This is a genomic window from Streptomyces sp. HSG2 (genome assembly GCF_016598575.1).
Classification (GTDB): Bacteria; Actinomycetota; Actinomycetes; order Streptomycetales; family Streptomycetaceae; genus Streptomyces.
Map to the genome: position 1 here is coordinate 3403938 of NZ_CP066801.1, position 57493 is coordinate 3461430.

At 71.7% G+C, this 57493-nt stretch carries 50 protein-coding genes and 3 pseudogenes (2 of these 53 only partly in view); 33 read left to right on the top strand and 20 right to left on the bottom strand.

The window, feature by feature from the left end:
* Positions 1-2095: pseudogene (locus JEK78_RS14695) on the top strand (thioredoxin domain-containing protein); it begins 12 nt to the left of the window's first position.
* 97 nt (positions 2096-2192) lie between these two features.
* Here JEK78_RS14695 and JEK78_RS14700 read toward each other — a convergent pair.
* A complete protein-coding gene (locus tag JEK78_RS14700) occupies positions 2193-2906 on the bottom strand; it encodes a hemolysin III family protein (protein WP_200259243.1) in 714 nt (237 codons plus the stop codon).
* 338 nt (positions 2907-3244) lie between these two features.
* On the opposite strand from JEK78_RS14700, the gene JEK78_RS14705 reads away from it, so the two are divergent.
* Positions 3245-5065, top strand: coding sequence for a phosphoenolpyruvate carboxykinase (GTP) (locus JEK78_RS14705; protein ID WP_200259246.1), 1821 nt, complete (start codon positions 3245-3247; stop codon positions 5063-5065).
* A gap of 265 nt (positions 5066-5330) precedes the next feature.
* On the opposite strand, the gene JEK78_RS14710 is transcribed toward JEK78_RS14705, so the two are convergent.
* Both JEK78_RS14710 and JEK78_RS14715 read right to left on the bottom strand, forming a co-directional pair.
* Positions 5331-5741 (bottom strand): hypothetical protein, encoded by a 411-nt coding sequence (locus JEK78_RS14710; protein WP_200259249.1) that lies wholly within the window; start codon positions 5739-5741, stop codon positions 5331-5333.
* Positions 5742-5837: 96 nt separating this feature from the next.
* Positions 5838-7049: a pyridoxal phosphate-dependent aminotransferase gene (locus JEK78_RS14715; protein WP_200259252.1), complete on the bottom strand. Its 1212-nt coding sequence runs from the start codon at positions 7047-7049 to the stop codon at positions 5838-5840.
* A gap of 250 nt (positions 7050-7299) precedes the next feature.
* On the opposite strand from JEK78_RS14715, the gene JEK78_RS14720 reads away from it, so the two are divergent.
* The 15 genes from JEK78_RS14720 to JEK78_RS14790 all read left to right on the top strand — a co-directional run bounded on the left by JEK78_RS14720 (position 7300) and on the right by JEK78_RS14790 (position 20102).
* The gene (locus JEK78_RS14720) at positions 7300-8007 is read left to right on the top strand and encodes a hypothetical protein (protein ID WP_242483080.1); all 708 of its coding nucleotides are present in this window, start codon (positions 7300-7302) and stop codon (positions 8005-8007) included.
* A gap of 245 nt (positions 8008-8252) precedes the next feature.
* Positions 8253-9590 (top strand): Nramp family divalent metal transporter, encoded by a 1338-nt coding sequence (locus tag JEK78_RS14725; RefSeq protein WP_200259255.1) that lies wholly within the window; start codon positions 8253-8255, stop codon positions 9588-9590.
* Positions 9591-9823: 233 nt separating this feature from the next.
* Positions 9824-10696, top strand: coding sequence for a hypothetical protein (locus tag JEK78_RS14730; RefSeq protein WP_242483411.1), 873 nt, complete (start codon positions 9824-9826; stop codon positions 10694-10696).
* A 71-nt stretch (positions 10697-10767) separates the two neighbouring features.
* The gene (gene cpaB / locus JEK78_RS14735) at positions 10768-11475 is read left to right on the top strand and encodes a Flp pilus assembly protein CpaB (protein WP_200264178.1); all 708 of its coding nucleotides are present in this window, start codon (positions 10768-10770) and stop codon (positions 11473-11475) included.
* A 9-nt stretch (positions 11476-11484) separates the two neighbouring features.
* Positions 11485-12735 (top strand): AAA family ATPase, encoded by a 1251-nt coding sequence (locus JEK78_RS14740; protein ID WP_200259261.1) that lies wholly within the window; start codon positions 11485-11487, stop codon positions 12733-12735.
* A 161-nt stretch (positions 12736-12896) separates the two neighbouring features.
* A complete protein-coding gene (locus tag JEK78_RS14745) occupies positions 12897-13244 on the top strand; it encodes a pilus assembly protein (protein WP_242483081.1) in 348 nt (115 codons plus the stop codon).
* 1 nt (position 13245) lies between these two features.
* Positions 13246-13614, top strand: coding sequence for a TadE/TadG family type IV pilus assembly protein (locus JEK78_RS14750; protein WP_200259264.1), 369 nt, complete (start codon positions 13246-13248; stop codon positions 13612-13614).
* A gap of 30 nt (positions 13615-13644) precedes the next feature.
* Positions 13645-14985 (top strand): CpaF family protein, encoded by a 1341-nt coding sequence (locus JEK78_RS14755; RefSeq protein WP_200259267.1) that lies wholly within the window; start codon positions 13645-13647, stop codon positions 14983-14985.
* A 10-nt stretch (positions 14986-14995) separates the two neighbouring features.
* Entirely contained in the window at positions 14996-16081 is a 1086-nt protein-coding gene (locus tag JEK78_RS14760; RefSeq protein ID WP_200259269.1) for a type II secretion system F family protein, read from the top strand.
* A gap of 15 nt (positions 16082-16096) precedes the next feature.
* The gene (locus JEK78_RS14765; protein WP_200259271.1) at positions 16097-16984 is read left to right on the top strand and encodes a DUF5936 domain-containing protein; all 888 of its coding nucleotides are present in this window, start codon (positions 16097-16099) and stop codon (positions 16982-16984) included.
* Between the two features lie 117 nt (positions 16985-17101).
* The gene (locus JEK78_RS14770) at positions 17102-17878 is read left to right on the top strand and encodes a response regulator transcription factor (protein WP_200259273.1); all 777 of its coding nucleotides are present in this window, start codon (positions 17102-17104) and stop codon (positions 17876-17878) included.
* A gap of 144 nt (positions 17879-18022) precedes the next feature.
* The gene (locus JEK78_RS14775) at positions 18023-18220 is read left to right on the top strand and encodes a hypothetical protein (RefSeq protein WP_200264180.1); all 198 of its coding nucleotides are present in this window, start codon (positions 18023-18025) and stop codon (positions 18218-18220) included.
* A 56-nt stretch (positions 18221-18276) separates the two neighbouring features.
* On the top strand, positions 18277-18834 hold the full coding sequence (locus tag JEK78_RS14780; protein ID WP_242483082.1) for a hypothetical protein: 558 nt from the start codon (positions 18277-18279) through the stop codon (positions 18832-18834).
* Between the two features lie 16 nt (positions 18835-18850).
* Positions 18851-19441, top strand: a complete 591-nt coding sequence (locus JEK78_RS14785) for a hypothetical protein (protein ID WP_200259276.1) — start codon at positions 18851-18853, stop codon at positions 19439-19441.
* A 7-nt stretch (positions 19442-19448) separates the two neighbouring features.
* Positions 19449-20102, top strand: a complete 654-nt coding sequence (locus JEK78_RS14790; RefSeq protein WP_200259278.1) for an OmpA family protein — start codon at positions 19449-19451, stop codon at positions 20100-20102.
* Between the two features lie 66 nt (positions 20103-20168).
* Here JEK78_RS14790 and JEK78_RS14795 read toward each other — a convergent pair whose 3' ends face one another.
* Positions 20169-20579, bottom strand: coding sequence for a DUF192 domain-containing protein (locus JEK78_RS14795; RefSeq protein WP_200259280.1), 411 nt, complete (start codon positions 20577-20579; stop codon positions 20169-20171).
* A gap of 845 nt (positions 20580-21424) precedes the next feature.
* On the opposite strand from JEK78_RS14795, the gene JEK78_RS14800 reads away from it, so the two are divergent.
* The 3 genes from JEK78_RS14800 to JEK78_RS14810 all read left to right on the top strand — a co-directional run bounded on the left by JEK78_RS14800 (position 21425) and on the right by JEK78_RS14810 (position 25484).
* Positions 21425-22750, top strand: a complete 1326-nt coding sequence (locus JEK78_RS14800) for a PhoH family protein (protein ID WP_200259282.1) — start codon at positions 21425-21427, stop codon at positions 22748-22750.
* A 474-nt stretch (positions 22751-23224) separates the two neighbouring features.
* Positions 23225-23971, top strand: a complete 747-nt coding sequence (locus JEK78_RS14805) for a transglycosylase SLT domain-containing protein (protein WP_200259285.1) — start codon at positions 23225-23227, stop codon at positions 23969-23971.
* Between the two features lie 157 nt (positions 23972-24128).
* A complete protein-coding gene (locus tag JEK78_RS14810; RefSeq protein ID WP_200259288.1) occupies positions 24129-25484 on the top strand; it encodes an AI-2E family transporter in 1356 nt (451 codons plus the stop codon).
* 194 nt (positions 25485-25678) lie between these two features.
* Here JEK78_RS14810 and JEK78_RS14815 read toward each other — a convergent pair whose 3' ends face one another.
* Both JEK78_RS14815 and JEK78_RS14820 read right to left on the bottom strand, forming a co-directional pair.
* Positions 25679-26212, bottom strand: coding sequence for an alkyl hydroperoxide reductase (locus JEK78_RS14815; protein WP_200259291.1), 534 nt, complete (start codon positions 26210-26212; stop codon positions 25679-25681).
* Positions 26213-26216: 4 nt separating this feature from the next.
* Positions 26217-26771, bottom strand: a complete 555-nt coding sequence (locus JEK78_RS14820; protein WP_200259293.1) for a peroxiredoxin — start codon at positions 26769-26771, stop codon at positions 26217-26219.
* A 129-nt stretch (positions 26772-26900) separates the two neighbouring features.
* Here JEK78_RS14820 and JEK78_RS14825 point away from each other — a divergent pair, with 129 nt between their 5' ends.
* Positions 26901-27863 carry a hydrogen peroxide-inducible genes activator gene (locus JEK78_RS14825; RefSeq protein ID WP_200264182.1) on the top strand — a complete coding sequence of 321 codons (963 nt, stop codon included), beginning with the start codon at positions 26901-26903 and terminating at the stop codon, positions 27861-27863.
* A gap of 247 nt (positions 27864-28110) precedes the next feature.
* Entirely contained in the window at positions 28111-30375 is a 2265-nt protein-coding gene (locus JEK78_RS14830) for a transglycosylase domain-containing protein (protein WP_200259296.1), read from the top strand.
* A gap of 152 nt (positions 30376-30527) precedes the next feature.
* On the opposite strand, the gene JEK78_RS14835 is transcribed toward JEK78_RS14830, so the two are convergent.
* The 4 genes from JEK78_RS14835 to JEK78_RS14850 form a co-directional block, all read right to left on the bottom strand.
* Positions 30528-32555 carry an ATP-binding SpoIIE family protein phosphatase gene (locus tag JEK78_RS14835; RefSeq protein WP_200259298.1) on the bottom strand — a complete coding sequence of 676 codons (2028 nt, stop codon included), beginning with the start codon at positions 32553-32555 and terminating at the stop codon, positions 30528-30530.
* Between the two features lie 304 nt (positions 32556-32859).
* On the bottom strand, positions 32860-33594 hold the full coding sequence (locus tag JEK78_RS14840) for a DUF402 domain-containing protein (protein ID WP_200259300.1): 735 nt from the start codon (positions 33592-33594) through the stop codon (positions 32860-32862).
* A gap of 163 nt (positions 33595-33757) precedes the next feature.
* Positions 33758-35143 carry a class II fumarate hydratase gene (locus JEK78_RS14845; RefSeq protein ID WP_200259302.1) on the bottom strand — a complete coding sequence of 462 codons (1386 nt, stop codon included), beginning with the start codon at positions 35141-35143 and terminating at the stop codon, positions 33758-33760.
* Between the two features lie 106 nt (positions 35144-35249).
* Positions 35250-36914 carry a fumarate hydratase gene (locus JEK78_RS14850; RefSeq protein WP_200259304.1) on the bottom strand — a complete coding sequence of 555 codons (1665 nt, stop codon included), beginning with the start codon at positions 36912-36914 and terminating at the stop codon, positions 35250-35252.
* A 394-nt stretch (positions 36915-37308) separates the two neighbouring features.
* On the opposite strand from JEK78_RS14850, the gene JEK78_RS14855 reads away from it, so the two are divergent.
* Positions 37309-37683, top strand: coding sequence for a WhiB family transcriptional regulator (locus JEK78_RS14855; RefSeq protein WP_200259306.1), 375 nt, complete (start codon positions 37309-37311; stop codon positions 37681-37683).
* Positions 37684-37807: 124 nt separating this feature from the next.
* On the opposite strand, the gene glpX is transcribed toward JEK78_RS14855, so the two are convergent.
* Positions 37808-38842 (bottom strand): class II fructose-bisphosphatase, encoded by a 1035-nt coding sequence (gene glpX, locus JEK78_RS14860; protein WP_200259308.1) that lies wholly within the window; start codon positions 38840-38842, stop codon positions 37808-37810.
* 149 nt (positions 38843-38991) lie between these two features.
* Here glpX and JEK78_RS14865 point away from each other — a divergent pair, with 149 nt between their 5' ends.
* Entirely contained in the window at positions 38992-39525 is a 534-nt protein-coding gene (locus JEK78_RS14865) for a DUF4245 domain-containing protein (RefSeq protein WP_200259309.1), read from the top strand.
* A gap of 271 nt (positions 39526-39796) precedes the next feature.
* Positions 39797-40003, top strand: a complete 207-nt coding sequence (locus JEK78_RS14870; RefSeq protein ID WP_200259310.1) for a DUF4287 domain-containing protein — start codon at positions 39797-39799, stop codon at positions 40001-40003.
* Between the two features lie 11 nt (positions 40004-40014).
* Here the strand turns inward: JEK78_RS14870 and JEK78_RS14875 are convergent, their stop codons facing one another.
* From JEK78_RS14875 to JEK78_RS14885, 3 genes are all read right to left on the bottom strand, one after another.
* A complete protein-coding gene (locus JEK78_RS14875; RefSeq protein ID WP_200259312.1) occupies positions 40015-40281 on the bottom strand; it encodes an exodeoxyribonuclease VII small subunit in 267 nt (88 codons plus the stop codon).
* Between the two features lie 10 nt (positions 40282-40291).
* Positions 40292-41500, bottom strand: a complete 1209-nt coding sequence (gene xseA, locus JEK78_RS14880; protein WP_200259314.1) for an exodeoxyribonuclease VII large subunit — start codon at positions 41498-41500, stop codon at positions 40292-40294.
* Positions 41501-41642: 142 nt separating this feature from the next.
* The gene (locus tag JEK78_RS14885; protein WP_200259316.1) at positions 41643-43037 is read right to left on the bottom strand and encodes an APC family permease; all 1395 of its coding nucleotides are present in this window, start codon (positions 43035-43037) and stop codon (positions 41643-41645) included.
* Between the two features lie 91 nt (positions 43038-43128).
* Here JEK78_RS14885 and JEK78_RS14890 point away from each other — a divergent pair, with 91 nt between their 5' ends.
* Both JEK78_RS14890 and ppgK read left to right on the top strand, forming a co-directional pair.
* A complete protein-coding gene (locus JEK78_RS14890) occupies positions 43129-44154 on the top strand; it encodes a 4-hydroxy-3-methylbut-2-enyl diphosphate reductase (protein WP_200259318.1) in 1026 nt (341 codons plus the stop codon).
* Positions 44155-44183: 29 nt separating this feature from the next.
* Positions 44184-44960 carry a polyphosphate--glucose phosphotransferase gene (gene ppgK, locus JEK78_RS14895; protein ID WP_200259320.1) on the top strand — a complete coding sequence of 259 codons (777 nt, stop codon included), beginning with the start codon at positions 44184-44186 and terminating at the stop codon, positions 44958-44960.
* Positions 44961-45038: 78 nt separating this feature from the next.
* On the opposite strand, the gene JEK78_RS14900 is transcribed toward ppgK, so the two are convergent.
* Positions 45039-45524, bottom strand: coding sequence for a DUF6542 domain-containing protein (locus tag JEK78_RS14900; RefSeq protein ID WP_347341188.1), 486 nt, complete (start codon positions 45522-45524; stop codon positions 45039-45041).
* Between the two features lie 317 nt (positions 45525-45841).
* Here JEK78_RS14900 and ychF point away from each other — a divergent pair, with 317 nt between their 5' ends.
* Entirely contained in the window at positions 45842-46951 is a 1110-nt protein-coding gene (ychF, locus tag JEK78_RS14905; RefSeq protein ID WP_200259326.1) for a redox-regulated ATPase YchF, read from the top strand.
* Between the two features lie 162 nt (positions 46952-47113).
* Here ychF and JEK78_RS14910 read toward each other — a convergent pair whose 3' ends face one another.
* Positions 47114-47320: a hypothetical protein gene (locus tag JEK78_RS14910; protein ID WP_200259329.1), complete on the bottom strand. Its 207-nt coding sequence runs from the start codon at positions 47318-47320 to the stop codon at positions 47114-47116.
* Between the two features lie 393 nt (positions 47321-47713).
* Between JEK78_RS14910 and JEK78_RS14915 the strand changes: the two genes are divergently transcribed.
* Positions 47714-49162 (top strand): NF041680 family putative transposase, encoded by a 1449-nt coding sequence (locus JEK78_RS14915; RefSeq protein ID WP_200259332.1) that lies wholly within the window; start codon positions 47714-47716, stop codon positions 49160-49162.
* 141 nt (positions 49163-49303) lie between these two features.
* Here JEK78_RS14915 and JEK78_RS23800 read toward each other — a convergent pair.
* A pseudogene (locus JEK78_RS23800) lies at positions 49304-49426 on the bottom strand (HD domain-containing protein); the annotation flags it as partial.
* A 456-nt stretch (positions 49427-49882) separates the two neighbouring features.
* Between JEK78_RS23800 and JEK78_RS14925 the strand changes: the two are divergent.
* Positions 49883-51475 carry an acyl-CoA carboxylase subunit beta gene (locus tag JEK78_RS14925; protein WP_242483083.1) on the top strand — a complete coding sequence of 531 codons (1593 nt, stop codon included), beginning with the start codon at positions 49883-49885 and terminating at the stop codon, positions 51473-51475.
* 357 nt (positions 51476-51832) lie between these two features.
* On the opposite strand, the gene JEK78_RS14930 is transcribed toward JEK78_RS14925, so the two are convergent.
* Positions 51833-52300: a DUF1801 domain-containing protein gene (locus JEK78_RS14930; protein WP_200259334.1), complete on the bottom strand. Its 468-nt coding sequence runs from the start codon at positions 52298-52300 to the stop codon at positions 51833-51835.
* A gap of 262 nt (positions 52301-52562) precedes the next feature.
* Here JEK78_RS14930 and JEK78_RS23415 point away from each other — a divergent pair.
* Positions 52563-52805, top strand: a pseudogene (locus JEK78_RS23415) (tetratricopeptide repeat protein); the annotation flags it as partial.
* A 4-nt stretch (positions 52806-52809) separates the two neighbouring features.
* Positions 52810-53346, top strand: a complete 537-nt coding sequence (locus JEK78_RS14935; protein ID WP_200259335.1) for an NUDIX domain-containing protein — start codon at positions 52810-52812, stop codon at positions 53344-53346.
* A gap of 131 nt (positions 53347-53477) precedes the next feature.
* Here the strand turns inward: JEK78_RS14935 and JEK78_RS14940 are convergent, their stop codons facing one another.
* Positions 53478-54878 (bottom strand): DUF6177 family protein, encoded by a 1401-nt coding sequence (locus JEK78_RS14940; RefSeq protein WP_200259336.1) that lies wholly within the window; start codon positions 54876-54878, stop codon positions 53478-53480.
* Between the two features lie 161 nt (positions 54879-55039).
* On the opposite strand from JEK78_RS14940, the gene JEK78_RS14945 reads away from it, so the two are divergent.
* Positions 55040-56248 (top strand): RNA-guided endonuclease TnpB family protein, encoded by a 1209-nt coding sequence (locus tag JEK78_RS14945; protein WP_200259337.1) that lies wholly within the window; start codon positions 55040-55042, stop codon positions 56246-56248.
* A 13-nt stretch (positions 56249-56261) separates the two neighbouring features.
* Here JEK78_RS14945 and eccCa read toward each other — a convergent pair whose 3' ends face one another.
* Positions 56262-57493 carry the 3' portion of a type VII secretion protein EccCa gene (gene eccCa / locus JEK78_RS14950; RefSeq protein WP_200259338.1) on the bottom strand. 2767 nt of this gene lie beyond the right edge of the window, so 1232 of the gene's 3999 nt are visible here — the last part of the coding sequence; the start codon falls outside the window, past its right edge; it ends in the stop codon at positions 56262-56264.

The window sequence follows — 57493 nt, forward strand, 5'->3', positions numbered from 1 at the left end:
CTGGCAGACTCCCAGTCGCCCTATCTCCTCCAGCACGCCTCCAATCCCGTGGACTGGTGGCCATGGGGAGAGGAGGCGATGCAAGAGGCCAAGCGGCGCGACGTCCCCGTCTTTCTCTCGGTGGGTTATTCGTCGTGTCACTTAGCCTGACGATCACTGGTGCCACGTCATGGCGCACGAGTCCTTCGAGGACGAGGAGACCGCCGCCCGACTGAACGCGCACTTCGTCTGCGTCAAGGTGGACCGCGAGGAGCGGCCCGACGTGGACGCCGTGTACATGGAGGCGGTGCAGGCCGCCACCGGGCACGGCGGCTGGCCCATGTCGGTCTTCCTGACCCCGGACGCCGAGCCCTTCTACTTCGGCACGTACTTCCCGCCGGAGGACCGCCACGGCATGCCGTCCTTCCGTCGGGTGCTCGACGGCGTGCGGGACGCCTGGGCGACCCGCCGGGGCGAGGTCACGGGGGTCGCCAGGCGGATCACCCGGGACCTCGCCCGGCGTGAGTCGCCCGGCGGGCAGGCCGGGCCCCCCACCGAGGAGACCCAGTCCCAGGCGCTGCTCCGGCTCGCCCGGGACATCGATCCGGCGAGCGGATGGTTCACCGGGGACACCAAGTTCCCGCCCTCCATGGTGATCGAGTTCCTGCTGCGGCACCACGCCCGGACCGCCTCGGCCGCCGCTCTGGAGATGGCGGAGGCGCTCTGCGGCGCCATGGCCCGGTCGAGCCTGTACGACCAGGTGGGCGGCGGATTCCACCGCTACGTCGGCACCCCGCGCCCCGGTGGCCCCCTGGTGCCGCACTTCGAGAAGACGCTCTACGACAACGCCCTCCTCTGCCGCGCCTACGCGCACCTGTGGCGGGTCACCGGTGACGAGTCGGCCCGCCGGGTCGCCCTGGCGACCGCCGACTTCATGGTGCGAGAACTGCGCACCCGCGAAGGCGGTTTCGCCTCCGCGCTCGACGCGGACAGCGAGGAGCCCACGCCGGTGCCCGCGCCCGGAACCGACGGCGACGCAGCGCCGCGCGCCCGGCGCGCGGTGGAGGGCGCCTACTACGTCTGGACACCCGAGCAACTGCGCGAGGTCCTCGGCGAGGCCGACGGGGCGACGGCCGCGCAGTACTTCGGCGTGACCGACGAGGGCACCTTCGAGCGGGGCGCGTCGGTGCTGAGGCGATCCCGCCGGCGAGAGGACGGGGGGCCCGACGCCGACCGTCTCGCACGGATCAGGGAGCGCCTCCTGGCGGCCCGGACCCGTCGCCCCGCGCCCGAACGGGACGACAAGGTGGTGGCCGCCTGGAACGGGCTGGCCGTCGCCGCGCTCGCCGAGGTCGGAGCCTACTTCGACCGTCCCGACCTGGTGGAGGCCGCACTCGCCGCGGCGGACCTGCTGGTCCGCGTGCACCTGGACGACCGGGCCCGCCTCGCCCGCACCAGCAGAGGTGGCCGGGTCGGTGTCAACGCCGGGGTGTTGGAGGACCACGCGGACGTCGCCGAGGGCTTTCTGACCTTGGCCTCCGTCACCGGCGAGGGCGTCTGGCTGGAACTGGCCGGTCTGCTCCTGGATCACGTCCTGTCCCGCTTCAGGGACGACACCGGCGCGCTGTACGACACGGCGGACGACGCGGAGCGGCTGATCCGTCGCCCGCAGGACCCCACCGACAACGCGGCGCCCTCCGGCTGGACGGCCGCCGCCGGCGCGCTGCTGTCCTACGCCGCCCACACCGGATCCGTCGCCCACCGCGAGGCCGCCGAGCGGGCGCTCACCGTGGTGACGTCGTTGGGACCGGCCGTCCCCCGATTCTGCGGTTGGGGGCTGGCCGTCGCCGAGGCGTTGCTGGACGGGCCCCGGGAGGTCGCGGTCGTCGGGCATGGCCTCGCCGACCCCGACACGGCCGCCCTGCACCGCGTCGCCCTGCTGGGCACGGCGCCGGGCGCGGTGGTGGCCGCGGGCGAGGCGGGGGGCGAGGAGTTCCCCCTGCTCGCGGGGCGACCGCTGGTGGACGGCGCGCCGACCGCCTACGTCTGCCGGGACTTCACCTGCCGGGCGCCGACGACCGACCCGGAGGGCCTGGCCGCCGAGCTGTCCGGCTGAGGTGCCCCTCCGGTGCCGCCGGTCGACGCCGTGTTTCCGTGCTCCCCACCCGGCCGGGGCGTCCTCGACGACCGTCCCGCGATCGCCCGACCGGGCGTCAGGCGTGCTGGTAGGCGACCAGGGAGATCCCGACGTAGTGGGTGACGAAGGCAGCCAGGGTGAGGGAGTGGAAGACCTCGTGGAAGCCGAACCAGCGGGGTGACGGGTTCGGACGCTTGATGCCGTAGACCAGGCCGCCCACGCTGTAGAGCACCCCGCCCGCTATCACGAGGACCAGCACGGCGATGCCGCCGGCCCGCAGGAAGTCCGGCAGGTAGAAGACCGCAGCCCACCCCATGGCGATATAGCACGGGGTGTAGAGCCAGCGGGGCGCGCCGACCCAGAACACCCGGAAGACGATGCCCGCCGCGGCGGCGGCCCACACGCTCCACAAGAGCCACTGGCCCTTGGCCTCCGGGAGGAGGAGCAGCGTGAGCGGGGTGTAGGTGCCCGCGATGATCAGGAAGATGTTGGCGTGGTCGAGGCGTCGTAGGACGCCGTCCATGCGCGGGCTCCAGTCGCCCCGGTGGTAGAGCGCGCTCACCCCGAACAGCAGGCAGGCGGTGAGCACGTAGATCCCGCAGGCGATACGCCCCCTCGTCGAGTCCGCCAGGGCGGTGAGGACCAGGCCCGCGACCAGCACGGCGGGGAACATCCCCAGGTGCAGCCACCCGCGCAGTCGCGGTTTGACGGGGTGCGGCAGGGAGAGCGGGATCGGACCGCGGCCGGTGGTCGGCGCGTCCCGGAGCGGCTCGGAGGCGGGCGCAGTCATGCGCCGCATCGTACCCACGTCACCGATGGTCACATATTCCGCTGGTCGGACGATCCGACCCGCGGGACTTTTCCCGCGCGGCTCCCTGGCCGGTGACGGTAAAGGAAGGCCCTGGTGAACCCCAGGGTCCGGCAAAGAATCCGGGAACACGCCGAGGTCCGTGGCGATCCTCACTCCGCTCAGGTGGGCGGCCCTCTGGACAGATGGGCGCGAGCGTCGGATGATCAAATGAGTGCGGTCGGCACCGGATGAGCGCCACGGGGAGAACCTTCACGCGGCATCCGGGTCGCAGCCCCCACGGGGCCTCCCAACAACACATCCCTCACCTAGGAGCAATCGTGGCGCGCGACATCGCGGCTCCCCCCGCCCCCACCCGGCACCAGGAGCTGATCTCGTGGGTCGGCGAGATCGCCGAACTGACGGAGCCGGACAGTGTGGTCTGGTGTGACGGATCCGAGGCCGAGTACGAGCGGCTGTGCCGGGAACTGGTCGACAAGGGCACGTTCCGCGCACTCGACCCGATCAAGCGCCCCCACTCCTACTACGCCGCGTCGGACCCCTCCGACGTGGCCCGCGTGGAGGACCGCACCTTCATCTGCTCGGAGCGCGAGGAGGACGCGGGCCCGACCAACCACTGGAAGGCCCCCGGCGAGATGCGGGAGGTCTTCACCGGCGAGAAGGGCCTGTTCCGGGGCTCCATGCGCGGCCGGACCATGTACGTGGTGCCGTTCTGCATGGGCCCGCTGGGCTCGCCGCTGTCCGCGATCGGCGTCGAGATCACCGACTCCGCCTACGTCGCGGTGTCCATGCGCACCATGACCCGAATGGGGCAGCCGGTCCTGGACGAGCTGGGGGAGGAGGGCTTCTTCGTCAAGGCCGTCCACTCCCTTGGCGCCCCCCTGGAGCAGGGCGAGGCGGACGTCCCCTGGCCCTGCAACGCCACCAAGTACATCTCCCACTTCCCCGAGTCCCGCGAGATCTGGTCCTACGGCTCCGGCTACGGCGGCAACGCCCTCCTCGGCAAGAAGTGCTACGCGCTGCGCATCGCCTCGGTCATGGCCCGTGACGAGGGCTGGCTCGCCGAGCACATGCTCATCCTCAAGCTGACCCCGCCCCGGGGCGAGGCCAAGTACGTGGCCGCGGCCTTCCCCAGCGCCTGCGGCAAGACCAACCTCGCCATGCTGGAACCGACCGTCCCCGGCTGGACGGTGGAGACCATCGGCGACGACATCGCCTGGATGCGGTTCGGCGAGGACGGGCGTCTGTACGCCATCAACCCCGAGGCGGGCTTCTTCGGCGTCGCCCCCGGCACCGGGGAGCACACCAACGCCAACGCGATGAAGACCCTGTGGGGCAACGCGGTCTTCACCAACGTGGCACTCACCGACGACGGGGACGTGTGGTGGGAGGGCATGACCGAGGAGCCGCCCGCGCACCTCACCGACTGGCGGGGCGACGCCTGGACGCCCGACGCGGCGACCCCGGCGGCCCACCCCAACGCCCGCTTCACCGTGCCCGCCGCCCAGTGCCCCATCATCGCGCCCGAGTGGGAGGACCCCAAGGGCGTGCCCATCTCCGCGATCCTCTTCGGCGGGCGCCGGGCCACCGCCGTACCGCTGGTCACCGAGTCCTTCGACTGGAACCACGGTGTCTTCCTGGGCGCCAACGTGGCCTCCGAGAAGACGGCCGCCGCCGAGGGCAAGGTGGGCGAGCTGCGCCGCGACCCCTTCGCCATGCTGCCCTTCTGCGGCTACAACATGGGCGACTACATGGGCCACTGGGTCGACGTGGCCAAGGGCAAGGACCAGTCCAAGCTGCCGAGGATCTACTACGTCAACTGGTTCCGCAAGGACGACGAGGGCCGGTTCGTCTGGCCCGGATTCGGCGAGAACAGTCGCGTCCTGAAGTGGATCGTGGAGCGTCTCGACGGCCGCGCGGAGGGCGTCGAGACGCCGATCGGGACCCTGCCCACCCGGCAGTCCCTCGACACCGACGGTCTGGAGCTCACCGACGCCGAGCTGGACTTCCTGCTCGCCGTCGACAAGGCGGTGTGGCGTGAGGAGGCCGCGCTGATCCCCTCCCACCTGGAGACCTTCGGCGCGCACACCCCCAAGGAGCTGTGGGACCAGTACCGCGCCCTCGTGGAGCGCCTGGGCTGAGCCCGTCGTTCCCCTCCCCCAGAGCTTCGCGGCCGGTTCGACTAGCCCTGACCAGTGATGTCGTCACGAAAGCCGGTCGCGATGGGGGGCCTTCCCCGCTCCCGTAGCTCGATGTCCCGGAGCCCGGGGAAGGCCTCCGCCCCGGGCCGGGTCCCCCGCACAACGGCGTGCGCGGGACCCGGCCCACAGCTTGACCCGGGTCGCGGCGGCGCGGCCCGGTCCCTCCCGACCCACCGGGGTCGCGGCGGCGCCCAGCGCCGCGAGCTCAGTGCGAGACCGGCTCGCGCGATGCCGGGGTGGCGCCGTGCGCGTCCATCCGCTCGGCGGCGAGGATGGCCACCGTCGTGTCGGCGCGGGACGCCGCCACGACGAGGGCGCGGCCGGCGAGGTCGCGGGCGCGCCGGTGCAGGACGGCGGGGTCGACGCTCGCACCGGGGCGCAGCGGCGCGCGTGTCGCGGATCGCCCTCCCCTGAGCCGGGCGACCTCGCCGGCGATCCGCCGTGCCGCGGTGTCCAGATCGTGGGACGGAGTCCGGGCGCGAAGCTCGTCCGTCACCGTGAGGAGGGCCGCGAGGTGACCGGCGAGCTGGATGTCCAGCTCCGCCTCACGGGAGCGGCGGGGGGTCGAGCCGGCCGTCGTGGTGTGGACCGACTTGCCGCGGATCGGCTCGTACATGGGATGGCCTCCTGAGGTATCCAGGAAGCCATCCTAGCTTGGAACGAGTCTAAAGTTGAAATGTTCTCCGAAGTGGTTGGTGGTCCGCGCGCCCGGTCAGCCTTGGGTGTATCCGTCCAGGAAGGTGCCGATCCGGCCGATCGCGTCGCTCAGGTCCGCCTTCGCCGGCAGGGTCACCACCCGGAAGTGATCCGGCTCGCTCCAGTTGAAGCCCGTCCCGTGGACGACCAGGATCTTCTCCTCCCTGAGCAGGTCCAGTACCAGTTGTCGATCGTCCTTGATCCTGAAGACCTTGGGGTCGAGTCGGGGGAAGAGATACAGGGCGCCCCTCGGCTTCACGCAGCTCACCCCCGGGATGCTCGTCAGCAGGTCGTACGCGGCGTCCCGCTGCTCCAACAGCCGCCCACCCGGCAGGACCAGGTCGTCGATGGTCTGCCTGCCGCTGAGCGCGGCCACCACGCCGTGCTGTCCCGGCATGTTCGCGCACAGCCGCATGTTCGCGAGGATCGTCAGACCCTCCAGGTAGGACTCGGCGTGGGCGCGCGGCCCCGAGACCGACATCCAGCCGACGCGGTAGCCGGCCACCCGATACGCCTTCGACATGCCGTTGAAGGTGAGGGTGAGCAGGTCCGGGGCGACGGCCGCGGTCGGCGTGTGCCTCGCGCCGTCGTAGAGGATCTTGTCGTAGATCTCGTCGGAACAGACCATGAGGTTGTGGCGGCGGGCGATGTCGGTGAGTCCGCGGAGCACCGTCTCGTCGTAGACCGCCCCGGTGGGGTTGTTGGGGTTGATGACGACGATCGCCTTGGTGCGGTCGGTGACCTTGCTCGCCACGTCCGCCAGGTCGGGCATCCAGTCGGACTGCTCGTCGCAGCGGTAGTGCACCGCCTTGCCGCCCGACAGCGCCACCGCGGCCGTCCACAGCGGGTAGTCCGGTGCCGGCACGAGGACCTCGTCGCCGTCGTCCAGCAGCGCCTGCATCGCCATCACGATCAGCTCGGAGACGCCGTTGCCGATGAAGACGTGCTCGACGTCCGTCTCGATGCCGAGGGTCTGGTTGTGCATGACGACGGCCCTGCGGGCGGCGAGCAGCCCCTTGGCGTCGCCGTAGCCGTGAGCCGTGGAGACGTTCCGGAGGATGTCCTCCAGGATCTCCGGCGGGCACTCGAACCCGAACGCGGCCGGGTTTCCCGTGTTCAGCCTGAGAATGCGGTGGCCGCCCGCCTCCAGCCGCATCGCCTCCTCGAGCACGGGGCCCCGGATCTCGTAGCACACGTTGGCGAGTTTGCTCGACTGGATCACCTGCATGCCGGTGAGCATACGGCCCGCCTCCGACCCGTGGGCGGTGTTTTCCACCACGTGAGACCTGTGAGGGGCGGCTGTCGCCCGGTCGGCCCCCCGGCCGACGCCGGGCCGGTCGGGGAGGCGGACTTCGAGCCGGCCCGACCGACACCTCCGCGCGGGTGGGGCGCCGCGCGCGGACCCCGGGAAGAGATCGGGCGAGGAATGGCGGGGCGGACTGTGCTCCGCACAGGATCGTCGACCATACTGACCCGCTGTGGAGCAGCGCATAGGATCGAGCAGCCAGCCCCCGGAGGGCGCCGGATTCGACCCGGCCTTCGTCCCCGGGCTCACCTCGCCCGCCCCGAGCGAATCGAGGGAAGCCGAGTCCGAGGCGGCCGACGGCCCGACGGGCCCGCGGCCCGAGGAGGGCGTCGAGGCGGACGCGGCCGTCGGCGCGCGCGAGGCGCGGGGCGCCACCCGTGGCGAGGGGGTCGACGAGGAGCAAGCCGCCGTGCCGGAGCCGGGCGAGACCGCGGCCCCCGACGGGCCGGTCTTCGAGGCGTCCGATCGAAGGGCGCGCATCGTCGCCGACCACAGCGGCATCCGTCTCGGCCTGGACGACCAGGCCTGCGAGTTCCGTTGGGACGAGATCGGCGCGGTCGAGACCGAGACCGCGCGCTGGGGCAAGCGCTTCACGGTCACCGTCCACACCCCGGAGCGCCGCTGGTACCCGATCGAGATCGAGGCGGGCTCCCGCGGCCTTCCCCGACAGTGGGAGGCCGCCTTGGACGAGGTCCTGGACGCCTACTTCGAGGACGGCGAGTCCGAGGAGGAGTCGCCCGCAGACGCCGCCGACGACGGTGTTTCGGAAGGCGCCGGCTCCGACGGAGACCGCTCCGCGGACAGCGCGCCCGAGGGCGGATCCGGGGACGACCGCGCCGGGGACGACGGGGACGGCGCCGGGCCTTCGTCGGACCGCTAGGGACGCGTCGTGGGCCGGTCGCCACATGCGGCGCCGGCCCCCCGGGCGGTGATCGGCCCAGCACGGCCGTGCGGGTCGCGCTCGGCCCCGCCGGCCGTGGCCCTCTCGCACGGGCACAGGCGCCCCCTCGCGGGCCCGTCGCCCCGACCGATCCCCCCGGCGACGCCCCCGGCGCGTGGTGGCATCGAGGACGCCCGCACGCGTGCCGTCTTGTCCCGGCGCGCCGGATGGGCTTGGTTCTCCTCATGGCGGACACCACGGGCGACACCACCGACAGACTCGACCCTCCGGAGCCGGACTCCGGCCGCCGGAAGCCGGGTTGGCGCTCCGTCGGCCCCGGCATCGTCGTGGCCGCGACCGGCGTCGGCGCCGGGGACCTGGTGGCCACGCTGATCGCCGGTGGCGGGTTCGGGTACACGCTCCTGTGGGCGGCGGTCCTCGGCTGCCTGGTGAAGATCTCTCTCGCCGAGGCGGTCGGCCGCTGGCACCTGGCGACCGGGCGCACCCTCTTCGAGGGCTGGGCCACCCTCGGCGCCTGGACCGGCTGGTTCTTCGGGATCTACGTCGTGATCTGGGGCTTCGTGTACGGCGCGGCGGCGATGTCCGCCACGGCGCTGCCGCTGCACGCGCTTTTCCCCGGCGTGATGGGGCTGGAGTGGTGGGGAGTGTGCACCGGACTGGTCGGGCTGATCTTCGTCTGGTTCAACCGGTACGCCGTCTTCGAGAAGGTCATGACCGTGCTGGTCGGTGTCATGTTCGTGGTCACGGTCTCGCTCGCGCTCCGGGTCACCCCGAACGTGGGCGCCGCCGTCGCGGGTCTGCTCCCCGTCGTCCCCGACGAGGAGGGCGCCGTCTTCAACACGCTGGGACTCATCGGCGGTGTGGGCGGGACCATCACGCTGGCCGCGTACGGGTACTGGATCAACGCCAAGGGGTGGTCGGGTCCCCGGTGGATGGCGGTGATGCGGTGGGACAACCGGATCGCCTACCTCACCACCGGGGTCTTCGTCGTCTCGATGCTGGTCGTCGGGGCGGAGTTGCTGCGCTCGGCGAGGATCGCCCTGTCCGGCGGCGGGCAGGGTCTTCTCCAACTCGGCTCGCTCCTGGAGGAGAGGTACGGGTCGGTCACGGCGACGCTGTTCCTGGTCGGTTTCCTCGCCGCCACCTTCACCTCGCTCATCGGCGTCTGGCACGGAGTGAGCCTGCTCTTCGCCGACTTCGTGGAGCGAGGGTGGCCGCGCTCGCGCGGCGGGTCGCGGGGGCGGGGCGAGGGGCCCGCCGCTCCCCGTGCCAGGGAGCGTTCCCGGCCCTTCCGCGTCTATCTGTTGTGGCTGACGTTCCCGCCGATGCTCCTGCTCTTCCGGGGCGAGCCCTTCCGGCTCGTCGTCCTCTACGGCGTGTTGGGCGCCGCGTTCATGCCGTTCCTGGCGTTGACCCTGGTCCGGCTCCTCAACTCCTCCCGCACCCCGCGGGAATGGCGAAGCGGCGTCGTCAGCAACGCCATGCTGGGTCTGGCCGGGGTCCTGTTCCTGGCGCTGGGCGCCAGGGAGGTCCTCGACCAGCCCTGGTCGGACTTCTTCTGAGGGCCCCCGCCGGCCGGACACTCGTGCGACCCGCCCCGGCCTGCCCTGGTTTGGGGCAGGTTGCGCGCGGGTGAAGTTGCCACCGGCCCGCGAAACGATGTTCTCCGGGCACGGGGGCGTGGATATGGTGCTGAGGTAGTCACGGTGTGAAGTCGTCCGGGTGTGCCGGGAAGCGCCGGCGGACCCGCGGGGCCTTGGGGAGACGGGGAGCCGCGTTGCCAACTGCCATCGTCGTGACCGGTGCCGATCTGGCGCTGCCGCCGCAGGACGAACGCACCATGCCCGCCGTGGTGTTGAGCGACATCGACAAGCGCCCGCTGGAGCAGGCCCTCGGCGATGTGCAGGACCTCGTCGATCTGCACGGCCACCTGATCGTCGTCTGTCCGTCGGCCGGCCCGCCCGCCGTCGAGCGTCGACTGCGCGTGGTCCGCTCGCTGTTGGAGAGCGACCGGATCGCCCTCTTCCGGCCGTCGCTGCAGCCGCTCGGGGTCGCCGTCCTCGTCCGGCAGTTGAGGCAGCTGGCCTCCTGTGATCTGGGGCCGGGCGTGCTGGCCTCGGCGGCTCGGTTGCTCACCCACTACCTGCACGCCGGCGCCCTGCTGGGGTCGGTGGCGCGACTGGACCGCGTCCCGGTGGACATGGCCTCCCACGCGCGATCCTGGGTGCCGGGCAGCCGGTTCGCCGTCCTGACGCACCCGGCCCCCCGACTGGCTCGCATCGACACCGAAGTCCGCCTTCCGGGACCGGAGTTCGGCACCTGGCTGTTGGTCGCCAGGGGGCGGATCCGGGCGGACTGGGTCACCGACACGCTCGCCCCCTCCTGGCGGGTCTCGGCGGTGCGGGAGGTCGAGCTGCCCGTCGAATCGCCCCGCTGGTGGGGCACGGAGCGGGTGGCCGAGTTCTGTGCCTACCTCCCCGACCTCTCGGTCCTCTACCAACTGGTGTGTTCCGTGCGGCGGGTCGCCTGTCACTGGTGCGGACTGGACGTCATCGGAGACCGCTGCGTCTTCTGCTCGGCGACTCCGCCGCCCGCCCCGCCGGGCCGGGTCGGCGGGGCGGGGCGCGCCCGGGCCGCCCCCGGGGGAGCGCGCCTGCTCGCCGGGTGAGCGTCCGCGCGACGCCCGCCCACACCCGCAGCCCCGTCCGCCCGCCCAGCCCCATCGAGGTCGTCGAGCGCATGAACTCCCGTCAGCGTCGTGGTGTGATCCTGTTGGCCCTCTCCGTCGTCTGCGCGCTCGCCGCGTTCGGCGGGGTCCTCTCCGTCGTCGACGACGTGGAGTCCAAGGTGGGGCCCGAGGTGAACGCCTACCGCGTCAAACAGGACGTCTCTCCCTATGCCGAGTTGAACGCCGACCAATTCGAGCGGTTCGCGATACCGGAGCGCTGGCTGTCGCCGAACGCCGTCACCGACCTCGCCGAGATCCGGGGCAGGATCGCGGTGACCACGCTCAAGGTCGGCTCGGTCCTGCAGAGCGACATGCTCGTGGAGCGGCCCGCCCTCCGTCCCGGCGAGCAGGAGGTGGCGATCATGGTCGACGCGGCCACCGGGGTCGCCGGCAAGATCACCCCGGGCGCGGCCGTCAACGTGTACGCGACCTTCGCCGGCGAGGGGGAGGGCGAACCGGACCAGTCGAAGATCATCGTCACCGGTGCCCGGGTGCTCGACATCGGGGAGATCACCGCGCTCGACCCGGACCGGAGCAGCCGCGAGCGGGCACCCGTGGACGGAGTCCCGGTCACCTTCGCGCTGTCCACGCTCGACGCCCAACGCGTCACCTACGCCGAGTCGTTCGCCCAGCGGGTCCGGCTCGCCCTGGTCGCCCCGGGCGACGAGACCGCCGTCCCCGAGCGGGACCGCACCTACGAACTCGCGCAGGACAAGTGAGAGGCCCGCATGCCCACGAGGATCCTCCCCGCGGCCGGTGACGCGGACGCCGTCCGCTCCCTGACCGGACTGCTCGGTCAGCTTCCCGAGGTCGAACCCGTGGCCCCGGCGACGGATTCCACGCAACTCGTCGACGCCCTCCAGCGGCTGGCCGCCGACTCGGTCGACGAACTGCCCGAGGTCGTGATCGTGCACGAGCGGATCGGACCGGTCCCCGCCCTGGAACTGATCCGGGACGTCGCCCTCCGATTCCCGGCGACGGGTGTCATCCTCGCCACCTCCGACACCGGCCCCGGTCTGTTCCAGGCGGCGATGGACCACGGCGCCCGCGGAGTGGTCACCCTCCCGCTCGGATACGAGGAACTCGCCAGCCGAGTCCAGGCGGTGGCCCACTGGTCGGCCGGGGTCCGCCGCCACCTGGGCGGGGGCGACCCGGCCGGCGGAGGCGGCGGCACGGTCGTCGCGGTCTGCGGGGCCAAGGGCGGCGTCGGCACCACCGTCACCGCGATCAACCTGGCCCTGGCCGCCCAGGTCTCCGGCCGGAGCACCGCGCTGCTCGACATGGACCTCCAGACCGGCGACGTCGCCGCCTACCTGGACGTCCAGTTCCGTCGCTCCGTCGCCGACCTGGCCACCATCAACGACATATCCCCCCGCGTCCTCGCCGACGCGGTCTTCCGCCACGACAGCGGCGTCGCCCTGCTCCTCGCCCCCGCCGACGGCGAACGCGGCGAGGAGATCACCGACCGGGCCGCCCGGCAGATCCTCGACGCCCTGAGGTCCCGCTACGAGGTCGTCGTCGTGGACTGCGGGGCCCAACTCGCCTCCCCGGGCGCCGCGGCCGTGGAGCTGGCCGATATCGCCCTGCTCGTCACCACACCCGACGTGATCGCGGTCCGGGGCGCCAAGCGGGCAGTGCGCCTGTGGGACCGACTGCAGATCCGCAAGCCCTCCGAGACGACCGTGGTCGTCAACCGGCACACCCGGGGGACGGAGATCCAGCCCGCCCTGGTGCGCCGCATCACCGGCACGGCGGTCGCCGGCACCACGATCCCCGCGGGGTTCCGCGAACTCCAAGGCGTCGTCGACGCCGGTCGCCTGCACACCCTGGAGGAGCGCGGCGCGGTGAGACAGGCCCTGTGGCGCCTCGCCGGCGAGTTGGGGATCGCCGCCACGCCGACAGGCGGTCGCGGAGGCGGTCGTTTCCGGGTCGACCGCCGGCCGACGGGTGCCCGAAGGCACCGGGAGGCCCGGGGATGAGGGCGTCGCGCGCCGCCGCGGGCCGGCCCGGCCACCGGGTGGGACGCCTCGCCCCCGTCCCGTGGCCGGCGCGCCCGGTGTCGAGGCGGCGACCGGCCGGGTGGGCACCCCGCCTCGGGCGGGCTGACGACCGGGGGCAGGTCGCCGTCGAGTTCCTCGGCATGGCCCCGGTCGTCCTCGTCACCTTGGCGGTGCTGTGGCAGTGCGTCCTCGTCGGCTACGCCTTCGTCCTCGCCGGGCACGCGGCGGACGAGGCGGTGCGCGCGGCGACCGCGACCCACCCCGCGACCCGCCAGGGGACGTGTCGCACTGCGGGCCTGGAGCGGCTCCCGGGCGGGTGGCGCGGAGACGCCGAGGTGCTCTGCGCCACGGCCGACGGCCACGTGACCGCCGAGGTGCGCGTGCGGGTGCCGGTCCTCTTCCCCGGCGCGGTCGCCCTGCCGTTCGAGGCGCTCGGCAGGGCGGGGGCCGTCGAGGAGGAGACGGGTGCCGCGGGGGAGGTCGGCTGAGATGGCGCACACCCGTGCGGGCCGGGCCGGGGACCGGGGTCAGGCGGCCCTGGAGTACCTCGGCTTCCTCCCGCTCCTGATCCTGGTGGCGCTCGCCGGTGCGCAGATCGGACTTGTCGCCCACACCGCCCTCCAGGCGGGCAACGCCGCCCGCGCCGGCGCCCGGGCGGCGTCCCTGGACCGCGACGCCCAGGCCGCCTGCGCGGCGGCCGTCGGCGGCCGACTGGCCGGGGGCACCGACTGTCCCGCCGTCGTCGAGGGGGACGAGGTGACGGTCACCGCCGTCGTGGGCATCCCCTCCGTCGTCCCCGGCTGGGACTTCGGGAACGCCACCAGGTCCGCGACGATGCCACGCGACGCGGACGACTGACCGAGGAAGAGGAAGAGGAGCACCGGACGCATGGGGCTGCGCGCGCGTATCCACTCACCCGAGGAGCACCCCGGTCGAGGCGAGGACGCTCACCTGGTCGCCTCCTACCGGACCAAGCTCCTGGAGGAGATCGACCTGGCGGAGATGGGGGCGTTGGCCGCCGCCGACCGCCGGGCCAGGTTGGAGCGTGTCCTCGGCCACATCATCAGCCGCGAGGGGCCGGTGCTGTCCACGGCCGAGCGCGCCCGGCTGATCCGCCGCGTCGTGGACGAGGCGCTCGGGCTCGGCATCCTGGAACCCCTCCTGGAGGACGCCTCGATCACGGAGATCATGGTCAACGGTCCCGACGCGATCTTCGTCGAGCGGGCCGGGCGCGTCGAACAGCTCCCCCTCCGCTTCGCCTCGCACGACCAGTTGATGCAGACCATCGAGCGCATCGTCTCCACCGTCAACCGGCGCGTGGACGAGTCCACGCCGATGGTCGACGCCCGCCTGCCGTCGGGGGAGCGCGTCAACGTCGTCATCCCCCCGCTGTCCCTGACCGGGGCGACCCTCACCATCCGCCGCTTCCCCCGCTCCTTCACCCTGCCCGAGCTGGTCGGGCTGGGCTCGCTCGACGAGCACATGGTGTACCTGCTGGCCGGGCTGGTCCAGGCCAGATTCAACATCATCGTGTCGGGCGCGACCGGCACCGGGAAGACCACCCTGCTCAACTCCGTCTCGGGGCTGATCCCCGAGTCCGAGCGCATCATCACCATCGAGGACTCGGCCGAGCTGCAGCTCCGCCAAGGGCACGTGATCCGCCTGGAGTCCCGGCCGCCGAACGTCGAGGGACAGGGCCGCATCACCATCCGCGACCTGGTCCGCAACTCCCTGCGCATGCGGCCGGACCGGATCGTCGTCGGCGAGGTGCGTGGCGGCGAGTCCCTGGACATGCTCCAGGCCATGTCCACCGGCCACGACGGATCCCTGGCGACCGTGCACGCCAACAGCGCGGAGGACGCGCTGATGCGTCTGCAGACCCTGGCGTCCATGTCCGACGTGGAGATCCCCTTCGCGGCGCTGCACGACCAGATCAACAGCGCCGTCGACGTGGTCGTGCAGCTCACCCGGTTCGCCGACGGCGCGCGCCGGATCACCGAGATCGCCCTGTTGGCGAGCCACGGCGCCGAACCGTACCGCCTGCACACGGTGGCCCGGTTCCACGCCCGGCCGATGACCCCGGACGGACACGTCCACGGCACCTTCGAGCACCACCCCCTGCCACGCCGGGTCGCCGACCGGCTCCACCTGGCCGGCCGGGCCGTCCCCCCGGCCTTCGGCATCGCGGACACCAGCGCGCAGTTGACCACCCGAGAAGCAGGCAGGTAGGTACCGACTGATGGAACCGGAATCCTGGGCATCGGCGGCCGAGGGGGCGTTCGCCGCGACCGTGGCCGCTCCGGCCCGGCCCCACCTCGGCGAGACCGTCGCCGAGCCCGCGGGTGTCGTGGTGTCCCCGCCCACCGAACCGCCCGACCCGGCGTCGGGACTGGACCTCGCCGCCCTGACCACCGGGGCCGCGCTGCTCTGCTGCGTCCTGGCGGTCCTGGGCGCGCACTTCTACCTGGACGGCAGGGCCCGGCGCCAGGCCGTCGTCGACCGACTCTCCACCACCGGTCCCGTCCCGCTCCCCGGCCGGCGCCGCCGCTTCGACGCCCTGGACCGCAGACTGCGCCGCACCCGCCTCGGCCGCGCGCTCGAACGACGCCTCTCGGCGGCCGGACTGGCCACCACACCCGCCGAACTCGCCGTCGTCACACTCGCGGTGGTGGCCGGCCTCTGGACGCTCGGCCACGTGACCCTGGCGCCCTTCTTCGGCCCGATAGCCGGACTGCTCGGCTTCTGGGCGGCCTTTCAGTACCTCGACTGGAGGCGCCGCGACCGCATCGAGCGCTTCATCCGACAACTCCCGGAACTCACGCGCATCCTGGCCAACGCCACCCAGGCCGGCCTCGCCCTGCGCACCTCCGTCGGGGTGGCCGCCGAGGAACTGGAGGCACCGGCGGGCGAGGAGCTCCGGGTTGTCGGGGCACGCCTGGCCGTCGGCGTCTCCCTCGACGACGCTCTCGGCGAACTGGCCCGTCGCCTCCCCTCCCGCGAACTGGAGGTCCTCGTGACGACCCTGGTCCTCGCCAACCGCGCGGGCGGACAGGTGGTCGGAGCCCTGCGGAACCTGACCGAGACCCTGGAGGAACGCAAGGAGACCCGAAGGGAGATCCGTACCCAGCTCTCCCAGGTGAACATGACGTCGTACGCCGTGCCCGTTATGGGGATCGGCTCCCTGTTGCTGATGAACGGAGTCAAGGACGGAGCGCTCGAACGGGTCACGGGTTCGCCCGTCGGACAGGGCGCGGTGGTCGTGGCGCTCGCGCTGTACGTGGCGGGGTTCGTCCTGATCCGCCGCCTCTCCCGGATCGACGTCTAAGGAAAGGAGGCACCCATGGCCCTCGTCCTCGCCCTGCTGGCCGCCCTGGCCGTCGGCGGAGTCTTCGCCGGCGTCCGGATGTACCGGGCGGACGCCAGGCTGCCCGCCGACCTCGCGCTGGCCCTGGAGGTCGGATCCACCCGCGCCGGCCCGGTGGACTCGCTCGTCGACCGCCTCGGCATGCGGTACGCGCCCCTGGTGCTCCGCCTCATGGGACCGGACCGGACGGCGAGAGTCCGCCGCAGGATCGACCTCGCGGGGAACCCCGCGGGCCTGACCCTGGACCGCTACGCGGCCCGCCGCGCCGTGTACGGGTTCCTGGGCGGGGTGGGGTTCCTGGTGTTCCTTCTGCGCGGCCAGTACCTGGTGGCCCTCGTCCTGGCGGCATTCGGGGCGCTGTGGACCGAGGTGGGCATCCGCTCGGCGGTCCGGATCCGACGGGACGAGATCGAGCGGACACTCCCCGACTTCCTGGATGTCCTCGCCGTGGTGGTCGGCGCCGGGCTCGGCTTCCGTCAGGCGCTCGACCGTGTTTCCGGCAGCTACGAGGGGCCCTGGGCCGACGAACTGCGCATCACCCTCCGCCAGATGGACCTCGGGGTGAGTCGACGTCAGGCCTTCGCCGAACTGCGCCGCCGCAACGACTCCGAGCAGGTCGCGATGTTCGTCAGCGCGCTGCAACAGGGTGAGGAACTGGGTGCCCCCATCGTCGACACCCTGGTCTCGCTCGCCCGGGAGATGCGTCGTGCCGACGCGCAGAACGCCCGCCGCAGGGCTGCCCGCGCCATCCCCAAGGCCACCCTGACGATCACCACGTTCATGGTCCCCGCCACGATGATCCTGCTCACCGCCGGCCTGATCCTCGGTTCCGGCACGGACTTCGGAACCCTCACCGGTGAGTAGCGGGTGGGGCGGGTGACCGCGGTGCCCGCGTCCGGGACGGTGGGCGGCCCGACTTCGGCGGACGGTCGCGTCCCGCGGCTCGCCGGACCGGCCCACGGCCGGAGAGGAGGTGACCGGATGTCCGGAGCACCCCTGCGAGTGATCGTGGCCGACGACGACCCGGTCGCGCGGGCGGACCTGGTGGCGCCGCTGTCGGGGGACACCGGCCTCGTCGTCGTCGCCGAGGTGGCGGACGGCCGCGAGGCCTGCGCGGCGACCCGCGCGCTCCGTCCCGACGTGGTCCTGTTGAACGCCCGGATGCCTGTGTTGGACGGCCTGGAGGCGTTGCCGCACCTGGTGCCGTTCGCGGTGGTGCTGATGGTGACCCGCGGCGGGGAGCCGGACACGGTGCGGGAGGCCCTGCGACGTGGCGCGACAGGCTACCTGCTCCACGGCGAGTTCGACGGGGCCCAGTTGGTGGCCGCGGTACGCGGCGCCCGGGACGGAGCGGCCCACTTCACGCCCACGGCGGCGCGGGCGTTGCTCGCCCACCTGCGCCACGTGGAGTCGTCCGCGAGTGCGACTGCACACGCGGACGATGGCACAGAACGGCGCGGGATGCGCAATATGACGGACCCTCTTTCGCAACTGCAACTATCTGTGGGACAGTCGTCGGCGAGGGGGCGGGAAGACCGAGAGAGGTTCCGGCTCAGCGCTAGGGAGGCGGAGATCATGGACCTCATCGCGTCCGGCATGACGAATCGGCAGATCGCTTCGGTGTGCTTCATCAGCGAGAAGACGGTGAAGAACCACGTCAACAGGATCTTCGCCAAACTCCACAGCACCAGTCGCACGGAGGCCGCCGCCCGATGGTTGGGCACGGCCCCGGACTCCCACTTCGGAGGTGCCCGGTGAACCGGGACGACAGCCGCCGCGCCCTTGTCCGGAACTCTGCGCCGCGCGCTCGCCTCTGGGCCCGCGGACCCTTCACGCCCCATGCCGGAGGGCCCTACCCTCCAGCCGACGACCGCGCGAGCGCCCGACCAGGAGGACCCCGCCATGCAGCACCGGCCGACCACCACCAACGCCACCCGGCCCCTCCGCTCCCCGCGCGACGACAGGGGGCAGACGGCTGTGGAGTACCTGGGGATCATCGCGGTGGTGGTCGCGATCGTCTTGGCCATCACGGGCACGGAGATCGGGCAGACGATCTTCAATGCCATCGCCGACCAGATCACTCAAGTGACCGGCGGCTGAAGTGTTCGGCAAGACCGGTTGACGCAGGGCAAGTCTTCCCCGTTTACATCGCCGTGGTGGGGGGTCTTCTTCTCCTTGCCTTGGTGTACCTCGCTGTCGGGCAGGCAGCCGCCAACAGAGGCGGGGCGCTGACGGCGGCTGATGCTGCCGCGCTCGCCGTGGCGCAGGACAGGCGTGACGAACTCGCGGACCTGTGGGCGGAGAACGTCTTGGACCCCGTGATGTGGAGCCGGATATTCGCGGGTGATGCCGGGGTTGGGGTGGCCTCTTGTGCACGTGCCGAGCAGCTCGCGGCACTGAACGACGCGGACGTGCTGCGTTGTACGCAGAGCGGCCTGCTGGCGTTCACGGTAGAGGTCCAAGCGAGGAGTTCTGTGGGGGAGTCGATTGTGCCCGGAACGGAAGACGTGACCTCTCGTGCTGTGGCCACGGCGGTCATTGAACCTCGCTGCGCCTTCGCGCCGCTCCCGACCGAGCAGGAGGAGAACGAGCTTCCGCCTCTCGACTGTCGAGGACTGGAGTGGGATATCGAACCCGAAAGTCCCGGCGACTGGCCCACAGCACGCGACCTGTTCGATGTCCACCTGTCGGACCAGTTCGTGGTCGGCGAATAGGAAGGGAAGCGATTCCATGAGCATGTGGGGCGCGAGGGCGCGCAGCGGAGCGGTGGTGGCCACGGCCCTGATGGTCGCTCCGTTGGGGCTGGTCGGTTGCGCCGGCGGTGAAGGAAATAACGGGGGGAGCGCCGAGCAGACGCCTCGCGTCGCCTCACCGACCTCACCCGGAGACGACGCCGATGCGCGCCCTCAGGAGCATTCCGAGACCTGGCTGGCGGAGATGAAGGGTCCTGCCGGCCTGCTGCTCCTGATCAAGCAGGTTCGGCGTGACGATGGTGGTTTCCTGACTGTGGATGGTGAGTTGAAGAACGATGGGGGGGAGACGACCAATGTTCCTGCGCAGTTGAGTGGCACCGAGACCGAGATCACGCGAAACGGCAGGTCGCTGGGAGGGGCTACGATGGTGGACCCGGTGGGGAAGAAGCGCTACTACGTTCTGCGTGATACCGATGGCCGGCCCCTGACAACGGTCAATTTCCCTCCGCTGAAGGCCGGAGAGTCGCTACCCGTGTTCATGCAGTTTCCCGCGCCCCCCTCCGAGAACGCGGAGTTGACACTCCACTTGCCGATGTTCTCCAGTGCCGGCATCACGATCCCCGGCTGAGGCTGTGATGGTCGCCTCCCCGCGATGGACCGCGTCCGTCACCGCTGGTGCCGTCCTGCTGGCCTTCCAGGTGGTGGTCGCCTCGTCGGCGCGTGCCGAGGAGAACCCCTCGCCCCCTCCCGCAACCGAGGTGGTGGCCGCCGCGCCCGTCGAAGTCGACTCCAGTGATCCGGACTTGAAGCTTCCGGAGGGCGCCGCCCTCGCCGCCCCCAAGGTCCTGGACATCAAGTCCGTGGTGGAGGACGAGAGCGGCGACGAACGTCGGGAGGACACCAACACCGAGGTGACGTTCGCCCTTCAGGCCGAGGTGCTCTTCGGCAAGGACAGCGCCAGGCTGGGTGACGAGACCAAGTCCCGCATCGCGGGGATCGCCGACGAGATCCGGGCGCAGGGCGCGTCGCGGGTGCGGATCTTCGGCTTCACGGACAACCTCGGTTCCTCCGCCCACGGCGACCTGTTGTCCAAGCGGCGAGCCGACGCCGTGCAGCAGGTACTTGCGGCGGAGTTGGACGACTCGGACATCACCTACGAGGTCCGTGGCTACGGCGAGCAGTATCCGATCGCCGACAACTCCACCGAGACCGGGCGCAAGAAGAACCGGAGGGTCGAGGTGTCGTTCCCTCGGACGGAGAACCCACAGGAGAGCCGCTCGGAGGGCTGACGGGGCATGCCGCAGGGCGGGGTGAGGGGGCCGCTCGTGGCCGGTGTCCGAGGGTGTGGGAGGTCGTCAGCGCGGGAGTCGTCGTCTCGGGCGTGGTGTCCGGCGTGCCGCCGCGACCTCCACCCGCGTTCCCGGAAGCACCCCCCACCGGGCCATGGCGCCCGCCTCCGCCTCGAGGACGTGTCGGGCGCGGGGCCGGGGCAGCCCCCAGCGCCCCGGGCGCATGGTGCGGACCGCGATCACCGACATCCCGCCGTCGAGATAGGCGACGTCGATGGGCATCCGCATGCGGAAGGTGTGCACTCCCGAGGCCGGAGTCAGCAGCATCGCCCGTCCGGGGAAGGACAGACGCCCCAGCAGCCCCCTGCTTCGGGCCCGGAAGGACGTGGCCACCTCGACGGGGATCCGCGCGGGTTCCCGCCCGTCCGTCGGGCGCACGATCAGCGTTCCCGGCCCGTCGAGCCATCCACCGCCCACAGATCCCCCCTGCCGTTCCGTCGTGCAGCAGACGGTATCGCCGCCCCGAGTGGGACGTCAGGCGTTTCGGGAGGCCGCGAGGCGTCGAGGCCGGCCCCTCGACGGAGGGGCGTGAGCGGCCTATACCAGGCCGGGTGGGTTCCCGCATCGTTATCGCGAGTGGCTCGCGCCCGTCGGAGTGATCGCGTAAGTTCTGAGCCGATCGATTCGCGTGAGCAAAGTGGCGCGAAGTGGTGCCGCGCGGTGGAGGGGGCCGCGCGGCGCCGGTCCGGCGGCCCGAGGGGGCCCGCTCGGTGTTCGGCCGGGGTGGATCGCCCGCGCGGCGGGTTCGGGCGTGGCGCGAACGAGCCCGCGCGGATCGGTCATCGGTCGCCGGATGGCTACGAAGAGTAGTTTTTTGGTGTCCGTGTACCGGATTTCCCTCACGAAGGGTTATGGTGGAAGCCCCCCCTCGGGCCGGTCCGTATCCCCCCCCACGGACCGGCCCGTTTTTTCGTGCTCCGGCATCCTCCTCGGCCGTCCCTCACGGCCTCGTGGCCCCTCCCGGCGTGTAGGCGACACGGGGAGTCCGCCCGGGCGCCGTCCTCGTGCCCGGGCATGGCGAGGTGCGTTCGAGGGCATAACCCCAGCAGGTCGACGCCCGAATCACGGGCGTCGGATCTCAGCGGGCGGCACGGGGTCGTCCGCCCGGGAGGCCCTTTGCACCAGCCCGACCGTGCGGTCACGGCACGGAAGAAGCGGCGGAGGGCCGGTCGTCGGCCCGTGCCGGGCGTGCACGGGGGCCGTCGACCGGCCCGGCTCCGCCTCGTCGCTCCCCGACCTCTAACGAGGGGGTACGTCCTTCCGTGGTGACCAGCGCACAGCGTCGCAAGCCCAACCGGCGCACCTACGTCCTCGACACCAGCGTCCTGCTGGCCGATCCCAACGCCCTGAGCCGCTTCGACGAGCACGAGGTCGTGTTGCCGATCGTCGTGGTGACGGAGTTGGAGGCCAAGCGCCACCATCCCGAGCTCGGCTACTTCGCCCGTCAGGCCCTTCGGCTGCTGGACGACTGCCGGGTCAGGCACGGCCGTCTGGACGCCCCCGTGCCGATCGGGGGACTCGGCGGCACCCTGCGGGTCGAGCTCAACCACTCCGATCCCAGTGTTCTGCCCACCGGCTACCGACTGGGCGACAACGACTCCCGCATCCTCGCGGTCGCGCGCAACCTCCAGGCGGAGGGGTGTGACGTCACCGTCGTCTCCAAGGACCTTCCCCTGCGGATCAAGGCGTCCTCGGTCGGTCTGATCGCCGAGGAGTACCGCGCCGAGCTGGCCGTCACCGGGGCCTCCGGGTGGACGGGGATGTCCGAACTGACCCTCCCCGGCGAGCAGGTGGACATCCTGTTCGAGGAGGGCCGGGTCGACGTTCCGGAGGCGGCGGATCTGCCCGTGCACACGGGGCTGACCATCCAGTCGGAACGGGGCTACGCCCTGGGGAGGGTCACGGCCGACGGCGGTGTCCGCCTCGTGCGCGGCGACCGGGAGGCGTTCGGCGTCAAGGGCCGCAGCGCCGAACAGCGGATCGCCCTCGACCTCCTCCTCGATCCGGACATCGGGATCGTCTCGATGGGTGGCCGGGCCGGCACCGGCAAGTCGGCCCTGGCGCTGTGCGCGGGGCTGGAGGCGGTCCTGGAGCGACGCCAGCACCGGAAGGTGATGGTGTTCCGGCCGCTGTACGCGGTGGGCGGCCAGGAGCTGGGCTATCTGCCGGGCACCGAGGCGGAGAAGATGAGCCCCTGGGCGCAGGCCGTCTTCGACACGCTGTCATCGGTCACCAGCCGGGACGTGATCGAGGAGGTCACCGCCCGGGGCATGCTGGAGGTCCTGCCGCTCACGCACATCCGCGGTCGGTCCCTGCACGACGCCTTCGTGATCGTCGACGAGGCGCAGTCGCTGGAGCGGAACGTCCTGCTGACGGTGCTCTCCCGGATCGGTGCCGACTCCCGGGTCGTGCTCACCCACGACGTCGCGCAGCGGGACAATCTCCGCGTCGGCCGGTACGACGGTGTCGTGGCCGTGGTGGAGAAGCTGAAGGGGCATCCGCTCTTCGCCCACGTCACGTTGACGCGATCCGAGCGGTCTCGGATCGCGGCCCTGGTGACCGAGATGTTGGAGGACGGCCCTCTCTGAGAGGTCGGCCGGGCCCCGCCACCCGTGCGGGGTCCGGTCCGGCCGGGGTGCCGGGCGGCCGGGGCGCCGGCCGAGAATCGCGCAGCCTAGTGGGGAGTGAGCCTCGCGCGCGTCGGTTTCCGGGAACGCCCTGGGCCAAACGGGATGTGAGCTTTCCCACGCGACGCGGAATTGCCTCACCGCGCCGTGGTACGGCAGAGTCTCGTTCCTGTCAGGCCCCGCATACGACACGGCCGTGCCCCCCCGGGGGGCACCTCTCCCGTCGCCCAGGCGAGGGGAGGCAAGGCGCCACAGCGTTATCAGAGTCAACTTCATAGCGGCGTCGTATGCCGCCCGAGCGTCACGCGACTCCCCGTGCCGGGGAGTTGCCACCGGGTCAGCACCTCCCGTGACCCCGTAGTGGGGGAGGTCAGTGCCAGGGGCACGTCGCGTCCGCGAGGGTCACCGAAGCGGGCGATGCCGGAAGGAAACCGTGTGAGCCGGATCTCGGTCCGGGGATTCGCAGTGGCGTCTGCCACGGCGGTCACCGCTGTCGGAAGCGTCGTCGGAGTTGCCTCGGGCAGCACCACACCGAACACCAACGACGCCGAGGCAATGGCCGGTGGCACGACGCTCCTCGCGGAGATCCCCGTCGGGCAACACGCGCCGGTGCAGACGGCCTCGCTGGCGCAACAGGCCGACGCGCAGGCCATCGCGGCCGACGCGGGGGCCAAGAAGGAAAGCGAGGAGGCCGCCCGCAAGGCCGCCGCCGAGTCCGCCGTGGCGAAGAAGAAGGCCGCCGAGGAGAAGGCCGCGGCCGAGGCCAAGGCGGCAGAGGAGGCCAAGGCCGCCGAGGAGGCGCAGAAGGCCAAGGAACGCGAGGAGGCCGAGCAGGCCGCGGACCGCAGCGCCGCGCGCGACGCCTCGGACTTCGCCGTGCAGAGCTCGTACACGATCGCGGAGATCCAGTCGATGGCGCGGTCGATGGTCCCCAGCGGCCAGTGGCAGTGCTTCAGCAACATCGTGGACCACGAGTCCAGCTGGAACTACCAGGCGGTCAACCCGTCCTCCGGAGCCTACGGGCTGTTCCAGGCACTGCCGGCCGGCAAGTACGTCTCGGCGGGCGCCGACTGGCGCACCAACCCCGCCACCCAGATCAAATGGGGTCTGAACTACATGAACGAGCGCTACGGCAGCCCGTGCGACGCCTGGTCCTTCTGGCAGGCCAACCACTGGTACTGAGTCGCCCGTCGGCCAGTTCCGACATCGGGCGGCGTCCCGCGCCGTCCACCTCGCGCAGCCCCTCACCGTGCTTCGGTGAGGGGCTTTCGCCCTGTACGGTCGGACCCGACGACTCCGGAAAGGAGTGGCGGGGAAAGACGGGGGAAGAGGACCGATCATGTCGCGAGTCCCAAGGTGGCTCGGCCACGTCGGAGCCGGACTGACCCAGGTCAGCAGGAGGCTGGAGCAACGCCGGGCGGAAGTGGAGCGGGTACACGACCACCCCGACGGCGAGCCCCCGTCCTCCCCCGTCGAGTACGTACCCGCGCCGCCGGAGCACCCGCCCGCCGTCCCGGCCCGCCCCGAACCCGCCGAGGCGGTGCCCTGGGGGATGCGTGTGGCGGCCGAGGCGGGGTGGCGACTGCTGGTCCTGGCCGGGACGGTGTGGGTGCTGATGCGGGTCATCAGCACCGTCCGACTCGTCGCGTTGGCGTTCGTCGCCGCGCTACTGATCACGGCACTGTTGCAGCCGACCGTGGCCCGGCTGCGACGGACCGGGGTACCCCGGGGCCTGGCCACCGCCATGACCGCGATCCTGGGGTTCGTGGTGATGGGGCTGATCGGCTGGTTCGTGACCTGGCAGGTCGTGGAGAACGTCGACAGCCTCTCCGACCAGGTCCAGGACGGTATCGACGAGTTGCGCGGATGGCTGCTGAACAGCCCCTTCCACGTGACCGACCGGCAGATCAACGAGATCGCCCAGAACCTGCGCGACGCGGTCGGCGCCAACACCGACCAGATCACCTCGGCCGGTCTGGAGGGCGTCACCGTGGTGGTGGAGGCGCTGACCGGGATCCTGCTCGCCGCTTTCGCGACGCTGTTCCTCCTCTACGACGGTCCCCGGATCTGGCAGTGGGCGTTGCGGCTCGTCCCGGCTGCCGCGCGCCCCGGAGTCGCCGGAGCCGGCCCGCGCGCATGGGGGACCCTCACCGCCTATGTGCGGGGAACGGTCGTGGTGGCGCTGATCGACGCGGTCTTCATCGGGATCGGCATCTGGTTCCTGAACGTGCCGATGGCGGTCCCGCTGGCCGTGTTCATCTTCCTCTTCGCGTTCATCCCCCTGGTCGGCGCCGTGATGTCGGGCGCGCTGGCGGTCGTCGTGGCGTTGGTCACCCAGGGCGTGTTCACCGCCGTCATGACCCTCGTCGTGGTGCTGGCGGTGCAGCAGATCGAGGGCCACATCCTCCAGCCGTTCATCCTCGGGCGCGCCGTGCGGGTGCACCCGCTCGCCGTCGTGCTCGCGGTGTCGTGCGGGGGATTGGTGGCCGGCATCGGCGGCGCGGTCGTAGCTGTGCCGTTGGTCGCGGTCGCCAACACCGTCGTCGGCTATCTGCGGGCGTACTCCACGGAGGCCGCGCTGCGCCACGCTCCCGGGCCACGTGGTGCGCCGGCGTCTGACGCGGTGTCCGGGGCCGATCCCGAGCCGCCGTCCGCTCCGCACGCGTCGGAGGAGCCCGACCCGGCGCCGGCGTGACTCGGCGCGCCCCGCGCCGACACCGACCTTCGCCACTCTCGACCCCCGCTCGGGCCTCGCCACCGCCCCGGTCACCTCGCCCTCCCCGCGACCTCCTCGCCCGGTCTCGGCCCGGGGCGTGGGGGCGCACGGCGAAGGGCCCCGCCCACCGTGAGGGTGGACGGGGCCCTTCGACCGCGGTCGCCGGTCGGCGACTACTCGGCGAGGACCGCCTCGGCGTCCAGCGTGGCGCCGACGGCCTGCACGACCGCGGCGATCTTGAACGCCTCCTGGATGGTGTCCCGGTCGAGACCGGCCTTGCGGAGCACCTGCTCATGCGAGTCCAGGCACATCCCGCAACCGTTGATCGCGGAGACCGCGAAGGACCACAGCTCGAAGTCGACCTTGTCGACGCCTGGGTTGCCGATGACGTTCATCCGCAGGCCGGCGCGGAGGGTGCCGTACTCGTGGTCCGACAGAAGGTGCCGGGTGCGGTAGAACACGTTGTTCATCGCCATGACCGCGGCGGCGGCCTTGGCCGCCGTGTACGCCTCGGGCGCGAGGTTGGCCTTGGCTTCGGGCTCCAGCTCGCGCAGCACCCTGGGGGAGCGGGAGGCGATGGCGGTGGCCAGCACCGTGCCCCACAGCTGCTGGGCCGGAAGCTCCGAATTGCCGATGACCGAACCCAGGTTGAGCTTCAGGTCCTTGGCGTAGTCCGGTATGGCGGACTTCAGGGAGTCGAGCGACATCCGGTCACTCACCCGCCAGCAGGGCCACCGGGTCCAGCGTCTCGTCGCCCTTGCTCCAGTTGCACGGGCACAGCTCGTCCGTCTGGAGCGCGTCCAGCACCCGGAGGACCTCCTTGGGGTTACGACCCACCGAGCCGGCGGTCACCATGGAGAACTGGATCTCGTTGTTCTGGTCGACGATGAAGACCGCGCGCTTGGCGAAGCCGTCCTCGCCCTCGATGCCGAGGGCGCGCATCAGCTCGTGCTTGGAGTCGGCCATCATCGGGAAGGGGAGGTCGCGCAGGTCGTCGTGGTCCTTGCGCCAGGCGTGGTGCACGAACTCGGAGTCGCCGGAGAAGCCCAGGACCTGCGCGTCGCGGTCGGCGAACTCGTCGTTCAGCTTGCCGAAGGCGGCGATCTCGGTCGGGCACACGAAGGTGAAGTCCTTGGGCCAGGCGAAGACGACCTTCCACTTGCCCTCGTAGGTCTTGTGGTCGATCGTCTCGAACTCCGCGCCCTTCTCCAGCGAGACGCAGGCGGTCAGTTCGAACTCGGGGAACTTGTCACCGACAGTGAGCACGCGCTCTCCTTGCAGCGAGGAAGCGCCCGGCTCACGAGCGCTTCCCATGGGTTGGACGTCGCCGATGGTGGCACAGGCGGCATTGATTGCGGAAATAGCTACACTCGGTCGGATCGATCGGAGGTCGCTATCAATCGTCACGGCAAACACGGACAGCCCACCCTCGCCCAACTCCGCGCGTTCGCCGCGGTCGCCGAACACCTGCACTTCCGCGACGCCGCCGCGGCGATCGGGACCAGCCAGCCCGCCCTCTCCGGGGCGGTGTCCGCGCTGGAAGAGACGCTCGGCCTGACGCTCCTGGAGCGTACGACGCGCAAGGTGCTGCTCTCCCCCGAGGGGGAGCGCCTGGCGCCCCGGGCCAAGGCGGTACTGGCGGAGGTCGGGGCGCTGATGGAGGAGGCGGAGGCCGCGCGGGCGCCCTTCACCGGGGCCCTCCGGCTCGGCGTCATCCCGACGGTGGCCCCCTACGTACTGCCCACCGTCCTGCGTCTGGTGCACCGACGGTATCCCGAACTGGATCTCCAGGTGCACGAGGAGCAGACCGCCCGCCTGCTGGACGGCCTCCTCGCGGGCCGTCTGGACCTGCTGCTGCTCGCCGTCCCGTTGGGGGCGCCCGGTGTCGTGGAGCTTCCGCTCTTCGACGAGGACTTCGTCCTGGTGACCCCCGCCGACCACTGGCTCGGGGGACGGGAGGGGGTGCCGCGTGCCGCGATGCGCTCACTCGACCTGCTGCTGCTGGACGAAGGGCACTGCCTGCGGGACCAGGCTCTCGACATCTGCCGGGAGGCCGGCCGGTCGGGCGTGCCGGCCACGACCACCGCGGCCGGTCTCTCCACCCTGGTGCAACTGGTCGCCGGGGGGCTCGGCGTCACCCTGCTGCCCCGCACGGCGGTGCGGGTGGAGACCTCGCACGCGTCGGGACTTCTGACCGCGTCGTTCGCCGAGCCCGTGCCCACCCGTCGGATCGCCCTGGCGGTACGCGCGGGCACCGCCAGGTTCGGGGAGTACGAGGCGTTGGCGGCGGCGCTTCGGGAGGCGGTGCGCGTCCTGCCCGTCCGGACCGTGCGCGGCGGTGACGAAGACGCCGGTTGACTCCGCGCCGGCCGCCCGGCGCGGCGCCGAGGGGCGGGGGGGCCGGACCGGCCCGTCCGGGCGGCAACCGCCGGCGCCCCCGCGTGCGTCGGTTCCACCGGGGACAGGTGCTGATTCTCACGTCCCGAAAGGTCGGATCGGCGGACCTTTGTCACATCTGGCGGTGTTAGCTTTCTGAGCCGACCCGCCGACGACACTCGTGCGACGGCCGAGCACACACCCGAGCCAACCGGAGCGGATCGCATCCATGGGACGAACCGAAGAGGGAACGCCGCGGCAACGCGCCGGCGGTCGGGGCGGCATACGCCGGCTGTTCACGTGGAAGAAGCTGCTCGGCACCTTCCTCGGCCTCTGCCTGCTCGGCATGGGCGCCTTCGTCGCGCTGTACATGGTGATAGACATCCCGGAGGGGAACGCCGACGCCCAGCGTCAGGGGAACGTCTACCGCTACAGCGACGGCTCTCTCATGACCCGGCACGGCTACCCGCGCGAGATCGTCGACCTGTCGAGGGTGCCGCAGGACGTCCGGCACGCCTTCGTCGCCGCCGAGAACAAGACCTTCTACGACGACGCCGGCATCGACCTCAAGGGCACCGCGCGCGGCGTGTTCAACACGGTCACCGGCAAGGGGGCGCAAGGCGGCTCGACGATCACGCAGCAGTACGTCAAGAACTACTACCTGACCCAGGACCGGACGGTCTCCCGCAAGCTGAAGGAGATCGTCATCTCCCTGAAGCTGGACCGGGAGAAGACCAAGGACGAGATCCTCGCCGGCTACCTCAACACCAGTTTCTACGGCCGCGGCGCCTACGGCATCCAGGCGGCGGCCCAGGCCTACTACCAGGTCGACTCCGACGACCTCACCATCGAGCAGGGCGCCTACCTCGCCGCGCTGCTCCAGGCCCCCAATCAGTACGACTGGGCGGTCGCCGGGGACAACGGCAAGAAGCTCGTCCAGCAGCGCTGGAACTACGTCCTGGACAACATGGTCGAGAAGGAGTGGCTGGACCCCGCCGAACGCGCCGGCATGAACTTCCCCGTCCCGGAGGAACCGACGCCGTCGGCCGGCCTCCAGGGCCAGATCGGCTACCTGGTGGAGGCCGCCGACGAGGCCCTGGAGACCCGGCTGGTCGCGGAGGGCACCGCGGAGGACGCCGACCAGGCCCGCGCGTTGGTCGAGGAGGGCGGCTGGACCCTCACGCTCAACATCGACAAGGACAAGCAGGCGGCGCTGGAGGACGCGGTCGCCTCCCAGCTCACCAGCGCCCTGGACCCGGACCGGGAGGTCGACGCCGACGTCCAGGCCGGCGCCGTCTCGGTCGACCCCGAGACGGGCGCCGTCGTCGCCATGTACGGCGGCGTGGACTACCTGGAGCACTTCGTCAACAACGCGACCCGTGACGACTACCAGCCCGCCTCTACCTTCAAGCCGGTGATCCTCGCCGCCGCGCTGGAGGAGGGCGCGAGCACCCAGAGCGGCGTGCCGATCACCGCGAGCACCCACTACGACGGCACCAGCGAACGACCCGTCGTCGACAACGGTGTACAGGTCGGCTTCGCGCCCGAGAACGAGGACGACGGCAGCTACGGCCAGATCACCGTCCAGGAGGCGATGAATCGGTCGGTCAACTCGGCCTTCGCCCAGATGGGCGTCGACGTCGGCATGTCCAGGGTGCTGGAGACCGCCGGCAAGCTCGGCATGGACATGGACGGTGTGGAGCCCGTACCCGCCCAGACCCTCGGCAGCATGGGGGCGAGCCCTCTGCGGATGGCCGCCGTCTACGCCACCCTGGACAACCACGGCAGGCAGGTCACCCCCGCGATCGTGAAGTCGGCGGAGCACGCCACGCGCGCGGTCTCCTTCCCCGACCCCGTCGGCGCCCAGGTCATCAGCCGGGAGGCCGCCGACACCGTCACGTCCGTCCTCACCGGCGTGGTCGACGACGGCACCGCGCGCAGCTCGGTGCGCGACAACCCGCTCCGCGCCGGTCAGCAGGTCGCGGGCAAGACCGGCACCTCCGACGACAACAAGTCCGCGTGGTTCGCCGGCTACACGCCGGAGCTGGTCACCACGGTCGGCCTGTTCGGCGAGGACGCCGAGACCGGCGGCCAGGTCCCGATGTACGGCGCCGGCGGCGTGGCGCGGGTCGACGGAGGCGGCTTCCCCGCCCGGATCTGGGCCGCGTACATGTTCGGCGTCACGGACAGCGGCATCGAGTTCGACCTGGAGACCACGCGGGGCGCGGCGGCGCCGCCCGTCACCCCGCCCGCCCCGGAGCCGACCCCGACGCCCACCGAGGAACCCGACACCGCGACGCCGTCGGAGGAGGAACCGACCTCCGCCCCGCCGACCTCGGAGGAACCCACCGAGGAGCCCACCGAGGAACCCGCGCCTCTCGAACCGAGCCCGGACCCGCCTGTCGACCCCGAACCGACCGCCGAGGAGTCCCCCGAGGAACCACCGCTGCCGGTCGGCGTCGAGGATCTCGTCCACCCCGGCGAGCACGTCTGACCCGACCGGTCTCCGGCCCCCGCCCGGAAGACCGGTCGGCATCCCGGCGGGAACGGCCCGATGTCCCCGACCCGCTCCTCCCGGCGGTGCGCCGACCGGCTCAGGGGCGACCCACCCCGGAGCGCGCCGGGCTCGCGCCGCCGCCCCGCCGGTCAGCCCCTGCGCAGCTCGAACCACACCACCTTGCCGGTACTCAACCGGGTCGCGCCCCACCGTCGGGCCAGCCGGTTGACCAGGTACAACCCCCGTCCGCCCTCGTCGGTGGCCCGCGCCTGCCGCAGCCGCGGCAACTGCGGCACGTCGTCCCCCACCTCGCACCGGAGCACGTCGGTGCGGAGCAGACGCAGGGTGACCGGCCGGGTCGCGTAGCGCACCGCGTTCGTCACCACCTCGCTGACCAGCAGTTCCACCGCGTCGGTCAGCTCTTCCAGACCCCACCGGTCCAGCGCGCGGCGGGCCAGCCGGCGCGCCTGCCGCGGGGCCGTCTCGTCCGGCTCCAGCGACCAGTACGCCACGTCGCTCGGCGCGATCCCGTCGAACCGCGCCGCCAGCAGTGCGATGTCGTCGTCCCGATCGCCAGGCCCGAGCATGTCCAGCACCTCGTCGCACAGGGCCTCCAACGGGGGCGGATGGTCGGGACCCGTCAGCCGTGCCGTCGCGGCGAGCTTGTCCCGCAGTTGATCGATCCCGGTCCACACGTCCCGCAACCGCGACTCGACCAGCCCGTCCGTGTACAGCAGCAGCGTGCCGCCCGCCGGAGCCTCCAGCTCCACCGCCTCGAAGTCCACCCCGCCCACGCCGATCGGCGCGCCGGCCGGCACCCGCAACACCTCGGCCCGCCCGCCGAGGTGCAACAGCACGGGCGGCGGATGGCCCGCGTTGGCGACCGTGATGCGGTGCGCCACCGGGTCGTAGACCGCGTACAGGCACGTCGCCATGCGGTCGGTGCCCAGACGCTGCGCCTGCTCGTCCAGGTGGTGCAGCACCTCCTGGGGCGGGAGATCGAGGCCGGCGAGGGTCTGCGCCGTCGTCCTGAGCTGCCCCATGATCGCGGCTGAGGTCATGGAGTGGCCCATCACGTCGCCCACGACCAGCGCGACCCGACTGCCTGGCAACGGGATCGCGTCGTACCAGTCGCCCCCCACCCTCGCCGTCTCGGCGGCCGGCAGGTATCGGGACGCCAGCCGCACGCCGGTGCAGCGGGGCAGGTGCTCCGGCAGCATGGTGCGCTGCAACTCGTCCGCGATGTAGGCCTCGCGGCCGTACAGCACGGCCTTGTCCACCCCCAGCGCGCTGTGCGTGGCGAGCTGTGCCGCCACCAGCAGGTCGTCCGGTTCGAACGCGACCCGCTCCCGACGGCGCAGGAACAACGCGGCGCCGATCACCCGCCGGCGACCGCGCAGCGGCGCCAGGATCGCGCGACGCCCGTCGGGAACGGCCGACTCGCGTCCCTCGCCCAGCAGTTCGGGTAGGGCGGCGCGGGTGGCCGGGGCGTCCGTGAAGACCGGTCGAACCCCGCGAAGCACCTCGGCCAGCGCGCTGCCCTGCCGGACCTCGCACCACTCGGCGCCGAAGGAGTCGAGCTCGGAGGGCTCGGGGCGGTCGGCGATCAGGAAGCCGCTCTCCGCGTCCCGGCCCGCCGGAATCCGATCCGTCCGGCGCAGCCGCAGCACCAACGGGCCCACCGGGCGCTCGTCGCCCACCGGGAGCGGCTCGCGCAGGTACACCAGGATCGCGTCGGCGAACGTGGGCACGGTCGCCCGGCACAGCCCCATGACGATCTCGTCGAGATCCATGCCCCGGGCGATCCGCCGGGTCGCCGCCCCCACGAACCGCAGCCGGTCGCCGTCCCGGCGCATCGGCGTGGGGCGGCCCGGCGAGGGCTGTCCGGTGCGGCGGTCGGTGCCCCCGGGAGGAAGGCCGCCCGGCCCGCCACCGGCCCGGGCGGGCACGTCGTCGGGGGCGGGTCGCGGGCGCGGCGTCCCCGGCTCGGGGCCGGACCCTGTCGTGTGGGGCCCGTGCCCGGAGCGGGGACTCCTCGCCGAGGAGGCGTCGTCCGCCTGGTCGCCCGTGTGGTCCCGGGGCGAGTCGGCCGCTCCGGCCGCCGGTGGCGACGCCTCGTGAGTGTCCGTCAGGTCGTCCCGCCCGGGGCGTTCGAAGGAGATCGGGTGCTCCGTCACGCGTGTCGAATCCGTCCGTCTGCGACTGCGCGCCGCGCGCGCAATGCGTCCCGCGGAGCTTCCGATACCCCGAACCCGACCCCGGGGAACGCGGTTCCCGCGCGCTCGGCGATCCGGTCGGGGCTTCCGCCGCCGCGGCGCGCCGGCGAGTGTCCGCCCGTGCCGGTGGTGTCGTCGTCCCTCTGGCTCACGTCCTGCCGCCCCTCGCTGACGATCGATCAAGCCCGCCGTATTCGCGGGCGCTTGTCGCCGGGTCTGCCTGCGGACGATCCTACGATTCTCGCCGGGGGGCCGGACAAGGGTCTCATGCGGACCCTCCCCCGGGTGTGCGGTCCCAGCCCTCCGGCAGCCGCGGCACCGGCCAGGTCGGGTCGGGGCGCCAGTCCTCCCAGCCGTCCGGGAACGGCGGCCCCCAGGCGCTGATCACGCGCAGCGCCTCCCGTCCGGCCCGGCGCACCCGGTCCGCCTGGGCGGCGCTCATCAGTCCGTCCCGCTGGGCCTGGGCGAACTCGTCCTCGTCCAACCACCGCCACGTGCGGTCGGGGCGGACGGAGATGTCCAGGAAGTGGTCCTCCGACTCGACCCCGTCGGGGCGGCGGGTGAGCGGCTCCTCCAGATTCACGTACCACTGTCGGAACCTCCAACCCGGCTCCCAGAACAGCCACACCGACCACGGTTGGCCCGGTCGGGCCAGCTTCAGCACGCCGGTGCCGGACCACCGGTGCCGGGCCACCCCTCGCGGGCGGGTGTAGCGCGTCGCCAGCGGCTCCCGATGGACGGGCCTACCGTCGTCGAGCACGGGCTTCACGCACTCGGTCTCGGGAGCCAGCCAGACCGCGAGCACGTCGGCGTCGTCGCGGACGACGGTGACGGGCCGGACGATGTGGGGGCGGGCGCCGCCGTTCTCCCGGTAGCGCCACAGGATCCTGCTCCCCGGCGCCCAGAAACGCGGTGGCGCCGACGCCGCCCGGGGCGCGGCCACGCCGGGCGGCTCGGCCCGCTCGTCGGTCGCGGAACGCAGTGTCTCGCCGTCTTCCATGGCCAGATGGTAGGACGGTCGGGCCCGCCGCACCGCCTCGGTCCGGCGCGCTCCGCCCGGATCGGGGGACCCGCGTTCCGAGGCCGCGCTCGGTTCGGCCCGTGCTCCCGGCGATAGGCGTCCCCCGGGCGTCGGGAGCGAGGGCCGGGTGCGGGCGCGCGTGTCAGGGCCGGGTCATCCGCAGGACGTCCAAGGCCTCGTCCACCTGTTCCATGGTCAGCTCCCCGCGCTCCACGTACCCGCTGTCCAGGACGACCTCCCTGATGGTCCGTCGTTCCTCCAACGCCCGCTTGGCGACTCTGGCCGCCTCCTCGTAGCCGATGTAGCGGTTGAGAGGGGTGACGACGGACGGCGAGGACTCCGCGTACTCGCGGGCCCGCTCGCGGTCGGCCGTCACGCCCGCGACGGTCCTGTCGGCGAGCAACCGGGAGGCGTTGGCCAGCAGGCGGATCGACTCGAGCACGTTCTTGGCGATGACCGGGAGCATCACGTTCAGTTCGAAGTTGCCGGAGGCGCCGGCCGCGGCGATCGTCGCGTCGTTCCCGGTGACCTGGGCGGCCACCATCAGCACCGCCTCCGGCACGACGGGGTTGACCTTCCCCGGCATGATCGACGAACCGGGCTGAAGGTCGGGAAGGCGGATCTCGGCGAGGCCGGTGCGCGGACCCGACGCCATCCAGCGCAGGTCGTTGGCGATCTTCGTCAGACCGACGGCGACGGTCCGCAGCTGTCCGCTGGTCTCGACCACGCCGTCCCGGGCGCCCTGTGCCTCGAAGTGGTCGCGGGCCTCGGTGAGCGGCAGTCCGGTGCGCAGCGCCACCTCCTCGACCACGGAGGCGGCGAACCCCGGCGGGGTGTTGACTCCGGTGCCGACGGCGGTCCCGCCCAGGGGCAGCTCGGCGAGCCGGGGGAGGGAGGCGCGCAGGCGCTCGACGCCGTAGCGGGCCTGGGCCGCGTAGCCGCCGAACTCCTGCCCCAGGGTGACCGGTGTGGCGTCCATCAGGTGGGTCCGGCCCGACTTGACCACGTCGGCGAACTCCTCGGCCTTGCGTTCCAGCGTCGCGGCGAGGTGCTCCAGTGCCGGGATCAGGTCGCGGCTCACGGCGGCGGTGGCGGCGATGTGGAGGGAGGAGGGGAAGACGTCGTTGGACGACTGGGACGCGTTGACGTGGTCGTTGGGGTGGACCGGTCGGCCCAGCCGTTCTGCGGCGAGTGCCGCGAGGACCTCGTTGGCGTTCATGTTGGACGAGGTGCCGGACCCGGTCTGGAAGACGTCGACGGGGAAGTGCTCGTCCCAACGGCCGGCGGCCACTTCCTCCGCCGCGCTCTCGATCGCCTCGGCCATTTCCTGGTCGAGGACGCCGAGGCGGGCGTTGATCTTCGCCGCGGCGCCCTTGATCCGTGCCAGCGCCTCGATGTGGGCCCGTTCCAGGCGCTGCCCGGAGATCGGGAAGTTCTCCACCGCGCGCTGCGTCTGCGCCCCCCACTTGGCGTGGGCGGGGACCCGGACCGCTCCCAGGGAGTCGTGCTCGATGCGGTATTCGCTCATGCCTCCTACAGCGCGAGGCGGCGGGTGGATGTTCCGGGGCACCGCCGTGCCGGAGCGGGACCTGGTCGCGAGGGCCCCGGCGGTCGGAGCCGGGCCGCTCGCGGCGTCACGGCGTCCCCGGCGCCCGGACCGGGATGGCGGTGAAGGTCGGTGCCGGTGCCGGGTCCTGGAAGAAGTCGTTGCCCTTGTCGTCGACCACGACGAACGCCGGGAAGTCCTCGACCTCGATCTTCCAGACGGCCTCCATGCCCAGCTCCTCGTACTCCAGGACCTCGACCTTCTTGATGCAGTCCTGGGCGAGCCGCGCCGCCGGCCCGCCGATGGACCCCAGGTAGAAGCCGCCGTACGTGTCGCACGCCTCGGTCACCTGGCGGCTCCGGTTGCCCTTCGCCAACATCACCAGGGAACCCCCCGCGGCCTGGAACCGCTCCACGTACGAGTCCATGCGGCCGGCCGTGGTCGGGCCGAAGGACCCGGACGCGTAGCCCTCCGGGGTCTTGGCGGGCCCCGCGTAGTACACCGGGTGGTCCTTGAGATAGCGCGGCATCTCCTCGCCGGCGTCGAGGCGCTCCTTGATCTTCGCGTGGGCGATGTCCCGGGCCACCACCAGCGGTCCGGTCAGCGACAATCGGGTCTTGACGGGGTACTTGGTGAGTTCGGCGCGGATCTCGTCCATCGGCCGGTTGAGGTCGATCTCGACGACCGAGCCCTCGTCCAGGTGCCGGTCCGTCGTCTCGGGCAAGAAGCGCGCGGGGTCGGTCTCCAGCCGTTCCAGGAAGACGCCCTCGGCGGTGATCTTGGCGACCGCCTGTCGGTCGGCCGAGCACGACACGGCGATCGCGACCGGGCAGGAGGCCCCGTGCCGGGGCAGGCGCACCACGCGCACATCGTGGCAGAAGTACTTGCCGCCGAACTGCGCGCCGATCCCGATCCGCTGCGTCAGCTCGAAGACCTTCTCCTCCAGCTCCCGGTCCCGGAAGCCGTGCCCGAGCGGGGAGCCCTCCGAGGGGATCTCGTCGAGGTAGTGCGCGGAGGCGTACTTGGCGGTCTTCAGCGCGTACTCGGCGGACGTCCCGCCGACCACGATGGCCAGGTGGTAAGGAGGGCAGGCCGCCGTGCCCAGAGACCGGATCTTCTCCTCCAGGAACCGCATCATGGAGGACTCGTTCAAAACGGCCTTCGTCTCCTGGTAGAGGAAGGACTTGTTGGCGCTGCCGCCTCCCTTCGCCATGAACAGGAACTTGTAGGCGTCGCCGTCGCTCGCGTACAGCTCGATCTGGGCCGGAAGGTTGGTGCCGGTGTTCCGCTCCTCCCACATGGTGAGCGGCGCCATCTGCGAGTACCGCAGGTTCAGCTTCCGGTAGGCGTCGTGGATGCCCCGGGACAGGGCCCGCGGGTCGTCTCCCTCGGTCAGGACGTTCTGTCCGCGCTTGCCCATCACGATCGCCGTGCCGGTGTCCTGGCACATGGGCAGCACCCCGGCCGCCGCGATGTTCGCGTTCTTCAGCAGGTCGAGGGCGACGAACTTGTCGTTGCCGGACGCCTCGGGGTCGTCCACGATCCGGCGCAGCTGCGCCAGGTGGGCGGGGCGCAGATAGTGCTGGATGTCGTGGATCGCCTCCTCGGCCAGCTTGCGCAGCGCCTCGGGTTCCACCTTGAGGAACGTCCGACCGCCGGCCTCGAAGGTGGAGACCCCCTCGGAGGTCACCAGCCGGTACGGGGTCGTGTCCTCCCCCAGGGGGAGCAGATCGGTGTACGCGAACTCCGACATCTCGCCAATTCCTCACTCACGGCAGACAGCGGCTGGCCTCCATGGGCAGCGTCCACCAGCGTAGGACGTACCCGCGAGCGGTATCCGGTGAGGTAAGGCTCAGTCGGTGTGAGGTCGGGCTCGGTCGGCCCGGCGTGGACCGCGCGGCGGCCGATCGAGGCCCCCGGCCCGGCGGGGAATCGCCGGTCGAACGGCCTGGTCGGCGCCCCGAGGGGTGCCCCGGTCGGCGGGGGCCCTGCCGTCACCGCACGGGCGTCGGTGCGTCGGCGCGGCGGCCGGTGCGCGGGGACGGGAGCGGGTCTCGTGGTTCGGAACGCAGTGCATAGGCCCGCCTACAGCGGGTAGGCCTTGACGCATCGTCTCTCGCTCGCGAAGCCGTCGTCAGGAGTAGACCGTGCCGCAACCGCCGCATTCGTCCCTGAAGTTAGCCGCCGTCCCGGCCCAGCGGGTACCGACGCGCGACAGGGACCACGACGCCCCCTGGCATACCGAGGCGGTCTGCCGGCGCGACGAGGCCGGCCTCTTCTTCGCGCCGTCCAAGGAGCCGACCGCCGCCCGGCTCTCCCGGGAGGACGCGGCCAAGCGGGTCTGTGGGCGCTGTCCCGTCATGATCCAGTGCCGGGAGCACGCCCTGCTCCAGCCCGAGCCCTACGGCGTCTGGGGTGGCCTCACGGCGGCCGAGCGCCGGATCGTCCTGGCCCGCCGGCGACGCCGGGATCTGGAGCTCAAGAAGTCCGCCCGAGCCGCCCGCGTGGCCGCCGCGGGCTGAGGGGCCGCCGACGGTGCCCGCGAGGGGGTGCGCCCCACCCCCTCGCTTCGGCCCGGGGCGACCACCGCGCCCGCTCGGGACACCCCGCCAGGGCGGTCGGGCCCGCGCTGGTGCGGGCTTCAGGTCACTTGGCCCGCTCGAAGTCGATCGTGCTGTAGGCCCGCAGCTTGCTGAGCCGGTGCTCGGAATCGACCCGCCGAACCGTGCCCGACCGCGACCGCATGACGATCGAGGACGTGCTGGCGGTCTCCGCGCGATACCGCACCCCTCGGAGCAGCTCGCCGTCGGTGATCCCGGTCGCGGTGAAGAAGACGTTGTCCCCGGAGACCAGGTCGTCCGTGGTCAGCACCCTGTCCAGGTCGTGTCCGGCGTCGAGGGCCCGCTCGCGCTCCTCGTCGTCCTTCGGCCACAGCTTGCCCTGGATGGTGCCGCCCAGGCACTTGACCGCGCACGCCGAGATGATGCCCTCGGGGGTGCCGCCGACGCCGAGCAGCAGGTCGATGCCGGTCCCCTCGCGCAGTGCCAGGATCGACCCGGCGACATCCCCGTCGGAGATCAACTTGATGCGGGCGCCGGTCTCCCGGACCTCGTCGATCAGGCCCTCGTGCCGCGGCCGGTCCAGGATGACGACGGTGACGTCCTCGGGGGTGGAGCGCTTGGCCTTGGCCACCCGGCGGATGTTGACGGCCACCGGGGCGTCGATGTCCACGAAGTCGGCCGCTTCCGGGCCCGTGACCAGCTTGTCCATGTAGAAGACGGCCGAGGGATCGAACATCGTGCCGCGCTCGGCGGCGGCCAGTACCGCGATGGCGTTGGTCATGCCCTTGGCGGTCAGCGTGGTGCCGTCGATGGGGTCCACGGCGATGTCGCACTCGGGACCGGTGCCGTCACCGATCCGCTCGCCGTTGTAGAGCATCGGCGCCTCGTCCTTCTCGCCCTCGCCGATGACGACCACGCCGTTCATCGAGACCGTCTGGACCAGCGTCCGCATGGCGCGGACCGCGGCTCCGTCCGCGCCGTTCTTGTCGCCGCGCCCCACCCAGCGGCCGGCGGCCATCGCCGCGGCCTCGGTGACGCGGACCAGTTCCATCGCCAGGTTGCGGTCGGGCGCCTCGGACGGGACGTCCAGCTCGGAGGGCAGGTGGTGATGCTCGGTCATCGGAGCGCACCTTTCTGATACGACGACGGCCGGATGGGGGGTGCCGATCCCGACTCTATCGTTAGGCAGACGAAATGAGCAGGGGGAGTCCCACGCATGAGCGGGGGACCCTGCGGATGAGCGCGAGAGCGACCTGCGACGATGGTGCCGTGGCAGGTACCAAAGGCAAGCAGCGGACAGCCCGGGACATGGTGCTCTCGATGGGAGTGGTCCTTCTCGCGGGGCTGGTGATCTGGCTCTTCCTCCCGCACGACGACAGTGCCCCCGACCTCCCCAGGGTCGACTACCGCGTAGAGCTGCTCACCGCGCGGCGTGCCGCGCCCTACCCGGTGGCGGCCCCCGAGGGCCTGGCGGAGGAGTGGAAGGCCACGTCCGTCCGCTACCGCGGTGCCGAGTCCGACACCTGGCACCTGGGCCTGCACGGCCCCGAAGGCACCTACGCCCAGGTCCGGCAGTCCACCGGGAAGCCCGCCGAGGTCGTCGACGACGCGACCCAGGGCGCCGTCGCCACCGACCGGACCGAGGAGATCGACGGTCGCGCCTGGACCCGGTACGAGGGCGGCCGGTACGACGCCCTCGTCCTGGAGGACACCGGGGGTGTCGAGGGGGCCACGACCGTCGTCGCCGGCACCGGGTCCTTCGACCGACTCACCGAGGTGGCCGCGGCCCTGCGGATGGGCTGACCTCGCGAACGCGCGCGCCCACCCGCCGTTGCCGACGCGCGCCACCGGCCCGCGAGGCGCACGGGTCGAGGCGGACCCGCCCGGGCGGGCCGCGCGACGCCCGATCCCGTGCCCCGGCCGGCCGGGTATGTGACGCGGATCACGCGGGATGGGCGACGAGTACTTCCCGCCCCGCCGGTCCACCCTCCGTACGCCCATCAGGCCGGGAACCTCCCCGGCCCGGCCGCGCCGCCACACCGGACGGCGCCCACCGACGGCGAGGAGCGAACGCATGACCACGAAGGGCCCGGCCTCGTACTTTCCGGCGATCGAGAGGAAGTACGGTCGCTCGATCGCCGAGTGGAGACGACTGATCGACGCCGCTGCACCGACCACGCACATGGAACTCGTGGCCTGGCTCAAGGCCGAGCACGGCATGGGCCACGGACACGCCAACGCCTTGGTCAAGTACGCCCTCGACGAGGCCGCCGGGCGATAGAGGGGGCCGCCTCAGCCCCCGCCGCCCCCGCCTCCCGCCTGCGCGGCCCGGGCACCGCCCTCCTCGGCGACGGCGGCGTCCAGCCGGGCGCGGGCGCCCTCCAGCCGCCGCCGGCACACCCGGGCCAACTCCTCGCCGCGCTCCCACAGGACCAGGGACTCCTCCAACGACGCGCCGCCCGCCTCCAGCCGGCGCACCACCTCGATCAGCTCGTCCCGGGCCTGCTCGTAGCCGAGGGCCGCGTCACGAGCCGTCGTCTGCTCCACCTCGTCCGTCATCCCGCCCACCCTATGTGTCGACTCGTACGGAGAACTCGCCTCCGGACACCCGGGCCCGCAGAGGCTCGCCCGAGGCCACCTCGTCCGGATCCCGAACCGCCCGCCCGTCGGCGCGCCGCAGTACGGCGTACCCCCGCTCCAGTGTCGCGGCGGGGGAGAGGGCCACGACCCGCGCGCGGGTGTGCTCCAGGTCGGATTCGGCGCGGTCCAACCGGTGCCCCAACGCCCGCCGGGCCCGCTCCAGCAGGCCGGTCACCGACTCGGCCCTGTCGTCGATCATCCGGTAGGGCGCCTGGAGGGACGGGCGGGCCAGCGCCTGCGCCAGCCCGCGCTCCTCCCGGTCCAGGAGCGCCTCCACGCACCGGCGGGAGCGGGCGCGCAGCTCCGCGACCCGCTCGTGTTCCTCGCCCACGTCCGGCACCACCTTCCGGGCGGCGTCGGTCGGGGTGGAAGCGCGGACGTCCGCCACGTGGTCGAGCAGCGGGCTGTCCGGCTCGTGGCCGATCGCCGACACGACCGGGGTGCGGCAGGCCGCGACCGCCCGGACCAGTTCCTCGTCGGAGAAGGGCAGCAGGTCCTCCACACTGCCTCCGCCGCGCGCGACGACGATCACGTCGACTTCGCGCAGGGCGTCCAACTCCGCCACCGCTCCCATGATCTGCGGCACCGCGTGGACCCCCTGTACCGCGACGTTGCGCACCTCGAAGCGGACGGCGGGCCAGCGGTGCCGTGCGTTCTCCAGGACGTCCCGCTCGGCGGCCGAGGCGCGCCCGCAGACCAGACCCACCAGCCGGGGCAGGAAGGGCAGGGGCCGCTTGTGACCGGCGTCGAACAGGCCCTCCTTCGCCAGGGTCTTCTTGAGCCGCTCCAGTCGCGCGAGCAACTCGCCCACCCCGACGGTCTTGATCTCGGCCGCGCGCAACGACAACTGTCCGCGCCGGGCGTACCACTCGGGCTTGGCGTGCACCACGACGCGGGCGCCCTCGCCGACGACGTCGGCGATCGGGTCGAACACCTGCCGGTAGCAGGTGACGCCGACCGAGACGTCGTGGGAGGGGTCGCGCAGCGTGAGGAACACCACCCCGGCGCCCGGCCGGCGGGACAACTGGGTGATCTGCCCCTCCACCCAGACCGGGCCCAGCCGGTCGACCCAACCGCCGATGAGTCGGGACACCTCCCCCACCGGCAAGGGGGACTCGGGACTCGTGTTCACCGCCATGCGGCGAGCGTAGTTGCCCCCGCCGACAACACGACCGGTCGGGCGGAGAGGGGAACGTCGCGCCGGCTCCGCCGAGCGTCCTCGCGCCACGCCCGTCCGCGACCTCCGACCGCGTCCGGACGACGCGCCGCGATCCGGCGCCTCACCCGGGGGACCGCGTCCGGCGCGCCGCGAGGACCGCCAGCCCGGCGCCCAGCCAGAGGAGGCCCACCACCTGCGCCGTGGGCGACGCCGTCACGACCACGCCGATCGTGATCACCCCGCCCGTCACCGGCATCACCAGGTGCCGCCCCCACCGGACGGGCCCGGCCCGGCGCCGCGCCACGAACCAGCCGACCACGCTCGCGTGCAGCAGGGTGAAGGCCGTGAGCGCGCCGACGTCGACGACCGACACCAGCAGGTCGACGCCGTCGTCGGCGCGGGCCGCCCACACGGCCGCCACCGTCGTGATCGACGCCGACACCAGGAGCGCCACCCGCGGTACCCCGGCCGAGGTGCGGGCCAGCGGGGTGGGGAGTCGCCGGCCCCGCCCCATCGCGAAGAGCAGTCTTCCCGCCGCGGCCTGGGCGGCCAGTGCCGCGAAGGCCGCGCCGACCGCCTTGCTCACCGCGACCAGGTCGCGCAGCCAGGGACCCACCGAGGCATCGACCGAGTCGTAGAACGCCGGGGCCTGCGACACCGGGTCGGCGGCCAGATCGGCCGAGGCCACCGGGGTCAGCAGCGCCGCCAGGTACGTCTGCGCCACGAACAGCGCACCGGCCAGTACCAGGCAGGTCAGCACCGCCCGGGCCACCTTCGCCGAGCCCCCGGTCACCTCCTCCGCGAACGTCGCGATGGCGTCGAACCCCAGGTAGGACAGCACCGCCACCGACACCGCGCCGAGGACCGCCGACCAGGCGAACGCCCCCTGGGTTCCGTCCCCCGACAGCGGTGTCAGCCAACCCCTGACGGGTCCTCCGTCGGCGAGGACGACGACGGCCGTCACGACGAAGACCAGCAGGACGACGACCTCCCCGACCAGGACCGCCAACCCCACTCGTGCGGCGGTCCGCACGCCCCGGAGGTTCAGCAGGGTGGTGACCACCGCGGCCAGCCCCGCCCACACCCAGCGGGACACCCCGGGCACCAGCTCGTGCATGGCGACGCCCGAGAACAGGTAGGCCACGGCGGGAATGAGGAGGTAGTCCAGCATCGCCATCCACCCGGCGACGAAGCCGAGCGCGTCGCCGAGCGCGGCCCGGGCGTAGGCGAACACCGAGCCGGCGTGGGGGAGCACCCTGACCATCTGGGCGTAGCTGAACGCGGTGAAGGCCATCGCGACGGTGGCGAGGACGTAGACCAGTGCCACCGCGCCGCCCGAGTTGGCGTCGAGCGTGCCGAAGATGCCGACCGGGGCCATGGGCCCGATGAACAGCAGGCCGTACACGACGAGGTCCCGGAAGCCGAGGCTGCGGCGGAGCCCGGGCACGAGGGGTCCGGGGCCGGACCCGTCGGACTCCGCCCCGTCGTGCCGACCTCCCGCGCCCGTGTCGGGCATCGTGCCTCCGCCCTCGCCGCCGAAGCCTTCCGTCAGTCTCTCCGGGGGTCCCTCGCGGGCGCGATCCCTGTGCCGCCGAACGCGCCCTACGATGGGGCGCATGACTGTTTCGCCCGGCCGCCGTGTCCTGCTCGCCGCCCCCCGTGGCTACTGCGCGGGTGTGGACCGCGCCGTGATCGCCGTCGAGAGAGCCCTGGAGCAGTACGGGGCTCCCGTCTACGTCCGACACGAGATCGTCCACAACAAGTACGTGGTGCGGACCCTGGAGAAGAAGGGGGCCGTCTTCGTGGAACGGACGGACGAGGTCCCCCCGGGCAACATCGTGATGTTCTCCGCGCACGGCGTCGCGCCGGCCGTCCACGAGGAGGCCGAGCGGGGCCGGCTCGCCACCATCGACGCCACCTGCCCCCTGGTGACCAAGGTCCACAAGGAGGCCGTCCGGTTCGCCGAAGAGGACTACGACATCCTGCTCATCGGGCACGAGGGCCACGAGGAGGTGATCGGCACCTCCGGCGAGGCCCCCGACCACATCCAGCTCGTCGACGGACCGGGCGATGTGGAGAAGGTGGAGGTCCGCGACCCCGCCAAGGTGGTCTGGCTGTCCCAGACCACCCTCTCCGTGGACGAGACCATGGAGACGGTCGACGCGTTGAAGGTGAAGTTCCCCGGGTTGGTCTCCCCGCCCAGCGACGACATCTGCTACGCCACGCAGAACCGCCAGCTCGCGGTGAAGCGGATGGGGTCGGACGCCGATCTGGTGATCGTGGTCGGTTCCCGCAACTCCTCCAACTCCAAGCGGCTCGTCGAGGTCGCCAAGCAGGCCGGGGCCCGCGACGCGCACCTGGTCGACTTCGCGCGGGAGATCGACGCGGCCTGGCTGGAGGGCGTCACCACCGTCGGCGTCACCTCCGGCGCCTCGGTGCCGGAGGTGCTGGTCGAGGAGGTGCTGGACTGGTTGGCCGAGCGCGGGTACGGCGACGTCGAGATCGTCAGGGCCGCCGAGGAGACCATCACCTTCTCGCTGCCCAAGGAACTCCGGCGCGATCTGCGCGAGGAGGCCGCCGCTCTGGTCGCCGCGCGCGGCGGCGAGGGCCCGGCCGGCGCGAAGGAGGCGTGACCGCGGTCCTCAGGCCGTACGGTGGGGCCATGCAGATCTTCGGCGTGGACATCGGGGGTTCCGGGATCAAGGGCGCCCCGGTGGACCTGGACAGGGGCGCTCTGGCGGAGGAGCGGCACAAGGTGCTGACGCCGCGGCCGTCGTCGCCCGAGGCCGTGGCCTCCGGCGTGCGCGAGGTCGTCGAGCATTTCGGCTGGAGCGGCCCGGTCGGGCTCACCTTCCCCGGTGTGGTCACCGGTGGGGCCCGTGTGGAGACGGCGGCCAACGTCGCCGGGGAGTGGGTCGGCACGGACGCCCGCGCCCTGTTCGGCGAGAGCCTGGGCGGGCTGCCGGTGACCGTCGTGAACGACGCGGACGCCGCGGGTGTCGCGGAGACGCGCTTCGGCGCGGGCAGGGACCGTCGGGGAACGGTCATCGTGCTCACCCTCGGCACCGGCATCGGCAGCGCCCTGTTCACCGACGGCGTCCTGGTGCCCAACACCGAGTTGGGCCATCTGGAGCTGCACGGCCACGACGCGGAGAAGCACGCCTCCGGCAAGGCCCGGGAGGACCACGACCTGACCTGGGAGCACTGGGCGCACCGGGTCCGCAAGTACCTGGCCCACGTGGAGATGCTCTTCTCCCCCGAGTTGTTCGTCCTCGGCGGTGGAGTCAGCCGCAAGGCCCACAAGTTCCTGCCGTACATCGAGGGGATCAAGGCCGAGATCGTCCCCGCCGCACTCCAGAACAACGCCGGCATCGTCGGAGCGGCGATGCACGCCGCGGAGGCCCGCCAGGCGGCCCCGGGCACGTCCGCGGAGGGTTGACGCCGGGCCGGGCGACGGCCGTCCGGCGGTGGCCGCCCGCTCCCCGGGCCTCGTCGGACGACGGATCGCCCGGCGAGGTCAGCCCGGTGGCCGGTTCCGGCCGGCGGCCGTGCGGCGTCGTGCCGCCCTGACCATCCTCACCCGGCGGGCCAGTACGATCATCCCCGCCGCCAGTGTCCCCCCGTACAGCCACGGGGCCTCCGTCGCCAGCGCCGTCACGAGCCCCATCGCCCGGTCGCCCGGCCCGTCGCCCTCCCCGAGCGGCAGCAGCCCCAAGGCGAAGGCGATCGGCATCAGCACCGGCACCGCCACCAGATCCCCCCGGCGCACCCAGAGCGCGGCCAGTACGCACACCGGCAGGAAAAGGACGCCGTACACCGTGGGCGGGGAGCCGGGCAGCAGGCCGTCGAGGAACCCCAGGGTCGGCATCAGCACGGCGCCGAGAAGGCCGCAGCCGAGCCCGGTCAGCCGGGGGCCGGGCAACCGGGTGGGCAGGCCCGCCCGGGCCGGGCTTCGGAGCCCGCCGCCCCGGCCCGCGCGGGGCGAGGCGGGATGTGCGCTCACCCGGGGTGCCGACCGGCCCGGTCGGCCGACCCGTGCGGGCCGGGGGCGCTCCTCCGGCCCGAGGCCGGGGCGCCGGGCCGCCTGGGGCGGCAACGGGGACCCGTCTCGTCGCGTACCGTGTCCCGGGGGTCGCGTCCTGTGTTGCTCCACCGGACCAACCTAGGTCGTGGCGGGCCCCGGATCCCCTCTCGGACACGCCGTACGGCGCTCGCCGGCCAAGAGCCCCATGCCGCTCCTGTCGAGCCCCCGCCACCCCGTAGACTGGTGGATCGGCCACGCCTGGTCCCTCCGCATCCTCACGTACGGGAAGTCGCAACGTGTCGCTCACGATCGGAATCGTCGGTCTGCCGAATGTCGGCAAGTCGACCCTGTTCAACGCCCTGACCAAGAACGACGTGCTCGCGGCCAACTACCCGTTCGCCACGATCGAGCCGAACGTCGGCGTGGTCGGCGTGCCCGACCCCAGGCTGACGAAACTGGCCGGGATCTTCTCCTCGGAGCGAATCCTCCCGGCGACGGTCGACTTCGTCGACATCGCGGGCATCGTGCGCGGGGCGAGCGAGGGCGAGGGCCTGGGGAACAAGTTCCTCGCCAACATCCGCGAGTCGGACGCGATCTGCCAGGTCATCCGAGCCTTCAAGGACGAGAACGTCGTCCACGTCGACGGCCGCATCTCGCCCCGCGAGGACATCGAGACGATCAACACCGAGCTGATCCTCGCGGACCTCCAGACGATCGAGAAGGTCCTGCCGCGCCTCCAGAAGGAGTCCCGGATCAAGAAGGACGTCCTGCCCAAGGTCAAGGCGGTCGAGGAGGCCAAGGACATCCTGGAGAAGGGCGACACCCTCTTCGCCCAAGGCGTCGTCCAAGGTGGGGAGCGTGCGGAACTCTTGCACGACCTGCACCTGTTGACCACCAAGCCGTTCCTCTACGTCTTCAACGTCGACGAGGACGAATTGGTCGACGAGGACTTCAAGGACGAGCAGCGGGCGCTGGTCGCACCGGCCGAGGCCATCTTCCTGAACGCCAAGCTGGAGGCGGACCTCGCCGAGCTCGAAGACGACGAGGCGCTGGAGCTCCTGCGGTCCGTCGGTCAGACCGAGCCCGGCCTCGCCACCCTCGCCCACGTCGGCTTCCGCACCCTCGGCCTCCAGACGTACCTCACGGCGGGGCCGAAGGAGTCCCGCGCCTGGACGATCAAGAAGGGTGCCACGGCACCGGAGGCCGCCGGCGTCATCCACACCGACTTCCAGAAGGGCTTCATCAAGGCGGAGGTCATCTCCTTCGACGACCTGGTGGAGACCGGCTCCGTCGCCGAGGCCCGCGCCAAGGGCAAGGCACGGATGGAGGGCAAGGACTACGTCATGCGCGACGGCGACGTGGTGGAGTTCCGGCACGGAGGAACGTCCGGGAGCGGCAAGAAGTAGGGCCCGATTCCTCAAGATCCACGCCGGCGCGCGCTTCACCAGCCACCTGCGCGGCAGGACCACGAAGCCCTCGACATCGTCGTCGCGCTTGACGATCTCGATCGTGAGCCGGAGCTTCTTCCTGGCCCGGGTGACGAGTTTCCCGGCGTAGCCGCCGTCGGCCTACACCAGGACGACCGATTCGACGAGGTCACGCGGGTGCGCCGGTGCGGGGCGGGCTCCTTCGCGGTCCCGCACGCTCGCGCTGGTGACCATGACGACCAGAAGCGGGCCGCTCGTGTCCAGGAACAGCCGGTGGCAGTGCTCCTCCGGCCGCCCGCCGTTGCCGTCCAGCCAGGCCGGCCACGGCAGCGTGGCCGCGATGACCATCCATTCCGCGTCCGCGGTGTCCGAGGTGTAGCGGCGGGGCCGGGCCGGATGGCGGCGGCCGTGACCGAACCGGCAGACCAGGCAGGGTCAGTCGGCATGCCCATTCAGGGAGGCAGCAGGGGTGGCGGGGGCGTGACACGGCATCACGGGACCTCTTGGCACGGCTGGGTTTTCGACGCCGCGGTCGCTGCCAAGAGGTCCTGGTCGCGCGCGTGACCTCGCGGATTCCCACCCGCCGTCGACGATCGATTCGTTCACGGGCACTCAGCTTGATGTCTAACCTCGCAGGTCACCCGACCTGCTGATCTGCGGTTCTTCCGGGGACAGCGGAGACGGCCGTTCACCACGCTTCGAGATGTCGAGTATCGAAGCACGAGAGAACGGCCGCTGCCCATGAGTGTCTCCGTCAACGCGCCCGCAGGTGACGTGTTGGGTATCTTGTCCCGCTATCGGGTTGAGTTCTACGACTGCCTCTGCTCCCGCACGGACGCACTCTTCGACCTGGCGGACGCCGTGCTATGTGCGGACGGTCCGGTGGTCTCGCTGCCCGAACTCACGCTGCTCGCCGAGCATCCGCGCGGGCACGGCGCGATGTACGGCGCGTTGAACAATGGCTGGCTGGAGCCGACCCGGCTGCGCCGGCTGCTGGCCTCCACCCCGCTGCCGAGGGCCGCCGACGGACGGATCGTCCTGGCGGTCGACGTGAGCAACTGGCTGCGCCCGGACGCCCCTACCAGCCCGGACCCGCTGTTCTGCCACGTCTACGGACGTGGCCGCAGCTCGGACCAGATGATCCCGGGCTGGCCGTACTCGATCGTCGCCGCCCTGGAGACAGGACGGACCTCCTGTACGGCGGTGCCGGACGCGATCCGGCTGGGCCCGGCCGACGACGCCATCGCCGTGACCGCCGCCCAGCTCCGCGAAGTCCTCGTGCGCCTCGTACAGGCCGGGCACTGGCAGCCCTGGATGCCGGACGTCCTGATCGTGACAGACGCCGGCTACGACGTCTGCCGCCTCGCCCACCTCCTGTCCGACCTGCCCGTCGAGCTCGTCGGCCGGCTGCGCTCGGACTGGGTCATGCTCCGCGACGCCGAACCCCGCCGCTCCGGGCCGCGCGGCGGGCAGCCGCGCAAACACGGCGGCGTCCTCACCTTCGCCAAGCCGGACTCCTGGCACACCCCCGACACCACCACAACAAGCGACACCACCCGCTACGGCAGGGCCGAGGCCCTGGCCTGGGACCGGATGCACCCCCGCCCGCAGGCCCGCGGCCCCTGGCTCGACCACGAGGGTGAACTCCCCTGGATCCATAGCACGTTGATCCGCCTGAAGGTCGATCACCTACCGGGCGACCACGATCCGAAGCCGGTCTGGCTGTGGTCCTCACGCACCAGCATGACCGGCACCGACATCGACGTGCGCCGGCAGGCGTTCTTGCGCAGCTTCGATCTTGAACACACCTTCAGGTTCCGGAAACAGACCCTGGGCTGGACCACGCCGAAGGTCCGCGACCCGGCCGTCGCCGACCTATGGACGTGGCTGATCACCACCGTTCACACCCAGCTCCGTCTCGCCCGCCCCCTCGCCGAGGACCTCCGCCGCCCCTGGGAAAGACCACGCCCACCACACCGGCTCACCCCCGCCCGGGTCCGCCGCGGGTTCAGACACATCCGCGCCACCACCGCCCGCCTCGCAGCCGTGCCGAAACCCTCAAGACCCGGACCAGGGCGACCCCTTGGCTCAAGAAACCGCAGACCGGCTACTCGCTACGAGCCCGGGAAGACCGTGAAGTGCCTCGAAACTCGAACAGAACATCTCAGCACAATACGGGAGCAATGTTAGACGTCAAGCTCAGGTGCTGGGATCTGCCCGGGGGACCCACCCGTTGGCGGCTCCGGTGTGAATCAGGTCCTGTGCGTATTGCCAGAGGTCTGCGGAGGCGTCCTTGATCACGGACTTGCGGGCGAGCACGTCCTTCTCAGTGACGCCAGGGGCGCGCCAAGTCCCCCCTCGATTGCCGTAGTTGCGAAGCAGGGGCTGGAGCCGGTCCATGGCCTTGGCGAATCGCGCCTCGGGTGTGCTGCGTTCTTCGAACTCGTCCCACAGGGACCGGAATTACCCGCGTGGACGAAGTGCAGGTCGGCGCCCTCGTCCAGCAGGGTCAAGGACGCCTCCAGGCTCAGGTGGGAGCCCTTCCAGCGGTTCATCCTGCTGGGTTGCAGCACGATGGTGCCGCCCGCGGCCGGAAGCCGGAAAGGGGCCTCTTCCAAGGGCAGCGCAAGTCCGAGGACGGTGACTTCGGCATCGGGCAGCCTGCCTCTGACCTCGGCGGCGACGAAGGCGGAGTGGGCGACCAGGGGGCCGGGAAGTGCAGCGAGGAACTCCCACTGGTCGGCCCGCTCATCGATGTTGTGCAGTTCGAAGACGAGGCGGCCGTGCCACCGGCGCTCGCAGGACGAGCGCCTCACCGGTGTAGGTACCGACGACGAGCGTGTCGCCGTCCGGTGTCGCGTGCACGGCAGCGCCGATCGGGCCGCACGTTGAGAGAGGGAGGGACGCGTCGTGACAGTGGTGGACAACATTCCCCGAGCCTCCGCGGAGGCGACGGGCGCTCACGGGCCCGTCGCCGAGCTGCACGCGGTCCGCGCGCGGGCCGCGGCCGGTCCGAGCGAGCGTGCGACCGAGGCGCAGCACGCCAAGGGCAAGCTGACCGCGCGCGAGCGTATCGGGTTGCTTGTCGATCCGGGTTCCTTCCACGAGGTCGAGCAGTTGCGCCGGCATCGTGCGCGGGGCTTCGGTCTGGAGGCCAGGAAGCCGTACACCGACGGTGTGGTCACGGGCTGGGGCACGGTCGAGGGTCGTACGGTCTTCGTGTACGCGCACGACTTCCGGATCTTCGGTGGCGCACTGGGCGAGGCCCACGCGACGAAGATCCACAAGATCATGGACATGGCCATCGCCGCCGGTGCCCCGCTGGTGTCGTTGAACGACGGCGCGGGCGCCCGTATCCAGGAGGGTGTCTCCGCCCTGGCCGGCTACGGTGGCATCTTCCAGCGCAACACCAGGGCGTCCGGGGTCATCCCGCAGATCAGCGTGATGCTCGGCCCGTGCGCCGGCGGCGCGGCCTACAGTCCCGCGCTGACCGACTTCGTCTTCATGGTCCGCGAGACCTCGCAGATGTTCATCACCGGCCCGGACGTCGTCAAGGCGGTGACCGGCGAGGAGATCACTCAGAACGGCCTTGGCGGCGCCGACGTGCACGCGGAGACCAGCGGCGTGGCGCACTTCGCGTACGACGACGAGGAGTCCTGCATCGAGGAGGTGCGCTACCTCCTGTCGATGCTCCCGCAGAACAATCGCGCCTGCCCGCCGGCCGTCGCCTCCGACGACCCGGCAGACCGCCGGTCGGAGGTCCTGCTGGATCTGGTGCCGGCGGACGGCAACCGTCCGTACGACATGCGCGAGGTCATCGAGGAACTCGTCGACGACGGCGACTACCTGGAGATCCACGAGCGCTGGGCGCGCAACATCATCTGCGCCCTGGCTCGTCTCGACGGACAGGTCGTGGGCATCGTCGCCAACCAGCCGCAGTCCCTCGCGGGTGTCCTCGATATCGAGGCGTCGGAGAAGGCCGCCCGTTTCGTGCAGATGTGTGATGCCTTCAACATCCCGATCATCACTCTTCTGGACGTCCCCGGATTCCTGCCCGGCGTCGACCAGGAGCACGGTGGAATCATCCGCCGCGGCGCGAAGCTGCTGTACGCGTACTGCAACGCGACCGTGCCCCGGATCTCGCTGATCCTGCGCAAGGCGTACGGCGGCGCGTACATCGTCATGGACTCCCAGTCCATAGGCGCCGACCTGACGTACGCCTGGCCCACCAACGAAATCGCGGTGATGGGCGCGGAAGGCGCCGCCAACGTGATCTTCCGCAAGCAGATCGCGGAGGCCGAGGACCCGGAAGCCATGCGGGCCCGCGTGGTCCAGGAGTACAAGGTCGAGCTGATGCATCCGTACTACGCCGCGGAGCGCGGTCTGGTCGATGACGTCATCGACCCCGCCGACACCCGCCAGGTACTCGTCCGGTCCCTCGCGATGCTCAGCTCCAAGCACGCCGACCTTCCCTTCCGCAAGCACGGCAACCCGCCGCAGTAGGAAGGGCCCCCCGACGGCCGGACGGCGACGCGCGGCACGCCCCCGGCCTCGGGGCGTGGCCGTGGGCGCACCCGAACGGACGGCGTGGACCTCGCGGGCGCGGCGGAGAACTCCCGTACGCGCGGTGCACTGATCAGCACGGCGGACCCGCTCGCCCCAGCCGCCGACCGGCCCTTCACCGTGCCCCGGGCGGCGGCGGGACGGTGTCGTGGGTCCATGCCGAGGACGCCGCCCGGCCGGCCGGTCACCGCGATCGACCGGGGCGGGCGAGTCGTACGCGTACAGCGTCCTCGGCGACCCTCCTCCGCCCCTCCGGGACCACCGCGAGGGGACGCGGGCCCGACCGGAGGGGCGCCGTCAGGCGGTGGCCCTCGTGATGAGCGCCTCGATTCGGGCCTCGACCTCGGGGGTGAGGGCGGCGAGGGCGAAGGCGGTGGGCCACATGTCGCCATCGTCGAGGGTGGCCGGGTCGTTGAAGCCGAGGGTGGCGTAGCGGGCCTTGAACTTGGCGGCGCTCTGGAAGAAGAGGACGACCTTGCCGTCCCTGGCGTAGGCGGGCATGCCGTACCAGGTCTTGGGGGTCAGACCGGGGGCGACCTTCTTCACCAGAGCGTGGACGCCCTCGGCCAGGACGCGGTCCTCGTCGGCCATCTCGGCGACCTTGGCGAGGAGGTCGGCCTCGCCGTCGGCCTTGGCGGCGGCCTTGGAGCGGGTGCCGCGGGCCTTCGCGCCCTTCAGTTCCTTCGCGCGGTCCTTCATCGCCTCCCGCTCGTCCTCGGTGAAGCCGTCGTAGGACTCGGCGGCGTCGGTGCTCTTGGTGGCCATGGTCGTTCCCTTCGTTCGTGGTTCTTCCCGGTCTTTCTTGCCGATCTCACCCTAGGATCACAGTGTTTCCGCGTGCTTCTCGGAAACTGCCCGGTCGTCGAACGCGACCGACCCGCCCGCACGGAGCGCGGTGACGAAGGAGTGGGGGTGTCGTACGCCTTGGTGAACACGCGGTGCGGGGTCTCCGCGGTGACGGTGTGTCGCCGCCGAGAACGGCGAGATCCTCCACACGCGTCAGCGGCCCCGCAGCCGGCACCGTGCCGAGCAGCAGCACCGCGACGCCCTCACCCGCTGGGACCCCGCGGAGCGCAAGCGCGTCCACGCTCTCACCCACGCCGAACTCGCCGACAGCCTCGCCGCCCAGGACCGCGCCCTCATGGAAGGCATGGCCTGCGACCGGAGGCGCGAGGCGATCACCTCGATCCGATCCACCCTGGCGATCTACCGGAGGCGTAAGGTGCCCGGCGCCGCCGATCTCGCCCGCCGCGCCCGCGAGGCCCTTGCCCAACATGCCCGACAACCCGCCCGACGATGGGAAGACCGTGCCCCAGCGGACCGACGATCAGCCCAAGGCCCTCAAGCCGGCACTTGCATCGATGACCCTGCTGGCCGCTGCCGTCATCGTCCATGACAAGGTCACCGATCGTGTGGTCATGCTCCAGCGCGGCGAGAACGCCAAGTTCGCCCAGGGCATGTGGGACCTCCCCGTCGGCAAGTGTGAGACGGGCGAGCCCATCACGGAGACCGCCGTACGCGAGCTCGAAGAGGAGACGGGCCTCACGGTGAAGCCCGAGTTCCTCAAGGTCGCTCACATCATCCACGGGGCCTGGGGAGTCGAAGCCCCCAACGGCTTCCTCACGGTCGTCTTCGCCGCACACGAATGGGCAGGAGAACCCGAGAATCGCGAGCCTCGCAAGCACTCCCAGGTCCGCTGGATCGACGCCGGCACCATCCCCGACAAGACCGTGGAGACCACCGCCAGTGCGCTTCGCGGCTACTTGGGCAACAGCTCGGAGGTCTCGCTGGGCGGCTGGTCGGCAGTGTGAGCGTCAGGGCGCCCACCATGCCTGTCGGCGGTCGCGGCGCCCGCTCCGTCCGGCGCGCCCGCGGGCCGGGAGCTCGCCGACGGCCGGAGCAGGGACCACGCCCACCGGTCAGGAGGTTTGGCCGGGGCCGGTCAGGATCTCCCAAGGTGCTCGGTGAGCCGCTGGAGCCTGGTCCAGGAACGAGCGTCGGTGCCGTCGCCGAGCGGGTAGTGGAGGCAGGGTTCGCCGGTGGGGCCGAGTCGGGTGGGGGTGAGGTCCAGGGGTGGGCGGAGGGCACGGGCGAGGCCGATGTCCTTGATCGCTTCGTTGCCCAGCGTGAAGGAGATGGGGAGGGACGGGGCTTCGAAGCGCGGGGGTACGGTCAGGTCTCGGCGAGCGGCTCGAAGCGAGGTCAGCATGGTGGTCAGGCCGTGCTCTGCGGCCAGAGCCTTGGCGAGGGGCTCGATGGCGTCCAGGGGCGGCGTCTCGTCTCGGCCGTAGCCGAGGGCGAGCGTGATGTCCTCCTCGACGCCGACGGGGGTGCGGGTGACGCTGACGGTGGCCATGGCCGTGCGGTCGGGGTGGCCGATGGCGATCAGCCAGGTCGGACGGGGTGAGCGAGTACGGGCGAACTCGGTCAGCCGGCGGGTGGACCACGGGAGGTTGACGGGCTCGGCGGTGCTCCAGCCGGCGGGTGGAGCACCGGTGAGGGTCTGCCAGGTGGCTTCCAGGCAGCGGCCGAGAACCAGGTCCTCGGTGGCGGGGTGTTGGGCGCGAAGGGAGAGGATGAGCTGACGTTCGCCGCTGTCCCCGGCGGGCTTGAAGGCTTCGGCGACGGAGGCCGATCCGTTCTCGCCGAGGGTGGGTGTGAAAGCGCCGCCGTGCCAGCGCAGCACGGCGCCGGAGAGGCCGTCGTAGTAGCCGCGGTTCGGGTCTTGGACGACCCAGCGGTTGGGATGGCCGCGCAGCGCGGTACGGGTGGGCAGGGTGAGGCGGCTGGTCGGTGGTGTGACGATTTGAAGGGCGCGTTCGCTGTGGGCCGTTGTCCGCAGAGCGTCGGAGAGCCAGCTGGTCATGGCGACGACGGGTCGCTCTTGGATGACCACGGCCGTCCTGGCGGTGAGCACGTCCACGGCGGGCGTTGACGTGGGCGGGGCGGGGACAGCCGCGATGTCAAAGCGCGGTGGGACGACGTCGGTGGAGGCGGCTTCCGGGGGCCAGACCGATCCTTTCAGGACGGTGGCCAGACGTCCGGCGAAGGAGCCCGCCAGCCGACCGCCCTCCTCGACGGCGGTGGAGGCGCGGGCCTCGGTCCACCACACCGGGCTGTCCGGGAGCCCGGGGCCGAGGAGGCGAGCCGTTTCGCCGGGTACCTGGACGAGCAAGGAGGCCTCGACGGAGACCAGGGCGCGGCCGTCCGGGGCGCAGAGCTGGATGACGGCGCCGTCGGCCAGGGTGTTCAGTCCGAGGTCGGGGCCGCCTGCGTGGAGGCCCGCGAGAAGCGTGCTCACGTCCGGCATCTTCGGTGTGAGGGCGATGACGTCCTTGGTCATCGGGGTTCTCCTTCGTGGATACCCCCGGCTTCAGCCAGGGGAGGAAACGAAGCTCCTGCGGAGCAGGGCAGGGAAAGCCGGTTCGCCGCCAGGGCGGACCGGCGTCCACCGACCACCGGCCAACCGCCGCCTCTCACAACGAATCTGATGCAATGTGAGGCATGACGCAGCAGGTCAAGCGGGCTTTCAAGTACCGCTTTTACCCCACGGGCGAGCAGGCGGCTGAGCTGTCGCGCACGTTCGGCTGCGTCCGCCTCGTGTACAACAAGGCGCTGGAGGAACGAACTCGGGCTTGGTACGGCGAGCAGCGCCGTGTCTCCTACGTGCAGTCGTCGGCCGCGCTGACTCAGTGGAAGAAGACCGAGGAACTCGCCTTCCTGGCAGAGGTGTCCTCCGTCCCGCTCCAACAGGCCCTGCGCCACCTTCAGACGGCGTTCGGGAACTTCTTCGCCAAGCGCGCCAAGTACCCCCGGTACAAGAGCCGGAAGAAGTCCCATGCCTCGGCTGAGTACACCCGCTCCGCTTTCAAGTGGCGCGAAGGGCAACTGACCCTGGCCAAGATGGCCGAGCCGTTGGACATCCGCTGGTCGCGCCCCCTGCCGGAGGGCACGGTACCGACGACGGCGACCGTGTCCCGCGACAGCGCCGGGCGCTGGTTCGTGTCCCTGCTGTGTGACGACCGCATCACTTCGGCCCCGGCCACAACGAACGCGGTCGGCATCGACGCCGGGATCACCTCCCTCGTGACCCTGTCCACCGGGGAGAAGATCGCCAACCCTCGGCACGAACGCCGTGACCGTACCCGTCTCGCCAAGGCGCAGCGTGAGCTGTCGCGGAAGGCGAAGGGCTCCGCGAACCGGGAGAAAGCCCGGAAGCGGGTCGCCAAGGTCCACGCGCGGATCGCCGACCGGCGCCGGGACTTCCTGCACAAGCTGTCGACTCGGCTCGTCCGTGAGAACCAAACGGTCGTGATCGAGGACCTCACCGTCCGCAACCTGCTGAAGAACGGCAAGCTCGCGCGCGCCATCTCCGACGCGTCGTGGACGGAACTCCGGTCGATGCTGGAGTACAAATGCGCCTGGTACGGGCGCGAACTCGTCGTGATCGACCGCTGGTTCCCCAGCTCCAAGCTGTGCGGGGCCTGCGGCACGGTCGCGGCGAAAATGCCGCTGAACGTCCGCGAGTGGACGTGCGACTGCGGCACGGTGCATGACCGCGATGTGAACGCGGCACGCAACATCCTGGCCGCCGGGCTGGCGGCGTCTGCCTGTGGAGACGGTGTAAGACCTCAACGGGAGTCCTCCCGAACGGGGCGGTCGTCGATGAAGCAGGAACCCCAGCGGGCGACCGCTGGAATCCCCCGCCTCTAGGCGGGGGAGGAAGTCAAGACGGCTCGGCGTCTCCTTCCGCGGCGTCTGCGAAGGCCGTCTGGACGAGCTGGTGAGGCCGGCCGCGGCGGATCAGGGTGCCGCGTCCGGCGGGCTGGGTGGAGGCGTACAGCCCGGGGAAGAGTTGGCCTTCGGTGCGGTCGCCGGTCATGACGAGCGCGGCGGTGCCGGTCTCGCGCAGGCTGGTCGGCAGCGGTTCGTACAGGGCACGGGAGGATCCGGCGACACGACGGGTGATGACGAAGTGAAGGCCGAGGTCCTGGGCCGAGGAGACGTACGGCAGGAGAGGGGCCAGGGGCTGTTGGCCGGCCGTGGTGAGGATGTCGTAGTCGTCGACGAGGATCACGATCCGGGGTCCGGTGAAGGCGGGCTCGGTGGACGGCGCGTCGGGGTCCGCCGTCTCGGGCGGGCGTTTTCCCAGCTCGGTGGCGATGCCGGTGGCCAGAGCGGTGGCCAGCTTCGCGTTGTGGGCGTAGCCGCCGCGGTAGGGCTCGGGAACGGCGCCGCGAAGGCCTCGGCGCGGGTCGAAGACGCCGAAGACCAGCTCGTCGTCCGCGTAACGAGCGGTGAGTTGGTTGGTGATGAGCTTCAGCAGGTTGGTCTTGCCGCACTCGCTGTCACCCAGGATCAGCAGGTGCTGTTCGGTCTCGAAGAGGTCGAGCAGGACGGGGGCGAGCGCGTCCTGGTCCACGCCGATGGGGATCTTCCTGGGCTCGGTGGCCGGGGACGGGAGCTTCGCCGCGGGGAGCCGAGTGGGGAGTACCCGGATCGGGGCGGCGAGATCGCCGTGCCAGCCGGCGCGGATCGTGCGCGCGGTTCTCTCCAGGGTGGCCGCCAGGTCGCCCGTGTGCGGATCTCCGTCGACGCGGGGCAGCGCGACCTGTGCGAAAAGCTTGGCGTCGGTCAGGACCCGGCCGGGGGTGTCGGCGGAGAGGGTCTCGGACAGCTTGCGGTCGATGGACGAGTCGGCCGGGTCGTTGAGGCGGAGTTCGACGCGGGTGCCGAACATGGACTGGGTGGCGATGCGGACGTCGTTCCAGCGCAGCATGGCGGAGACGATGTGGATCCCGTACCCGCCGCCGCGCTTGAGCAGGTCGGCCATGGCGTCGTCGAGGTCGGTGAACTCGTCGCGCAGCGCGCCGAATCCGTCGATGAGCAGCACGATCTCGGTGGAGCCGAGCCCCGGCAGCCGGCCCTTGGCGCGCAGGTGGCGCAGCTGGTCCACGG

Bases quoted from the DNA above. Each gene is read 5' to 3' on its own strand.
- JEK78_RS14700 (WP_200259243.1), bottom strand. From the start codon at position 2,906: ATGACTGCGCCCGCCTCCGAGCCGCTCCGGGACGCGCCGACCACCGGC.
- JEK78_RS14710 (WP_200259249.1), bottom strand. From the start codon at position 5,741: ATGTACGAGCCGATCCGCGGCAAGTCGGTCCACACCACGACGGCCGGC.
- JEK78_RS14715 (WP_200259252.1), bottom strand. From the start codon at position 7,049: ATGCAGGTGATCCAGTCGAGCAAACTCGCCAACGTGTGCTACGAGATC.
- JEK78_RS14725 (WP_200259255.1), top strand. From the start codon at position 8,253: ATGGCGGACACCACGGGCGACACCACCGACAGACTCGACCCTCCGGAG.
- cpaB (WP_200264178.1), top strand. From the start codon at position 10,768: ATGAACTCCCGTCAGCGTCGTGGTGTGATCCTGTTGGCCCTCTCCGTC.
- JEK78_RS14740 (WP_200259261.1), top strand. From the start codon at position 11,485: ATGCCCACGAGGATCCTCCCCGCGGCCGGTGACGCGGACGCCGTCCGC.
- JEK78_RS14745 (WP_242483081.1), top strand. From the start codon at position 12,897: ATGGCCCCGGTCGTCCTCGTCACCTTGGCGGTGCTGTGGCAGTGCGTC.
- JEK78_RS14750 (WP_200259264.1), top strand. From the start codon at position 13,246: ATGGCGCACACCCGTGCGGGCCGGGCCGGGGACCGGGGTCAGGCGGCC.
- JEK78_RS14755 (WP_200259267.1), top strand. From the start codon at position 13,645: ATGGGGCTGCGCGCGCGTATCCACTCACCCGAGGAGCACCCCGGTCGA.
- JEK78_RS14760 (WP_200259269.1), top strand. From the start codon at position 14,996: ATGGAACCGGAATCCTGGGCATCGGCGGCCGAGGGGGCGTTCGCCGCG.
- JEK78_RS14765 (WP_200259271.1), top strand. From the start codon at position 16,097: ATGGCCCTCGTCCTCGCCCTGCTGGCCGCCCTGGCCGTCGGCGGAGTC.
- JEK78_RS14770 (WP_200259273.1), top strand. From the start codon at position 17,102: ATGTCCGGAGCACCCCTGCGAGTGATCGTGGCCGACGACGACCCGGTC.
- JEK78_RS14775 (WP_200264180.1), top strand. From the start codon at position 18,023: ATGCAGCACCGGCCGACCACCACCAACGCCACCCGGCCCCTCCGCTCC.
- JEK78_RS14785 (WP_200259276.1), top strand. From the start codon at position 18,851: ATGAGCATGTGGGGCGCGAGGGCGCGCAGCGGAGCGGTGGTGGCCACG.
- JEK78_RS14790 (WP_200259278.1), top strand. From the start codon at position 19,449: ATGGTCGCCTCCCCGCGATGGACCGCGTCCGTCACCGCTGGTGCCGTC.
- JEK78_RS14810 (WP_200259288.1), top strand. From the start codon at position 24,129: ATGTCGCGAGTCCCAAGGTGGCTCGGCCACGTCGGAGCCGGACTGACC.
- JEK78_RS14815 (WP_200259291.1), bottom strand. From the start codon at position 26,212: ATGTCGCTCGACTCCCTGAAGTCCGCCATACCGGACTACGCCAAGGAC.
- JEK78_RS14830 (WP_200259296.1), top strand. From the start codon at position 28,111: ATGGGACGAACCGAAGAGGGAACGCCGCGGCAACGCGCCGGCGGTCGG.
- JEK78_RS14840 (WP_200259300.1), bottom strand. From the start codon at position 33,594: ATGGAAGACGGCGAGACACTGCGTTCCGCGACCGACGAGCGGGCCGAG.
- JEK78_RS14845 (WP_200259302.1), bottom strand. From the start codon at position 35,143: ATGAGCGAATACCGCATCGAGCACGACTCCCTGGGAGCGGTCCGGGTC.
- JEK78_RS14850 (WP_200259304.1), bottom strand. From the start codon at position 36,914: ATGTCGGAGTTCGCGTACACCGATCTGCTCCCCCTGGGGGAGGACACG.
- glpX (WP_200259308.1), bottom strand. From the start codon at position 38,842: ATGACCGAGCATCACCACCTGCCCTCCGAGCTGGACGTCCCGTCCGAG.
- JEK78_RS14870 (WP_200259310.1), top strand. From the start codon at position 39,797: ATGACCACGAAGGGCCCGGCCTCGTACTTTCCGGCGATCGAGAGGAAG.
- JEK78_RS14875 (WP_200259312.1), bottom strand. From the start codon at position 40,281: ATGACGGACGAGGTGGAGCAGACGACGGCTCGTGACGCGGCCCTCGGC.
- xseA (WP_200259314.1), bottom strand. From the start codon at position 41,500: ATGGCGGTGAACACGAGTCCCGAGTCCCCCTTGCCGGTGGGGGAGGTG.
- JEK78_RS14885 (WP_200259316.1), bottom strand. From the start codon at position 43,037: ATGCCCGACACGGGCGCGGGAGGTCGGCACGACGGGGCGGAGTCCGAC.
- JEK78_RS14890 (WP_200259318.1), top strand. From the start codon at position 43,129: ATGGGGCGCATGACTGTTTCGCCCGGCCGCCGTGTCCTGCTCGCCGCC.
- ppgK (WP_200259320.1), top strand. From the start codon at position 44,184: ATGCAGATCTTCGGCGTGGACATCGGGGGTTCCGGGATCAAGGGCGCC.
- JEK78_RS14910 (WP_200259329.1), bottom strand. From the start codon at position 47,320: ATGGTCATCGCGGCCACGCTGCCGTGGCCGGCCTGGCTGGACGGCAAC.
- JEK78_RS14915 (WP_200259332.1), top strand. From the start codon at position 47,714: ATGAGTGTCTCCGTCAACGCGCCCGCAGGTGACGTGTTGGGTATCTTG.
- JEK78_RS14930 (WP_200259334.1), bottom strand. From the start codon at position 52,300: ATGGCCACCAAGAGCACCGACGCCGCCGAGTCCTACGACGGCTTCACC.
- JEK78_RS14935 (WP_200259335.1), top strand. From the start codon at position 52,810: ATGCCCGACAACCCGCCCGACGATGGGAAGACCGTGCCCCAGCGGACC.
- JEK78_RS14940 (WP_200259336.1), bottom strand. From the start codon at position 54,878: ATGACCAAGGACGTCATCGCCCTCACACCGAAGATGCCGGACGTGAGC.
- JEK78_RS14945 (WP_200259337.1), top strand. From the start codon at position 55,040: ATGACGCAGCAGGTCAAGCGGGCTTTCAAGTACCGCTTTTACCCCACG.